The sequence below is a fragment of the Brevibacillus sp. MER 51 genome (assembly GCF_023714195.1).
In the GTDB taxonomy this organism is placed as follows: Bacteria; Bacillota; Bacilli; order Brevibacillales; family Brevibacillaceae; genus Brevibacillus.
The window spans coordinates 55,271-110,303 of record NZ_JAMAUS010000013.1 but is presented as its reverse complement, the minus strand read 5'-3'; the positions used below and the strand labels follow the sequence as shown (position 1 = coordinate 110,303).

The window sequence follows — 55,033 nt, the reverse complement described above, 5'->3', positions numbered from 1 at the left end:
GCGATCAGGTTAGCGTCATTATCGGCTAATAGCTCGTTAGTCAAAGGTAGGAATCCAGCTCGTTTCTTGACCTTATATGAGATTGGAGTGAATTTCGGGTTGTCAGTAGCCTGAATATTTCCATACTCATCAACATCCGCAAATGGTGTCATGTCTGCGTCGGATTCCAAAACACGAGAGCCAGATAGCGCCGTTACGTTCTCAACGGTAATGTACGGGCTCAAATCGTTCCAGTCACGCATCAATGTATTGATCTGTGTTTGGATGTCCTTCGGAACAATAATTCCCACATCCCCGTCAGCGATAGCCGGATTGGTATTCCCTTCATTCATAACAGCCCTTCGCTCGTACTCACTAATCACTGAGCGCATTTCTTCATTGATTCCTCGGCGTCGAATCCCCCGGAGTACGATACCCGTATATTCTTTTTCCAGGTCTTGCATGTCGCGCTCTTCGACGTTTCCATCGTCATTCAGCTCCCGACTGCCCAAGCCGCGTGCCTCTGTTTCCTCAAGCTCTCGTTGCAAATCGACTTTGGCTTGAAGGCTACGGACTTCCTCCATTTTCTCTTTTGCCTCGTTCGTTTTGTCATCGGCCAACATGGTACGTACTTCCTGTTTTGCGCTCTCCAGTTTTTGGAGCATCGCTCGCAATCCCTTCGTCATTTGATCACCTCATGAGATTTTTGGCAAAACAAAAGCTCAACCGATGAGGTCGAGCTCGATGAGCATTTTTTCTTTTTCATATTGGTCAGCAGCTCGTTTTTCCGATGCCTTGAAGTCGTCCAAAGAACGAGCAGAAACTTCATTTGCTGGATAGGCTGGAAAAGCAACCGGACTAATTTCGTATAGCTCCGCATTCAGAATCAAACGTTTGTAAATCCGCTTGTCATCTCGTTTTTCACTTGACCATTTATCTTTAGTGACTCGCATCCCAAATGACACCCCGTCGACATCCCCACGTTGGATTAGTTCCCATGCATCATTGCCCACAGTAGTATTCGGAATGTCCAACTCGAAGCGAAGCTCTGTTAAACTATCCATCACACGCAACGTACCTGATTTGGTATTACCCAATACCTGCGATGTGTCATGACTCCATAGACCAACAACCTGACGAGCTGCCAAACTATCAGTAAATGCCCCTGCTGATATCTGCTCCACGATTGTGTCACCGTACCAGTCGCGCATATCAGCGCTATCAGTGTCATACTTGATTGCACCCGTGATCGTTCGTTTGCTTTCGTCACCCTCGCTTGCCCGAATCTCAAGCTTTACTGGCATCGCCCTGACTTCCTTTGTTTGAGTCGTCTTTTTCTCCTGTGCCAGCTCCCCCACCTCCTTTCGCTTTATATGCCGCGCCAGCTTGTGTGATAGGCACGTAACTACCGTTTACAAGGAGCTGATCCCCCCTTCTTTTGGGGGCAGATTCTCCAGTGCTCTCGGCTCATTTGGTGTCATGAAGCCACCTTGTACCCCGATTCGATACGCCTCATATCTGGTTTTGATATCACTACGTAGGATCGCATCGACATTAAATCGAAAAAATAACCCCGCTTCGATCTCGTCAGTAAGGAGCAACTTCCAAGTCAACTCCTGCTCGTATCCTGTCAACTTCGGTTGTAACGTGTCAGTGTAAAACCCTCGTTGCTGCTCGACAACATTGGAATGCGTAGCCGCATCCAAATCGTTCAACTGGTGCATTTTAACGCCCCACGCTGCCGCGATCTGACGGATTGTAAGCTGATTGTTTTCGAGAAACTGCGCATCGTGCATGTTCAATGCGATCGGAACGAATTGATAGCCGACTGGCATCAGTGCAATCCGATGGCTGTTACTCAACCCGGATGACATGGTTTCGAATTTCTCGCGGAAATTTTTCTTTGCCTTCTCATCAAGGTCGCCGACATACTGCACAATCCCTTTGACTTGAAGCCCTTGCTTGTAGAAATTGTTAATGAATTTGTTTGCCGATGCCCCGTTTTCAAGTGTGCCTTTAAGCATATCCAGGGCAGACAGCCCAACAATCCCGTCAAGCGTAACACCGCCTTTAAAATGCAGGATTTCATGGGGCATAATTTTACGCTTGTCGTACCCCAGATCGACTTCGTACCATAGACTTGAGCGATTTGTGGTGATGCCACTTGCCTTCGTGTCATTATCTACCCATATTTTGACCCGGCTCGCATCCATCGGCCACAATCCTATGATTCGTCCACGTCGGTCAAACTCAATACTGGCGTACGCATTGCCGTACACATTGCATTGTGCCTCGATGCATTTCCAAAAATCGAAGGAGCTCATGTACAGGTTTGGACGTAGCCGGAGTAGTTGGAAAACCGGGTGCCGCGTTTGCCTCTGAATCCCTGATTCGTCTTCCTGATATACTTTGATCGGCAATTTCGCTACAGATTCCGATAGAATACGGATACACGCATAAACTGTATCGATTTTAAGAGCATTTTTCCCTTTTACGTTCACATCGCCAATGTTGATCCCTAGAACTTCAAGCAGCCTTCGGTCATCCACGTTCAGTTCTAAGGTTTCACGCTTTTCAATCCCGAGCCAACGTCGTGCTATTGTCTTGATATTCACATTTGCACCTCCCTCCTCTCAAAATCGCAAGCGCTTGGGAATTTACCCCCAAAGCTTGTCCAAGAATTCTTCTTCCGCGAACTCTCCAACGTTCAAATCGATCTCCTCAAATAGCATGGCCGTTGCCATCGCATTGATCATGGCGACGATCAGGTCTATGCGATCCTTTGATCTGTTTTTCATAGGCTTGATGTTCTCGTTTCCATCAACTGCGACAACAATATTCCCCCAGCACCAACGTGCAACCGGATTTTCCTCGTGTGTCATGAGTCCGCGCTTCATGAGCTGCTCGATCATCTTCATTGCCGGACTCATGTTCTGCATGTTTTGGGGGATTTCAACGACATCAACGCCACCGCGAATAAGCCGCTGAGAAAGCATTCGGCTGTTCCATGGGTCGGTGCCCAGGGTTTGAATGTTGTATTGCTTATTTGCATCCAATATGCTGGTCTCAACGAAGTCATAGTCCACAACATTCCCGGGAGTAGTGTGCAAATATTTCTGCGTGACCCACTTGTCATAGGGAACTCTATCAACTCGGACTCGTTCTTTCATGTTGTCTTCTGGGATCCACGCATCAAATATGACTCGCCAATCAGGGATACCCTCTTGGGGAGGAAAAAGATAGCAGGCGGCTGTGATGTCCGTTGTGCTGGACAAATCCAAACCAGGATAACAACGTTTGCCTACTAATTCTGACAGTTCCCACTTTCCTTCCGTCTTGTCCCACAGTGTCAAAGGCTGCCACCCCGTTTTTTTCAGTGATATCCATTGGTTTAACCGCAACCAACGGAATAATTTCTCCGACGCTTCGCTATTTCGTGCCGAAACGGCCTCTTGTCGGACAGATTCAATGCTGATCGTATGCCCCAAGCTCGGGTTAATCCTGAACCACAAAGCCTCGTCATAAATGTCCTCCTCCGGCTTGTCAGGATCGAAACCATAGTCATCTGGAATGCCGTAAACCCGAACATACCAAGATGGATCAACAAGCTTACCAGATAATAACTTGAGCGCCTTGTCATGAATCTCAAACCCGATTGAATGCCGATCCGGGTCATCTCCTGCCGTCGTAATCACCCACCAAAGTGGTTCCTTCCTCGCTGCTCCCGCACCAAACGTCATGACGTCCCACAAGTCCCGATTTGGCTGCGCGTGCAGCTCATCAAAGATGACAACAGTAGGATTGATACCGTGTTTGGTGTACGCTTCGGCAGACAAGACCTTCATTACAGTGCCCGTCTGTACATTTTTGATTTCCTTTTTGCTATCGAGCACCTTCAGCACGCCGTCAAACTCTGGCTCTTGTTCAATCATTCCGCATGCCGCTTTATACACAAGTTCGGCCTGCTGCCGATCCGCCGCACAGCAATAAATCTGTCCTCCAGGACCGTCACAAACCAAATGGTAGAGAGTTAATCCGGCAATCATTGTCGTCTTGCCGTTTTTCTTTGGCATTTCCAGATAGGCGTACCGATATTGACGGTAACCGCTCTCGTTGACCGTGCCGTATACATCCTGTAACAAGCTGATTTGCCAGTCGAGTAATGTCAGAGGCTGTCCATAAAAATCATCGACACCCTGGAGCATGCTCATAAACTCGATTGGTTCTAGCGCTCGTTGTTCATCATGAGCCATGGCTAGCACGCCTGTTCATAAATTGCGCCATTGCTGATTTTTTCTCTTCCTTTTTCGGTTTAGGGACGTTTTTCACTTTGGCCAACGGATTCAGGAAAAGGCGATCTTGCATTTTTAGCAGCATATCCATTTTCTTATTGATTGCTGTTTCAATTTTGAGTATGCCTTCAATACTTGCCAACTGGGATAGGTAACGGAGTGCTTTGTAATTTACCTCGTCAACCGCTTCGGCACGGCCAATATATTCATCAAGGATGTGTTCATCGACGGAAATGTTCTCCAGACGCTGATACTGTACAAGCAGACGCTCATACTCGCTAAACGTTTTGCAGTACATTGCAAGTGTGCCAATGTCTGAGCTGGTCAGTAGTTCGACTCCTTGATCAGCCGCACTCTTGTACTCCTTTACCAACTCATTCCAGATACGATTTGCAATCTTGTCCTTACTGACGTAGCCTGGCTTTTTCAATTTCTTTAGGTCTTGGGCTCCTAACTTTACTTCTGCATCCTTGCGCTGCTGAATTTGTTCTTTGGTCAATCGATTCGGGTTGCCCTCTGCCAGATGTAGAGCAACTGGTTTTGCATGTCTTCCTGCCACGAGGGCTCACCTCTTTTCTGGAAAAATTTCAAAAAACGAAAAAAATTCGTGCGAGGGGGGCGAGGCGGTCTATAAAAAGACTCCTACAGATTTTTTACCCTCCCCCCGTACCTTCTCCTGTCCTCTGCTGTCTTCTTGTTATGATGTGCATGACACAGCGACCGCAGATTGTCCAGGCGTAAACGTAAATCCCAGAATGGATGGATCGGCTTGATATGGTCAACCACATCGGCCTGTGTGATACGCTGCTCCTGCTTACAGTCTTGGCACAAGCCGTAGTCCCGTTGCAAAGCCTCGTTCCTTACAGCTTCCCATTCTTCACTGTGGTAGAAGTCTTTTGCTTTCCTATCTCGCTGATGTAAGTCATACTGCTTGTTTCGCTCGCGCCTTAGCTTGTGTGCAAACATCTTATGTTCTTGGCAGTATCCGCGATCCGCAAGGTTGCGACAACCTGCTACGGCACACGGGCGTTTCGGTTTAGCTGGTATGTTGCTCGTCCCCCTCTTCAAACCCAAAATGATTGGGAGGTTGGAAACCAAATTCTCGCTTTTACAAAAAGAAAAGCACCTCCTATCGGTGCTTTTCTAACAGGATAATTTTCAATTTTGTTCGCCAGTATTCGGTACCTCTTTGGTCTTCACAGTGGGCTCTTTTGAAGTACGCGCAAACTCTTTTCTAGCTGAATCCCTCAACGCTTTAATAGTTTGATGGGATGTTACTTTTTCTAAACCCCATTTAATTCGGATTGGGTTAAATATCTCCTGGTTGAGATTACTTATAGTATCATTAAGGATAAAATTGTTAATCAAATCCTTTTTTAGTGGATCGTGATTACTTGACGACTTATGCTTATTTAGAATATCCGGCAATCTCCGTTGAATCATTTTGATTTTTGAATTTACCGTCTCAATGATAGGCCAATCATTTTCTAATAAAACTAGCAAGTCGACACTCGTTCTTAATTCATTGTGCACTCTGTTCCAATTTTCAACTTCACTCATTACGTACTCAAGACTAAAAATGAGTCTCTCATCTGTCATCTTAAACCCTATTGTACTCACTGAACTCTTTAGAGCGGTGTCGTAGACTGATGAAATATTACCTGTATATCGTGTCAATTCCCTAATAATGAATTTTAGTTTTGTTTTTTTAGCTTCTTCTTCCTCCGCCTTCCTTTGAAGGCCTAAATTTGTTGCTACCTTAGTTACTTTGAAAATTGCATAAGACAATACTCCAGTTAATACCATATTCATAAATGCTACATAGTCTTCAATTTTTATTTCTTTCTCAAATTTAAATCCAAACCCTAAAAAGAAAAGCTTGGACAAAAACATAAAAACGAGAAGAAAAAAAAATCCTATCGCAGCAAATGTCAACAACGAAAAAATCCGTTTGTGTTTTTCCATGTCTGACCTCCCTGCTATATTTTGGCACGGGGTCACCATTTTGTAAATCAGTTACTCTAAAAGACAAGCCACCTGATGACTCAAGCGGCTTGTCCGTCCCCCTTGGCATATTTTTCCACACCATCGAGTCGAGTCCTTTCCTGCCAAGCTAGTCCTACCGCTGTTAACTCGTGAGTCACCCTGTCATGCATAGCATTGTGCTGCTTGTCGCTGAGAGAAATAAGGTTCCAGTCCACGAATGCTAGTTCAGGATAAAACTCTAGCGGGTAAATATGATGCACTGTTGTAGCTGGTTCAGTCTTACCGTACCGCTTACTTTCCTGACACATGTATTGATCTCTCCGTAAGATGGCTGCCCGCTTCTGCTTCCAACGCTGTGACTTGTATACCGACTGGCTCAATAATCTTCCCTCCTTTCAAACTTGTCGGACCAAAGCAAAAACCGCCCGGGTATATTCCCTCGAGCGGTTTAGTCATCGTGTATACACTTAGTATAGAGTAATTATTGATTTGCTTGCAAAAACCGTCAAAAGCGTCAGATGTGTCAGATATGTCAACCTATTAGATAACCTCAACAATTTTACTACTTGTATGGGGAATTGACACCGCACTGGGTATCCGTCAGGAGACAAAAGCCCCATTATTAGTAAACATGGCAATCACTTCTTAATCATAGCTTACCAATCTTTTTCCTATTAAATCCTCGGCATTATAGTCTCCAGGCTCTAATTGAAGAGTTATGGATTCTATAGGACTAATGTATTCTCGCCCATTAACCAATGCAACTCCTTTTACATTATAGGACTTTGAATTATCGGTCTCATCATGAAGGACTTTAGCCTTTAAATCACCATTGGGCTTTCCTTCGATAGCAACTATATTGGCAACTTTGATAAAGAAAGCTGTTTTGACCTCAATTGAAAACATATTCACCCTCCTCAATTCCCTAGTTCATCAAATTGTTGTCTCAAATCTCTTAATCTATTAATTGTATCTCTTGTTTCAATATTCGGAATGCCGTATGCCTTTCTGTATTTTATTAGTTTTTCAGCAGCTTCAATTTCCACGGTCAGTACTGTTCTTGGCGTTTGGTCGGGGATTTTCCCTGCTCTATATTGCGCAGTATGAATAAACTCTTCGAATACAGCAGAAGTCGTTGGATTCTGCCTTAATTGTATTGTCTTCTCATTCCAAGTGACAGCCTCTGCCCCACGGTAATCTAAATATCTTATTGCTTCTTCTGACTGGTCAATTACTCCCCCTTGTTTTTCAAATGCCTTTTTCATCCTATCAAATTTAGCTGGATCCATAGAACTAGTGGAATCCCCGCTGCTTCTTGTAAGACCTACACCTGTCCTCTTCTTTCCTTTTCTTGCCGTGTCCACTAAATTTTTTACGTTTTTACTTCTCCCCAGCGTAAGTACACCCAAGGCAAGTCCACCAATTGCAATTCCATCCGCAAGATCAACTTTATTATCCCGCAACGTATCCAAATCTTCTTGTATTGGCTCGATAAAACCTTCCCTTACAAACACGCCAACACCTTTAGGCAAATCCTCTGCCGCCTTCTGCAAACCTTTTGGCAAATCATTTGCGGCTTTCTCCAAAGCGCTTGGCAACTCACTTGCCGCTTTTTGCATCGCAGCAGGAACGTCTCCCAGCATCGAGATTCCTTTGACGAAACTATCCAACATGCTAGGCTTTTCCTGCGGCTTTTCGCAAGCTGGTCCTTGCCCAAAACCAGCAGCAGACTGCCCGCTATTTGTTGACGACTGATTTCCTATCGTCACACCACCCAAATCCTGCCCATCATCTTCAATCTTGATCTGCCCACAATAGAAACACATATTTGTTGATTTGTTCAGCAATGCCGGATGGCCACCGACTATTTTGTCCGCTTTCCCATCTATCCATGGCATTGTGGTCAGAGGTGTGCACGGCATTGGTGTAAGTACACCATTGTTGGCTGCTGTGGCAGAAGCAACTGTGGGATTTTGTAAGCTGCTGCACTTTCCGAATGGCATGATATTTACGTTAGGAACAAAATCCATGATGTTCATTTGCGGCTTTCCTTTTACAAAAACACCATGGCTGAACGGCATTTTCAGCCGACTCTGTTTACTTCCGCTGCTGCATGATAGAATGGCTCCAACAACCACGTAGCTCTTGCGTTCAGCACTTGACTGCTGGATATTGATACCTTCAATATTGGGCAAACAGTCTCCTCCTCTCTGTAAAGGTTTCTATACAGATGGGAGATTCTCATGTTGATCGATACATCCGATATCCAATCTATATATAAAAAGGAAATAATGCCCACGTAATGAAGTATCGGATGTGGAACGCACACTAACAATAGACACAAAGTAACAAACACACCATTATAACCATAGGTTTTTAGAACCACAAAAAGCCACTCGGTTCATTCCCGAGGGCTTCTTCATCATGGATTGTCTGAGTATTTATGCATCTGCTCTTCTTTAAAAACGTCAGTCCGCCAACCTTTCAGGAGCCTAACAATTCGTCACTGTATAGCTCCCTTGCCATTCGTTTAACGATGTCCCGCTTGATCTCGTTTAATCGTTGTCGGGATACACCTACGTGTCTGGCAATGCTATTCATACGCATTCCGTCCATCATGCATTCCATGACTGTTCTGTATTTGTCATCCTCGAGGTTTAATGAAAACTCGTTTATCTTCCGCACTTTGTCTTCAAGGTTTTTCATTCGCTGGATTTGCTTTTCGTATCGTTCTTCCGAAATGGTCAGGGTAGAGAGGCGCAATCCTTTCCCGCTCGGCATACCTGCTGCATCACCATAGGTAGCGACTAGTTTCTCTTGTATCATCGGATTTGAAGATATCGCCCTGTCGATTTCCTTCCTCAGACGTTCTACCTCTTTGACCATCCAATTAAATCCCTTGATTTCTTCCTCGACTTTCGTGACTACTTCAAGAGCTGGCTCAAGATTAATAAAGGCGAGCTGCCCGCTCCGATCCATTAACCCTTGATTCTCTATGATGTAATTGTCCCACTCCGGGCAGGTTTCGACCTTACCAACGTGGAGGTTGTGGACACTACAGATCGATTTCTTGCCCCATTGCGTAGCGGGGCACTTTTCGCATACTTTTTCGATCAGCTTATCGTTCACCTACACCGCCTACCCTTTTCTTAATTCTCATTTAACTAATCTTGTGTTATGCAAAATTTGGATCTTTTGCTAAAATACCAATCATAAAATCCCGTCCTGGAGGGCTTATGAACACTGAAGAATTGAAGCAGTTTATTAAAACTCACCTAGTCATTGAACAAACAATTGATGGATGTTTCCAACCTGAGTAAGATATCCTTGCCCAAAGTCACATAATGGTTCTGTATGGTGCTTATCAAAGCGAATCCACCATGACATCTGTTCCTCATTCCAATAAACTGCTCCGTTTGCGTGCCCATCATATGGTGGTTCAGCATCAAAATACACAGATAAAATATCGCCTTCAAAAATCTCATTGTCATTACAATCAAAATATCCAGTGGACTGCATAACCGGAAAAATCCGCCACGCCCCTTTGCCTTCATATTCGGAGACTTCCAAACCCGTGGAATTGAATCCAATGAAAAAGTCTCTTTTCCGCGTAACGCCTTTCGGCAGATATCCGGTCTGTACTTCAAACATCGTTTTGCGCTTTTCATCCCAAGCGCGAAAAGACAGCTTTCTTTTCAAGGTTCTTTCCTCTCTAACTATTGTGTAAATACTGACTATGAGTTTCCGAATTTTTCCTGATATACTTGCAATATCACTAATCGATGATTGGCTGGTGTTGAAAATGATTCTACTTTTTTTACGTGATTGGGCTGATCGTAAGTCAGCGGAACTAAACAGTCTTAATATCTCGTCTGAAATTTTCAGTCGTGAATTGAAAGACGATAAGAGGGTTCAAGATCCTTCGTTAGGGGTTATTCATGAATCCCAGCACTGTTTAGGTCAGATCCTTGTATGGGAATCACAGCAATTTGAAATGGAAGTGGTTCACATCGATACTGAAGAATTAATTTATTGGAAGTATCTTGAGAAAATAGACTGCAATAACAACTTAGACGAAATCACTTCAGACTATTTCCAAGCCCTTCAAAGCGGCTTAAAGCTTTGACACAGTACACAGTGTGTAAAATCATTCTTACAACCAAAAATACCTTTACGACAAACATCCCCTGTAGTAACCTTAAATGGAATTTACTTACATTTTGGAGGGTGGTTCACTCATGATCAAAAAGTTCACTTTAGTCATTTGTTTTTTCTTGTTGAGCATTGTTGCTGTCTCACCCGTTTTTGCAGTAACTGAAACTCAAGCAAACGAAAGTGCAGAAGCAACCGTATGTAAAGAGGCCACTTACTACAAATCGTTCACCAGATATCCAACCCCAGTCCCTGAATATATTAACTATGAAGACTATGTCCATGATGAATACTATGGAAAAATATACAAAAAAGGGAATCTTATTCCCGTTCCAGAAGGACCGAGATTTTACTGGTTAGGAAAGTATACAGGAACGGTTTGTAAATTATAAAACCTGCATACTAATTTCTGAAGCTGCCTACCAGGCGGCTTTCTTTTTTATCAGTTATAGATCTTCCATTGTACTTAATGAGCAATTTGTAAATAAACAAATTTCGTGATACATTTTTTGTAAAATACTGTATATAGGTGAGTTTTATGAAAAAAACTACTTTGCGCAAAATAGTTTCAATTGGAATCTGCTTGAATGGTCTTTATTTAATGACAACTAGCCTGAAGTACGGTTTACTTGGTATCATTTTTTTAGCTATTGGACTATGGAGCGTTTATACGGAATTTAGCAAAATCGACGAGTGATTTAACTTAATTGATCTTGTGTATCCAGGTGCATTCGATCCGCGCCACTGGATACACGTTATGAATTTAATTAATCAATCCGTTTTTCTCTTCCGCCTCGATTGCCATTTCATCTACATGCCCCGATAGGCACCCCAAGGTACAAAAATGATCGACAGATGGCTTCTTGCATACCAATATCCACTCTGGCTTGTCCCCCACGATCTCTTCGTCACAAAAAGCACATTTCATCGCTTGTTCCTCCTTGTTTATTGGTGAAGACAGTGGATTAATCCACTTGGCAAACGTGTGCATTGTAGTCTTTGTTGGCTTCCCCAAGTAAGCAGGCCAGTTGCTCCAAGTTGGCAGCCCGTTTATCGAATGCGTTAGCTGTTTTAATCCTCCCAGCTCGTAAATGCGTTGCTGCTTTATTCTTACTTTGATCCACTTCGCGATGGATTCCCGATACAGCATCTAACACAGCTTCAAAATCGAGACTTCTGATAAAGTAGGCCAGTTTTTTCTCTTCTTCCGTGAACTCTGGTTCATCGATATCATCATCGTTCTTTGTGTCGTCATAGCTTTTTGCTTCCTCAATTCCTTCTGGTGGAACAACGCCGCTATTGAACCACACAACATACTCCGAGTCATTTTCTGCGATGGTTATCATAATTTGGCTGTCAGTAATTAATTTTCCGAATGAGTGATTTTCCCGCTCGAAAGCAAAGTCTGCTTCGCCCATTTTTACAATTATTTCGCCCTCTTCCAGAAGTTCAACATCAACCTCAACTGCTGCGATACCGATAAGCGGATCATTCCCTTTATATCGATTAAATTCCAAACTGCATGTTACCCCATGTGTTTTCATTACCTTAAACAGATGCTTTACTTCCTCTACGCTAGAATCATTCATTTGAATTGTTGTCATATAAATCCGCTCCTTTAGTGGTTTAGTTAAAAATTCGTTCACTTTTTGCTTTAGCTAACATTCCGACGAGAATAGAGTGAAACTTGTCCAGCGCACCCATTCGCACCATGACATCGATTCCGTTGACCATTTTTTTGAGTGTCGACTCGGCATATGGGCGGCCGATGCTTTTGATTCGATCTGCATTAATCTTGTCCCGCTCCCGCTGCACCCGCTCCAAGACGTTTATGCCATGCTGGTCCTTCATCGTGTCATAAATGCGGTTGTATATTTCGTTGTGCCCCATTCGAGTCCATCGAGAGTATTCGTTAATCAGATCGACTATCTTGGCTGCATCTGGCACAGCCGTCAGATTGACGGTTATGGTCTCAAATCCTTCTTGCAAAGACTTCACTTCCCGATCTCGATCTGCCTCCCGCCGTTTTCTCTCCATTTCCTCACGCTCTTGTTGAGCCATCCTTTGGGTGATAGTGGCGAGAATCTCCATTGTGGTTAATTGTGGTTGAGTCTGCTGGAGAAGTGTTTGCTCCAACAAATTGAATGCTTTAATATAGTCCTCTTTGAACCGTCCGGCGTCCTTTCCGGTATAACCCATTACCAAGAAGGTAAACCCGTCTCGGGTCATATCGACCTTGGGATAAACGCGCCCTCTTTCATTCGTATAGATTGACTCCTCAAAATTGAGGAGTCGAAACTCATTGCTGCAATCAAGGTTTCTAATATCTCGTAATACGTTATCGTGTGTTTTGCCGAACTTTTCAGAGACTAACAGGCTATCAGTAATTACCCTTCCATTCTCAATGAAGACCAGTTTGTTCAAGTTTTTCCCCTCCATTTAGTCGTACATGTTAGTAGTACATCCATCGTTATAATCATTAGGATACATACATTGGATGTGGAAACTAAACGAACTGTGGATAACTCTATTCGTCGTGTTAGCCAGACGTTTGATTACGGCGTCTATTCCGTCCCTTCACTTCGCAATACTCCACAAAAGGCTCGATACGCTCCATGATCCGCGCTGCGCTCCTGTAGTTCGCCTCGCTGTTCTTCGCCTTGGCAAAGTGCTGCTCCAACTCATCGAGTTTTAGATTAGACGTGTAAATGGTGGGCAGCTTCTCCATTCGCCGTTGAAGGATTGGCCCCAACACTTCGTCACGAGTCCATGCCGTGATCGCTTCTGCTCCTAAGTCATCCAAGATAAGAACCGATACATTTTTCAGAGCCTCAAGCTTTTGCTCCATTCCACCAGTCTCAATCGATGCTTTAATCTCCATCAGATAATCCGGTACATACAGCATCAAAACGTCCACGCCGCGCTTTGCTAGCTCCTGAGTCATAGCGCCTGCTATTGCGCTTTTGCCTACCCCAAACGGGCCGTATATGTAGAGTCCTCTTGTTGTCTTCCCACGCTCAAAGCTGACGCAAAAGTTAATAGCTGCTTTTATGGCTTCGATCCGTCCTACGTCTTTCTCCAAAGCTTCAAAAGTTGTATTCATGATGTGATCAGGGACGAACTGGCTTTTGACCAGGGATTTCAACTTGCGCTGGTGATCATGGCTCTGTTGATGCTCACAAGGTGAGAAGCGCAACTCCACTCTCCCAGATACTACGAAAGCAGTTTTTCTGTGCCCTATGAAGAAATTCCGACACGTCTCCAAACCTGTGCAACCAGTGCAATGCATGTTCGTATCCCGATATTCGTATAGCTCTGACAAAGCGAATTTCTCCTCAGGAAAGCGATTCATAAGCCATTGAATCAGCTCGTGTTTGTACAGGAGGTCTTCTGATTGCTGGGCCTTTTCCATTAGCCGCTGCCATCGTTCATCATTCGAAAGCACTTCTCCAATCGACTTCATGTTTTACTCAGTCCCCTTGCCTTGGAGCTGGCCCAGCAGCTTTTGCAATTCGTGATCTTGTGCCGGATCATAGCTTGGATCGTCCTGCGGTGCTTGTCCTCCTCGAAGGTTGTCCACATACGCTTTGTCGGCTTCTGACATTTCGGTAGACTGACCTCGACTATATTTGCCTTTATTCGCTGTCTTGCTCCTAGCGTGTTCAGCAATAGCAGCTTGGACTTGCTGGAGCGTACGTAATCCTTGATCAGCCCATCCAATGAGGATTTTTGTCGTATACTTCCAACTCTTCGTGCCATTCAAGATCGTTTCTCTGAGGGCCTCAATAATGATCTCTTCCGGCTCGTCAAAGTGTCCTTTAGCAATCCATTGATCGATGTCCTGTACAATGATTGGCGGTATAGCAGTTGTGATGTTTTGAGTATAGAAAGTGACAGGATCAGGCTTTTGGGGAACGATCTTATCCGGTAGGTCTTCCAACCAACTTCCTGTTCCTGTTCCTGTTCCTGCTCCTACTTTTTGTTCTTCTTGTTCTTGTTCTTCTTCTTTTTCTTTTTCTTTTTCTTTTTCTTTTTCTTCCCCATAGTCTATGGATACGGTATCGATATGGTATCCATACTCTTTGCAAAGAGCCTGAAATACCTCAACGAACGGCTTGTGTTTTACGCCTTTCAACTCTTTCGTGATGCAGGATTTCACCTTGGGGCTGTTGATCCGGTTATGCTTCAACCAGTTCAACATCATGATTTCCTTGGTTTCCTCGTTGTAAGCAACCTTCCCATACTCGATAAAACGATTGAGCAGCTTGTCCACCGTCTCGCGGTGATATCCCGTCTCTGTCTCGATGATTCTCTTGGGCAGCTCATAAATGCCACACTGAGTCGTTTTGCTGTTTGTCATGAGGTACAGGAAGAAATACTTTTCTTCTGGTGTCAGATCAAGAACAAATCCATCTTGCCAAAAGCTTGTCTGTACTTGCCTATAAGTTGCCATCTTGCGCGCTCCCTTCCGCCTGAAATTGCTTAAATAGCGGCAGCTTCCTCTTGTTGTGAGTGTTTATAAAACGTTAAGAACAGTTCGTAAGCTGCCAGAGGACCGTCTTTCTTGTTTGCTTCGCTGATCATACGCAACTGATCGATGTGAATTTTGTCTTCTATGACAGCCTCGGTAATTATTTTGATCGCGCGTGCAGATGGATCACCGTCTGCAGCTCTACGGCAGATTTCTGCATATCGTTCAGATAGGCTAAGAGCTGTTGTCTTACTCATGCAGATCGCCTGCTTTCTTCAATACGTGCACGTACTGCTCGATGCATGATGCCGAGTAAATCGTCCCGCAGATAATCTTCTCCCATCATTTCATCGAGGTTCGATAGATATTTCACAGAGTATCTACCAAGTACTGCTTGAAACAATTCTTCTGGAGTGGAGTAATCCAGACGCTTCAACCCCAGCTCCTCGCACACCTTATCCATCAAAGCAATGAACGTGTTGAAATCAGTAAGCACAATGCTCGGATTATGCATAAAGCTCCACTCCTTTTCCTGGTCTTGGCGAAGAAGATCACGCTGTTTGATAGCTATATTTTTGAGATTAGGCACTAGGTCACTATTGCTTGACCCTTGAGGAGCAGAAACAATGTATACCTCTAATTCAGCCAGCGTCATGCACGACACAACTGCTTCCCACCACTCTACGATTGAAAAGCCTTTGTCTGGAATGATAAACGTTGTAACATCCACTCCAACCCCTTTTGACAATTCGAGGATCGTCGTAGCTGCCTCTTGAAATATCGTTTCCACCCTATTCCCTCCCCATTTGTAGGAGGACAAACTTTTATGTATACATTTTCGTAACATTCGCTATAATGATTACTAGCGAGGCTTGTCCTCCGTTGATTCGGTTGTCATTCCTTGGTCCGCCAAGACAATTTAGGAAATGACCGTCTTACCCCACCTGTTGGTAGCAGGTGGTTTTTTCTTTTTCTTGCATGTTAGCCATGACTAGTAACCCTGCAAATGCTTCTGCGCTGATCCGGCTCTGCAACTCAGGATTAGTCATAATATCCGCAACCATTTCTGATGGAGTAGCCAGGTTCTTCATCCTCTTTACACCTCCTTTCAAATTCAGGCTAGTTCCTGATTGTTTATTAGTGCTGCTTGCCTGCGTGCCACAAGTTCGGATTCTGGACCGAAATAGATATGATTCCAAGAAATGAAACCATACAAGATTAAGAGTTTCTCAACTGAATCACGCCTTGCTTTCCCGCTATCAATTTCCCAGCGTTCAAGTGTACGAACGGGAATTCCGGTTTTCTCGGAAACTTCTTTCAGCTCCATTCGGCAGTTCAGCCGAGCTTCGCGTAATGACATTAGATACATACCCTCAACTCACCCCCTTCTCAGACTTGTCTACCATGGCGACTCCTAAGAGCCACTTTCCTCTCGAAGCTTGTTCTCTTCATCGACATACTCATGCGGCTCACCCGTCACCATTTCGGCCCAAGCCAGTTTACAGCGTTCGGGAAGGTCAGTTTTAGTCGGGTCAATCGCCACTTTCTCGCCATTAATCATCATGTAATGTGCGACGATTCTAAGTTGGGGTCTTTTCTTACGCATTAGTGATCACCTCATTTAGAGCTTATCCCTCTACTGCGCTTGTTTAGTCCTCATGTGCAAGTACTTTCCATAAATCGATTTGGAAACAGATAAATCTAAACCAAACTTTTCTTTTACGGACATTAGGTTTACAGTGTCGTCCAGAATCTCTTGTCGTTGTACCAACATCTTCGGAGTCATTTGATCTTTCTTAATCATCTTTGGATGCCCATTTAACGAAGACGTTGTTTTATTAGCAATAGTGTTTGCCTTGATAAAGTCCACCTTCACAGGTTGTGAAAGACTGGCTTTCAATCGACTCATGGCTTCCTTCTGATGGTCTTTGTCCAACATACGGAAGATTTGGAATCCTTCGAGGCCAGTTTGCTGACGTAGCTGTTTGAGCATCACTTTAACCCACTTCTTAAATTCCTTGGCTTCTGGACGATGGCTGTTATAGATCGCGTCGTAGATTCCTGTTTCGGAGAGTGCAGCCATTTTTTGTTTTCTACCGATGCTGTCCGTTAAGTGGACATCATCTTTTTCATCTTCATCAATTAGCCGAAGCATATGAGGTGTGTGCTTGTAATTTAGCGCTCTCGCAACATCTTGAGCGACTCCAAACCATTCACCCGGTTCCTTCTCCACAAACCGAATCGAATGCCCCATCCAGCTTTCAACACGCATGTTCATTGTCATCAACAAGCCCCCTTATTTTCGTTTTCTTGTAGCCATGTTAAAAATGACTCTCTATTCACACGCTTACTACGTCCCAACCGGATTAACGGGAAAGACTTGAGATCCATCAACTCGTAAGCACGGCGTTCTGAAATGTGAAGGTAATTGGCAATGTGTTTTGCTGTTAAAATAGGTGGCAAGATATAATCCTTTTGCATATGTAGAACCTCACATTATAGCCAGACAGTTCTGGCTAGTTATTATCAAAAAAAATATCTCCTGGACTTTTGACTTTTAATATTCGACACAATTCAATTAGATGCGGAGTAGAAGGGTGTATAACCCCTCTTTCCCATCTAGAAATAACCGTTACATCTTTTGGTTTATTAAACTTTTGCCCCAATTCTTGTTGGGTAAGGCCCAACTTAGTTCGAAAATACCTTATCTTATTTGATTGTTTTTTTTGCATCTCTTCACCTAACTTTCTAGACTATTTTGTCTAAAGGAAAGGTAGCACAGATGTTTGGGACTTGTCAAGCCAGACAAATCAGTCTAGTATAAAAGTTGACGAAGTTGTCTAGTAATGTATATGATGGATACCTACATTTTAAAAGGGGTGTGCTATGTTTTGTCATACTCAGCAATTCTAAAAGAGTATATTTCCAAATCTGGGAAAACACTTGATCAAATCGTAAGTGATTGTGAAAAATTGGGCGTTAATATCCACTCGACATATATTAGTAAGCTGCGTTTAGGACAACGCCCAGCTCCGTCTGATGAGATTTCACGTGCACTAGCTAATGTTACAGGAGGCGATCCAGAAGAATTAATTATTGCTGGTTATATCGAAAGAGCTCCAAAAGAAGTCCAAGGTGTAATTAAACACTACTTAAATAATTTGGATTTCTATACTGCCATAGTGTCTACAAATTTTACCGATGATTTTGAGGATATTGACCTTGAAGATAATGAAAAATTCGCGTCTATCGTAGAAAAAAATGTTAATAGATTCAAATCCATGCCTATTGAACAAAGAATAGATTTTGTAATTAGCCACTTCAATCGAATGGTTAATGCTCACCCTGAATTTTTAATAGATTTTGGTATAGCTGGTGGTGTTTCAGAAGACAGAATTGAGTCTACTATTAAAACTATGAAGGAGGGCTCAATTAACAGAATCAAGCTTTATGATTTAACCAAAGAATCTTACGATGAGCATCAGTATGAATGGGTACCTATTACCAAGATACTCTTTGATGGTGAGCCTGTATGCTTCATTTGTCCAGATGACAGCATGATTGGTGCAAACATTACAAAAGGGGCTAAGTTAATTTGCCAAGCAGTTGATCATGATAAGAATCATCAGATTGATTCAGGTAAAATATATGTGGTCGGCTATAAAGATGAAGTCATAATACGACGTGTAATATACCAAAAAGATACTGATTTAGTCATACTTCAACCCGAAAATTCAAAGTATCCTCTAATAACTACAAAAAAAGATAGTGAGGATTTCAATTTGTTTGCTATTGTTAAATCAGTAGAATTCACTTTAGAATAATCCATTAATTTAACTGAAATCTATCTACTATTGATGCCCATATTGATCTAAGTAAGATTTAGAATATCAACTGTATAATCGTATTGCGTTCTTACCAGAATCTATGTTTTCAGAGGAGGTTCATATTAAATGAAGGGGCATTTCAGAAAAAGAGGAAGTACCTGGTCGTTCGCAATTTCATTAGGCACAGATGAAACAGGCAAACGAAAACAAATTACCAGATCAGGCTTCAAGACGAAGAAAGAAGCGGAAATCGCTTGTGCCGAGATGATAACCAAGTATGAAAGCGGAGAACTGGTTATTTCAAAAAAGCAGACATTAGCCAGTTATCTGGAGTTTTGGTTGGAGAACCATGCGAAGTCAACACTCAGGACATCAAGTTATACCAATCATGAGACTGTCATTAACAGCCGGATCGTTCCAGCTCTCGGTAAAATCGAGATGGACAAGCTCACCCCAATCCATGTCACGAAATACCTGACGGAATTACAGAAAGAAGAATTGTCAGCCGACTATATCAAATACATACATGCTGTAATAAAGAAGGCCCTGAATCAAGCGGTAAAGTGGCAGCTCATTCCCAAAAACATCATGGATAACGTCGATCCCCCGCGTCTTACGCAAAAGGAGATCCTTACCTGGACACCAGAACAGGCAAATGAATTCCTGTCTGTTGCAGAAAAAGACAAATATTACATTGCGTTTGTATTGGCTATCTATACTGGCATGAGGCGGGGAGAAATCCTCGGCTTGCGTTGGAAAGACATTGACTTTGAACAAGCTAAAATTAGCATTCAGCAAACTCTCTATCGGCCTTCTAATCAAGGCATCATCTTTCAAGAACCAAAGACAAAAAGTGCAAAACGCCGAATTGCGATCCCTCAGTTTGTATTGCATGAATTGAAACGACATAAGGCAAAGCAAAACAAATTACGTCTCCAATATGGCGAGGGCTACGAGGACAATGATCTAGTTGTCTGCTACGATGACGGCCGACCACAAGACCCTCGCAACCTCTTAAGACACTACGAACGAATCACGAAGAAAAGCGGACTCCCAGCAATTCGTTTTCATGATCTACGCCACACTCACGCAACGATGCTATTACAAATGGGCGAGCATCCTAAAGTTGTATCTGAACGTCTCGGGCATAGCCGGGTTGGAATTACAATGGATGTATACAGCCATGTCATGCCGGACATGCAAAAAGATGCTGCTGACAACTTCGAGAAAATGATGAAACAAAAACGCTCAAAATGACTTTAGTTGAATAAAGGTTGTCAAAATGTTGTCAAGCGACAATGTAGAGGGATTATGTTGTCAGGGTGGATGGACGAGGACATAAGAAAAACCCTTGATTACCAAGGGTTTCAGCAGTTATTCTATGGTGATCCGGACTGGGTTCGAACCAGCGACCCCCACCCTGTCAAGATGGTGCTCTCCCAACTGAGCTACCGGATCATGGGATATATGTGTGATCGTTTAATGGTGGGCCCTGTAGGACTCGAACCTACGACCAATCGGTTATGAGCCGACCGCTCTGACCAACTGAGCTAAGGGCCCGAATCGTATCGGACGTCGATCACATTTATTACTATACAGCATCGTAAAATGGATTTCAAGAGGAAATGAATAATTTCTTGTAAAAATTTTCACTCGTACCAAAAGAACACTAAGAAACCCAGTGAAATCAGGCTTGTTTTTACCTGTAAAAAGCCATTCCCCACCGCTGCTGCCCACATCCCCTACCAAAACATGGGATTCCTTGCATGATGGCATCGCATCATACATGACTGCATCAAGGCACTTAAGCTCCACCGGTGAAGAATTGGCTCCTGACAGACTAAAGGCAATCCAAGAAAGGTTACAAAAAGAAACAAGATAATTAGGTAACGATTGAAACAAACTCCATCATCCCAAACCTAACCTACCCCGCCTGCTCCGTACCTTTCCCTTTCTCCTCGACACGCAACTCGGCTTCCTGTTGCTTCAACGCCTCGCTTCGTACCAAGTCCGCCTCCTGCTCATCTCTCATCCGATGCGCCATGCGACTAGAAGCATTGGCTGCCACACTCGCCACGAGGTCGTCCAAAAATGTGTGAACGCGTCCCTCTGCCGACTTGGTATCCAGTCTTTTAATCACGCCGACCTTGTGTTTATCCAAATGTCCAAAGGTGGTAACTGCGATACTTCCATATCCAAATACGGAGCCTAGCGCCAATGTTTCGTCGCATCCGAACAGTCCTTCATCTGACGCGATAATGGATTGAAGCGGCTCAGACAAGAGGCCCTTCTCTGCTAACGTATCCAACTCAACGCCAACCAGGATGGCGTGCTGCATTTCCCTTTTTTCCAAGACCGCGTTCACGCTCTCGATGCACTGCGCCATCGTGAGATCTGGATGGTAAGGCGATTGCATGAGATAGACGATTTCTGCGATATCATCCACCGTCACTCCGCGTTCTGCCAAACGTGCGAGAGCAGCGTTTCTGACTTCGATGCTGTGTACTTGCTTCTTCATATAAGAGACAACCCCTTCCACAAATCGAGTGAAGTCGTTTCCTACCATAGTATCACACGCTGACCAAATTGCGACAATCTTTCGCCCAAAGCCTGACTCTGCACCCAAACTCTTGGGCACGCCCGCTCGCTCCTGTATAATAATGAACAGGAATATCCCGATAAGGAGGACACCGCAGTGGCCCTTGAAGAAATCATCTTGGAAAGCCGGCATTTGGGGACGCCGGAAAAGCTGATTGTCTACACACCCCAACGCTACTCGCCACTCTACTCGTATCCAGTCCTCTACGTACAAGATGGAGAAGATTACTTGGCAATGGGCAGAATGGCTTCTTTGCTAGATCAATTGAATGGGGACAAAGAATTGCCTGATATCATCGCTGTCTTTCTCCCTGTCGAGAAAAACAATCGGAACGACCGTTATCATCCGGATGGCAAGGAGCACATGGCCTACCGTCGCTTCCTCTCCGAAGAAGTCGTGAGCTATGTCGATACGCATTACTCCACACATCCTTTGGGCAACGCACGAACACTTCTTGGCGAATCTTTGGGCGGAGTTGTCTCTCTGTTCACGGCGCTTAACTATCCACATACGTTTGGACAAGTTGCCTGCCAGTCGATTGCCATGGACGCAAAGCTAAATCGCTTGGTAGCTGATACTGACTTTTCCGTACCGCAGACCATTTATTTGGAGATCGGGACGGAGGAAACGGCAGTAAGCACAGGGCGCGGCACATTGAATCTTCTTGCGGCCAATGAAGAGCTGCGCGAGATTTTGGGCACGAAAAAAGCCACCCTCGTTTATGAAACGTTTGAGGGTGACCATACGTGGGGCCACTGGCAGCGCAATCTACCGCGTATGCTAAAGACGCTTTACGGGTAAACTTACCGTGGCTGTTCTTCTTGCGGACCTTCATCCTTAATCGTCGATACGAGAGCATCTTCGAACTCTCCTTTTCGTATCGCAGTCAAGATCGTGAAGGTCAGCACAGACAGTAGAAGCAGGACGAGAAAAATGAATGTGATCATCATAGCCGTATGCATGCAGTGCGGCACCTCCTTGCACTACACAGTCTTTCCTTTGGCGCAAGGAATATACGGACCCACGCTTAACATTACACAAATGAAGAATTTTCTGTTAAAATAAGATCTTGTAGAGCATGATAGATAGTAAGGAGGAGTGGTTCTGATGATGTACAGTATCGTAATATTCCCATCTAGCAAGGTGCAAGAAGTAGCCAACTCTTACCGGAAACGTTATGACCCGGGCTATGCTTTGGTTCCTCCATATATTCGATTGAAGGAAGCCTTTGAGCTGGACGAAGCCAAGCTTCCTGAGCTTGTGAGCCATCTGGAGCAGGTTGCCTCCTCTACCGACAGCTTTTCGGCTCATTTCCATCGGGTATCTTCTTTCCACCCTACCACCAACGTGATCTATTTGGCTGTGCAAAACAAGGAACCATTTAACGAGTTGCATCAAAAGATTGCCAATCAATGTGTGAATGAAAAAGAAACCTACGCATACGTACCGCATCTGACCATCGGGCGCGACCTGTCCGACGATGAGCTGCGGGATGTAACCGGCCAACTGAGTATGGCAAAAATTGACCTGAACAGCGAAATTGATCGCTTCCACTTGATTTATCAGCTCGAGGATGGCATCTGGAGCGTTTACCAGACTTTCCTTCTCAAAAAATAAACACCCTTTCCTTCACCACCAACCCTCCCTGCGAATAATCGTAGGGAGGGATATTTTCTAACAAAGGACGAATATCGATGAACCTGCAAACCTACCAGATCCAAAGAGTCACCACTGAACAAGAATTGGCGGATGCGCTGTCTGTACGCCGAGTCGTTTTCATCGAGGAACAGGAAGTACCGGAAGAGTTGGAAATCGATGAGCATGACACACTGGATGGCGAGACGATTCATTTTGTGACCTACCGCGATGGAAAGCCAGTGGGCGCAAGCCGTATCCGCACCTACGCACCTGGCGTGGGAAAAATTGAACGGGTGGCGGTTGCCAAAACAGAACGCGGTACCGGGCTGGGCCGCCAAATCATGCTTGAGATGGAAGCGCTGGCTAAACAACACGGGTATGACAGCCTGAAACTGAACGCACAAACGCAAGCCCAACGGTTTTATGAAAAGCTCGGCTATGAGCCTTTTGGCGACTTATTTGACGATGCAGGTATCGAGCATATTGCGATGGTCAAATCCATTCGCGAATAACAGAAACTGCGTGCAGCTCCATTCCCTCATTTGGAAAAACAACCTCGTTTTCGCGCTGATCATCATGCGAAGCGAGGTTGTTTTTCATTGGCACCAGAGAAAAAAATTATTTCACCAGCGGTTTCCGGATGGCCTCAATCACGCGATCCAAAGAGTCAGCACCGTAGCCCTCTGCTACTTTCTGTGTGGCCAATGCTAGCAATGGCATCAACCAATCAACGGGGATTCCCTGTTCCTGACTGGCATGGATGATGTGTTCAAGTCCTAGTTTGTTCGTATTCAAATTGGACACATCGGTCGTGAAGTTTCCTTCATCACGGGCACGTGCGGCAACCGGGTCTGTCAAGAGCGGCGCAATCAAGTGATTTACCCAGTTGGTTGCGTATGGAAGGAACTCTGTTCCTGTTATGTTTGCCGTACTTAACAGGGCATGTGCATGCATAGAGCCATACCAAGCCCCATACATCATGGTGAGCAGCGACAAATCATAGATCAACGGAACTCCATAGTCTTCACCGAGATAGGCAGCATTACCTCCCAACAGTTTCAATGTCGGTTCATATTCTTCAAATAGAGACTTCGACCCACCGTAGAAAATGAGTGTTTCGGGCAGTCCAATCATTTGAGGGATAGCCATGATCGCTCCATCGAGATATTGCCCACCGCGTTCGCTTACCCACTTGGCTGTCTTGCGTGCGTCCTCCGGGGTTCCGGTGGTGAGGTTGACGATGACACGGCCTGATAATTCATTTTTCAAGGGCTCTAGCAGATCATGCATGACTTTGTAGGTCGATAAGCAAACAACAACCAAGTTGCTTGCCGAGATTGCCTCATCTACACTGCCCGCCAGCACTGCCCCCTTCTCGACTAGACCTTTGGCTCTATCTGCTGAGCGGTTCCAGACAGTCGTTGGATGACCGCCTTTTAGAAAAGCATCCGCGAGTGCTACTCCCATATGGCCAAGGCCAATAACTGTTACAGACGCGGGAATTGATGTTGTTTTCATCGATCTGACACTCCATTCCTTTGATTTTTCTCAAGCGAGATGATCAAGAGCTGCATACAAGGTCTGTTGCTCTTGATTGCGATTCTAAAGCTTTACACTAGTGTGAATGTCAATACAAAATTCAATGATTCTTGACACTTCTCACCAGATTGAATAACATGAACTCAGAAACATACGATGCCGTATCTTTTGAGGTGAGCCATGCAATACGTACGTGAAGATTGGATTCGGGCAGGGCTCGATATGTTGGCTGAAGCAGGCATTGACGCTGTTCGTGTGGAGCCCCTCGCCAGAAAGCTGAAGATCAGCAAGGGTAGCTTTTATCATCACTTTCCAGATCGTCAAGCGCTTCTGGACTCCATGATCGATTATTGGCAGGAGCATGCGACGGAGCGAATCATTCGAGCGCCACACTCGGACAACATGTCGTTGGAACAGCTGTTGTCGAACGTTTTTAGCAGCGAGCGAAAAATCGAAGCCGCCATCTACAACTGGGCGAAACAGCATCCGCCCCTATCCAAGCGTCTCGTGGAAATCGAGCAGCGCAGGATCGGCTTCGTTGCCTCCTTGTATGAGAAAAAAGGACTGGCTCCCGCTGATGCAACGGCACGTGCTCAACTCGCATATCTCCTCTATATTGGTTGGCTCGTGCGCCGAGAGCTGGAAGCGCCTTTTGATATGTCCGTACCCTTGGATCATTTTATGAATTGGATTTGAATACCTGCTTCCTGCCTGACAGATTGTCTTGCGCAGGGATTTTTTCACCCAAAACATACGAATGCGTATCTTTCAAAAAAATCTTACGAATCATAGGAGGCCTTCCCATGACGCATGTTTTCACCATCTCATCTGCTATCTTCTTAGTCATCGTGTCGTTGCTGCATTTCTATTGGGCCTTCGGAGGAAAATGGGGGACTGATTCCGTCATTCCCACAACAGCCGATCATTCACGCCGGACTTTTTCCCCCGGGAAAGGCGGAACGATCGTCGTAGCCTGCTTGCTGGCTTGTGCCGCTTACATTTTGCTCACCCAAAACGGTTACCTCCCGCCTGTATTAGCCCCTTCTTTGATTCAATGGGGATGTATTGCCTGTGCCGCTGTATTCGTTCTACGCGCTGTGGGAGACTTTACCTATATTGGCTTTTTTAAAAAAGTAAAAAATACGAGGTTTGCCCGTCAAGATACGGCATTGTATACCCCTTTATGCTTGTGGTTAGGGATATCCTTTCTGCTCGCATTGTTTTAAGATCACAAAAACCCTCTTCCCAATGTAAAGTTGTGGACTGAAAAATAAAGTGTTAGACCGATAACGTCGTTAAGTTAACCGGGCAGTTTTGCACAACATTCATGTAAAATGTTTTTTATAGATTGATATATTGTCATTGGGAAACAGGTGGTGTGAACGAAGGTGGCAGGCAACAATAGAACGATAGTAATTTGCAATGATGTGGGTCTTTATTTTGACGCTCTGACACGTGGTAAGCATTACGAAGTTTTAGCTGAGGACGAAGCAAAAGAACAGATAAGGGTTGTTGGTGACAATAACCGAGCAAGATGGTTTAGAAAATATTATTTCGTACCTGACGGGAGTAGTGTACCAGTATTAGTTAACTGGACATTTGATGATACGATTCAAGATTCAAGTGAAGAATCTTTAGAACATATTGAGGTCACAGTCACCTTTAGTGATGGTGACAAGAGATGGTGTTCCCTATGCACTAAGGCTGGATTGTTGGATTACATTGAGCGGAACATGGACAATAATGTTTTCTTAATAGAGAATCAGGTAATTGTGAAAAACTTTTCAAAAGAAGTCGTCACTGACGCATTAAAGCAATTAGACCAACAAAATGAACTCCGTCGTTCAACCAAACCGTTCAACTAACGAGTTCGATAGTGGAACAAACTCAAATAGGGCTGCTGGTGTTAAACCGGCAGCCTTCCTCAACTAACAGTCAGGTTAACAAAACCAAGGAACGACAGTTCGTGGTATTATTTCTTGATAGAACGTACAACTCTCGCAAAGTAGTTTGACCGCGATGAAAATAGGTCTTGTTTTCAAGAAGGTAAAACATGGATTACATTTCACCGAAAGAAGCGATGTTAAAGGTGAAACTGTGGTCTAAAGATACCATTTCGGTGGGTCGCCGTCATACCGTTGGGCTTAAATCGGACGGCACAGTAACGGCTGTAGGTGATAATGAATTTGGTCAATGCGATGTAAGCGGCTGGCGCGGCATCCAAGTTACCCGATAATTAGTTTTCAATATTAAAAATAAAATGTACCGCAACTTAGGAAATGAGAGCTCAATAAACAGCACCACGAAGCCGCCACAGATTGATCGGTGGCTTCAATGATATGAGGCAATACAACTACCTGAAGATCAGCATTGATATTCAACTAACGAAAGAAAGCTAACGCAAAATAAAAAGCCGCAGACTAAGACTTTATTTTTCAAGTCACAGTCTGCGCCTTTTTAAATTTACACCTTCCGCTTCGCCGCAATCGCACGTAGCCGTTCAACAGCATCCATCGTTGCCGTATGAGAGCCGAGCATCGCATGAAACGGCTCCTCTCCACGCCAGCCATGGAAATCAGAACCGCCCGTTACAACAAGTCCGTATTGCGCTGCCCACTTGCTGTAGCGCAATTTTTGAACCTCATCGTTGTCCGGGTGATTGACTTCAATCCCGTCCAATCCGAATACAATCAACTCTTCGACCAGCTCATCATCGTCATACAGACCTGGATGAGCCAGCACCGCCACTCCGCCGGCCTCTTGGATCAGCGTGATCGCTTCCTGCGGGGTAATACGTGGAGGATTGACATAAGCCACTCCCCCTTTGCCCAAGTACTTATCGAAGGCCTCTGCGATCGTTGAAACGACGCCCAGCTCAATCAGTTCTTCTGCAATATGCGGTCGCCCGATGTTTTTGTCCGTGCCCTGCTTGCGGCGGTATACCTTTTCCAATGAAATGTCGATGCCGAGCTCCTGCAGCCTTGCGATCAGCAGTTGGTTACGCTCATGTCTTGTCTCTCGCAAACGGAAGAGTCGCTCTTCAAAAGCCGGGTCTTCATACGGGACAAAATAGCCAAGAACGTGAATATCCTGCCCCTTCCCTACGGAGCTCACTTCCACTCCCGGAATGATTTCCACGCCGATTGCGCGGGCAGCCTCCATTGCTTCTGGAATCCCTGCTACCGTGTCGTGATCCGTGATCGCCAGTGCAGCAAGTCCTGCCTCCTTCGCCAAACGTACGTTTTCCGCAGGCTCGCAGGTCCCGTCTGACGCTTTTGTATGGGTATGTAAATCTGCCTTAAGTTCCACCCTCGTCCACTCCTTCTTTTCTTTATTCTACAAGTCTGAATCGGTATTGCCGTACATAGTATGAGACTAAGCTTCGATTCCCAATGGTTGAACCGAGGAGGATGTCCATGCGGTTAAAAAACAAGACCCTTACCGGTGTCGTTCAGCCTCTCTCTTATGTTGACAAAATGCTGCGGCAACAAGGCTTTCATCGATCAGGCGGGGACAGTATGCCCACGTACGATGTCGTCATGTACGACTCCGCCAGCAGCAGCGCGTATTTTTTGCGCATCCCTACGAACTACACCAGCACAACGACCGGAAAAGGGGAACTGAATGTCAAACTGGGTCATCCGTATTTGGAAGCAAAGTTCTATATGAACACCTCATCCGAAGAAGTATTTTTCATTCCCAAGGCCGTCCGCGAAGCTGCAGAGCATAAGCTAGCAGAAATCGCCGATTACCTTTCTGCTCCCTCGGCTCCATCCTGAACAGTTCTCCACAACCACCGATTTTGTTCAAACCGGTATACCACCCTCTTTATTTTCTGCAGCCCGACCAAGTAACCCATAAACGCTGTCCGAAACAGGACATAACTCGAAGCATTTTCTATGGAAATGTGTAAACGCTCACACAGGAGAGCTAACGCTTCTTCTGGTGTTCTCTCCTCTACGAAAATGTCGCAGATCACCGAGAAAATCTGCTCATGCCAAGCAATATTTTTATTCACGGCATCATGAGAGGTGGTGGTATATGCTCCGTGCCCAGGCAAGTATCCCTTGTAGTTGGTTGCAAGCAGTTTATGAAGACTGAGTAAGGTCTCATGCGCATCTACAAGAAACGGCAGCTTGTGCTTTTCCAAAACCTCATCGCCTAAATAACTGTCGGCAGCGAAGCAAATCTCGTCACAGACGACGCCAACCTGTTGCCAGCTATGCCCCGGCAGAGAAAGGATAAAGAAAGGTACGCCATCTATCTCGATCCCTTCATCCAGTGGAAGGAGGTGGTCCACCCGAGAAGGCTGCGCCAGCAAAAACTTGTTTTGGAGATCCGCAAGTGGGGCTGCACCCATGTTCAAGTAAATGGGCTCAATTATCGGATTCCGAATGATCGCCTCTTCCAGAGGTGGCGCATAGACCCTTGCTTCGGGCCAGCATCCGAGCAAGTAGGCGTTGCCACCGAAATGGTCGGCATGAGAGTGCGTTTGAATGATTGCACACAAGGGCTGGGCGATAGCGTCCAGTCCTTTTTTGATTTTTTTGGCGTTTTGGGTATCCAGACCAGAATCAATCAGGATCGCTCCACGCTCACCAATGACAAGTCCTATGTTAACATGACCGGGAAAATAGCCGACACGCTCCGTTATCATTTGAAATGCTTGTCCAGACAAAACAGTCCCTCATTTCATCCTTTTCCTATTTATTTTCTCCAAAATATCGCCTTCCCCTCCCCTGTTCCTAAATGTCGTGCCAGTGATTACATAGAGTCGTGAGGAGTGATCATCCATTTTACGCGAAATAAGCGGGCCAATGATGGTATATGGTGGCAAAGGTCGCCCGAGCCCACTGAACATATGCGTAGTTGCCGCAACTGCGACGATTGTCAGCAAAGAGAAAATCATTCTTTCCATCCCGATCGTTTGCGTAGAACAAAGTACGATCAGCCCATCGATGAAAAAAATCAGCAAAGCAACGCGCAGCTTGTATCGTCTGGCAAGAAATTGCGCGAGCAGGTCTGTCCCGCCCGTATTCGTCTCGTAGGCAAGCATCAAGCCGACACCCATTCCGATTAAGACACCGCCAGTAATTGCGGAAAAGGAAGTTGACCATAGATTCCAATCACGCATGTCCGAGAGAATATCTATAAAGAAGGCAGAAATTAGCATGCCGTGAAAGCTGTGAAAAAACAATCGGCGATCATAAAAAAAGACGATGACATACACAGGGATGCTTATCAAAATCATTACCAACCCCGTCGGCATCTGCATGTAATATGTCGCTAACAAACCGATCCCGATCATGCCCCCTTCCATTAGGCGATGCGGAACCAAAAACAGATTGACTCCAATGCCTAGAAGCACGCTTCCTGTGAGAATCGCTACACTTTTTTGTAGCCAGTACATGTCGCTCCCCTCCTCAGACCGTGCTCGTTTATGTTTATGATCGAAAAGAAGCAGGTATGTCCAAGCATTGCTCAGAATGCGCTCGTTCAAATCGGAACGTTTTGACTGTTCCGTTGACCTATTGGTATACTTACGAGTAACAAGAAAACCTGTGGCACGGCTCATGAGAAGTATTCCATTGCAGGTTTTCGATTGAATATTTACCTTTTTTTGGTCGTACATGTACAATACCATTATCGTATCGGAGGTGAGTGCTCCACCTTTCGCACTGCGGGAGGCGGAGGTGTGCTTGGAGAGTCCGATAGGGGAGATTACGCTGAATCTGCTGCTTGTGGTTTTTTTGGTTCTTCTGAACGGCTTCTTCGTCGCAGCAGAATTCTCGTTGGTAAAAGTTCGCCAAACTCGTCTGACCCAGCTCGTCAGCAAAGGCAATAACAAAAGTGCCCGCTACGCGCAAAAAGTCACACAAGAGCTCGATGCCTATTTGTCCGCCTGCCAGCTCGGGATTACGCTGGCTTCGCTAGGTTTAGGCTGGGTTGGTGAACCTGCCGTCGCCCATTACGTCGCGCCCGTCATGGCATTTTTTCATTTCCCATCTTATTTGGTCGGTCCGACCTCACTTGCGATCGCTTTTGCTATCATCACATTTTTACATATCGTCTTCGGAGAGCTTGCTCCTAAATCTTTGGCGATCCAAAAAGCAGAGGCCACTTCCCTCTGGACAGCCGCACCGCTCATGCTTTTCTACAAGCTGAGTTATCCGCTCATCTGGTTTTTAAACGGAGCAGCCAATTTACTGATCAGACGCCTTGGAATCGAGCCCGCCACCGAAAACGAATCTGCTCATACCGAAGAGGAAATCCGCCTCCTCATGAACCAGAGTCATAAAAGTGGTCACATTGACCAGACCGAGATGGCTCTCGTCGACAATGTCTTCGTGTTTTCCGAACGTCTTGCCCGGGAAATTATGATCCCACGGATTGATATGATTTGCCTCTACGACGACAACACGTTTGATGAAAACCTCGAAATTATGAGAGAGTCTCGCCATTCGCGCTTTCCCGTCGCTCATGAGGATAAGGACAGGCTGATTGGCTTTGTGCACATCTCTGATTTTTACCTCTCTGCACTGACGACCGGAAAGGCAGAGTTAACTGATTTTCTCCGCCCATTATTGACGGTGCCGGAGTCCATGGAAATTAGCCACGTCTTGCGCTTAATGCAAAAACGCCGTTCCCAGCTTGCCATCGTGATTGACGAATACGGAGGTACAGCAGGGTTGTTAACGATGGAGGACATTTTGGAGGAAATCGTCGGTGATATTCAGGATGAGTTCGATGAAAATGAGCGCCCTGAAATTGAAGAAAGTTCTAGCAATACGCTCTCGGTTTCCGGCAAAACTCTCTTGACAGAACTGAATGATTATATATCGATTGAAGTCGTTTCCGACGAAGTCGACACCATTGCCGGATGGCTCTATAGCCAGTTAAATGAAGAGGTCGCGAAAGGCAAAACCGTCACATTCCAAGGCTATCTTTTTGTGATTAGTGAGCTCGAAAACCATCGCATTACACGGGTGAGCATCACGTATTTGGGAGCAGAAGATTCGTCCCCTCTTCCTGAGGATATGGTGTCGCTGCACTCCTAATCGAATAAAACAACCATAATGGCAAGTGTCCCCTGCCGACAGGGGGCACTTCTTGTTTCCGAGGTGTCATGATGAACTACGCTTTACTAGACAACAAACCCATCCTGTTGCTACCTGAGAACTACAACCGCATACCGTTTTGGCGCATGGCTGCCCGGCAGGACAAGGTACGCTGTCCAGCCTGTGCATCAGCGCTTCGCCTTCATGCTGGCATCAGCTTTGAGCCGCATTTCTTCCATCCTGAGGGAGCAGAGTGCCCGCTTCTGACGGAAAATGGTCCTGCTCCTCTCGATTCGCTGCAAGCGATTAATGAGACGGCTGCCACTGCCTTTCAGGCTGTCTTGACTGCTACGGCCGAAAAGGATCACAGCGAGGATAACTTGAAAGAACCACTCGCTTTCTCAACCAAGGAGCACAGCGAGGCATCCATAGACGAAGACGAAGCAAATACAACGACCATCGGTTCCTTCCGCCTTCCGAAAAAGAGAACGATTGGCTCGAGCACGACGCCTCCCCCGCCAGCTCCGAAGCCACCAGTTTTCCGCAAACGCTTGATGCCGAAGAAGACCATCTCTCACATGGCTGAGCAAATGCGTGATCAATCGCTGCACCCGGGCCAACAGCAAGCGGTGCACGCTACCGAGGGGCCTTTTCTCATCCTCGCTGGAGCAGGAAGTGGCAAGACGCGCGTCATGACTGCACGAACGACTCACTTGATCTCAGAGTTGGGCGTAAAGCCGAATCAAATCATGGTTGTGACCTTTACCACCAAAGCCGCCGATGAAATCCGTCAGCGCATTGCCCGGCAGCTACCCGCTGGACAAGCACGTGAGCTGATTGCTGGTACGTTCCACAGCATCTTTTACCGAATGCTCTTGCATCACCAGCCAGAACGCTGGGATCAGCAGCGCCTCTTGAAAAAGGATTGGCAAAAATGGCGGTTGATGCGCGAGACAGGCGCACTGCTCGGTCATGACGAGCTTGCTGCGTTAAAAGAAACAGAGATCACCGAAGCACTCGGCATTATCAGCCGTTGGAAAAACGAATACATCCTCCCCCAGGAGGTCGCGTACCGGGAAGCAACCAACGATGCAGAAAAGCGGGCGATCCAGCTATATCCTCTATATGAGGCCACAAAGAAAAAACATCAATGGTTTGACTTTGACGACATGCTCATTGGCTGCTATGAAATGCTGCGCGATGATTCAAGTCTCTTGCGCCGTTATCAGGAACGCATTACCTACGTGATGGTCGATGAGTTTCAGGATATCAATCGCATCCAGTATGAGACGGTCAAGCTATTAGCTGCTCCACAAAACAATTTGTGCGTCATCGGGGATGACGACCAGTCCATTTACGGGTTTCGCGGCAGTGATCCGCAGTACATCTTGGGCTTCACCAAAGACTTTCCGCAGGCATCGACATTTACGCTCGAGGTCAACTACCGTTCCCATTCCTCGATCGTCAGTCTTGGCTACTCGCTGATCGGTCACAATCGGGAGCGTTGGGCAAAGGAATGCCAGTCCTTTCATCGCGAGGAAGGCGACACGTATTTATTCGAGCCAGAGGACGAAGAAGAACAAGCATCACGGATCGTCGATGAAATTATCCATCGTCGCGAGCAGGGTGCCATTTTGGGTGAATGCGCCATCTTATACCGTACCAATGAATCTGCACGCCCCATTTTGGAGCGCCTGAGCGAAGCAGGGATTCCTTTTCATTACACACAAGAGGAAGATTCTTTTTACCAACGCCAGACGGTTCGCTGGTCGCTGAATTATTTGCGGCTCGCGTTAAACCCGGATGACACCGATGCGCTAAAAGAAATATTGTCGACCCTCTACATCTCAGCTGAAATGTGGAATGCCTTGCGCAGCCAAGCCATCATCGAGGACAAGCCGATTTTGCACGTTCTTCCGCATTTGACACAGCTCAAACCGTATCAGCGCAAGCATATGCAGCAAATCAACGAGATTCTCACCGCGTGCAAGGATGTTCCACCCGCTCAGGCGCTGGAGCTCATCTATGAGGATGGCAAACTGCGCGACTATCTAAAAAAACGAGCGAAAGACCGGGAAGATGGCCGGGAACGTTGGAGCGACGAGCTGCAGCAAATACTGGCAGCTTCCAAGCGCCATGCGACGATCAGCGATTTTTTGGCTTATATCGATCAAATGGCGCGACAAGAAAAAGAGTGGCGCACGATGCGGCCACTCCCGGACGAAGCTGTTCATGTTTTAAGCATCCATCGGGCAAAAGGTCTTGAATACGACCACGTTTTCTTGCCCGATCTGGTAGAAGGTGCCCTTCCTCATGAGTACACATTGGACGAGCTGCGTAAAGGCAGCTCCGGTGCGCTCGAAGAAGAACGCCGTCTCCTATACGTCGCGATTACCCGGGCTCGTCACAGCTTGTGTATCGGTATCCCCCGGGAGCGATTCGGACGAAAGACCCGCACCTCCCGCTTCATCGCCGAGATGGGCAGGTAAGTACTGAAAGCCGCCGCCCATATAAATCAAAAACTCCTCCATGTTCGTAATCAATGGAAACATAAAAAAACAGGCCCCCTTTCACGCATTTTGGGTATAGTATGCGAGAAAGCAGGGCCTGCTATTCTTTTTCGGGAATTTGACTTCTGGTTAGCCGCCCATAATGCTGTAGCCAGCATCGACGTGCAGAATTTCACCCGTGATTCCCCGGGAGAGATTGCTGAACAAGAAGAGAGCAGTGTCGCCTACTTCCGATTGGTCAATCGTGCGGCGCAATGGCGCTTTTTCCTCAATTTCTTTCAGTACGGAGTTGAAATTGCGGATTCCTTTTGCAGCAAGCGTACGGATTGGACCAGCGGAGATCGCATTGATACGAATGTTCTCTTTGCCCAGATCGTTTGCCAAGTAACGAACAGATGCATCAAGCGCAGCTTTGGCTACACCCATTACGTTGTAGTTTTGAATCACGCGCTCACCACCAAGGTAAGTCAACGTCACGATGCTTCCGCCCTCTGTCATCAACGGACGAGCAGCACGAGCAACTGCTACCAGAGAGAATGCGCTAATGTCTTGTGCCAATGCGTATCCTTCGCGGGAGGTGTTAACATACTCGCCTTCGAGCTCTTCCGTTTTCGCAAACGCGATGCAATGCGCCAGGCCATGAATTACGCCCACTTTTTCTTTGATCACAGCAAATGCCGCTTCGACATCCTCATCCTTCGTGACATCGCAGTTTACCAACAACGACTCTACTCCCAATTTTTCCGTGAGTGCCGCCACGTTTTCACGCAGACGCTCCCCTTGGTACGTAAAAATCAGATTTGCTCCAGCGTTATGTAAGGATTGCGCAATTCCCCAGGCAATGCTGCGGTGGTTTGCTACGCCCATGATGACGATGTTCTTTCCTTGCAACAATGTATTCATTATGTATCTGCCCCTTTCCCAACTTATTCCCCTGCATTATAACCGATCTTGTCCATGGATACGAGTGAATAAACGAGAGAGGCAGTGTAAAAACATTTAATCGGTACTTCCAGCCTGATCAGTTAGCACTGATAGAGCTTCAGAGGAAGCCCACGATTCCTGCAATGGATTCAAGGATGTCCCCATGACCGGGAATTCAGTCAGTAACTGCAAGTGATCGTCTGTTTGCATTTGCTCTTGATGGTTCATACTTTCAGTCCACACTCCCTTCCTTCAGACTAGACTGGCTAGGAATGGGACCTTTTATGCATGCAAGTGATTCGCGTGTAAAAAAGCTGACAAAATCAGATACACGGCCATCGCGCCAACAAAATAAACCCCGTACTGTGCCTTTTTGGTTTGTCCGATATAAGGGACGAGATGGCTGGCGGATACATATAAAAAAATACCCGTCGTCATGGCCAGCATAATGCCAGACCAATTCGGTGGAAACATTCGCTCAGCAAAACCAAAGCTGAGAGCTCCTGCAATCGTCGCGATCCCGAGGGATGTCGCCCCCCAAAATGCTTTCTTTCTCGAGTTGGTCGCCGCCAGCAAAAGTGAGGCTATGGTTACACCATCGGGAATTTTGTGCAGCAGCATCGCTACCAACACGGATACACCAACTTCTGAATCCATCCGCAAGCTCGCGACTAATGAGACACCTTCGACAAATGCATGTAATAAAAATCCCGTCATGACCCCAATCATTCCCGTGGAGCCAAACTCTCCGCTCGACTTGCTGATTAATTCCAAGGCAAAAAGTGTCACAAAGCCAACGAGCACAAATGGCATCAGCCACAAACTCTTGTCAGAAAAGACGTGTGGCATCAAATCTAGCAGCGTAATCGCCAGCAGTAGCCCAGCCCCTGCACTGATCATCGCAAACAATGCCTCGGATGACCAGGCACGCAGGCACAACAGCAGTCCCCCGATACTGCTCGCCAAGGCAGCAGTCAAAAGGACAATCCAGAAAACAGATTGCATCATCCGGTCCTCTCCTCACCCAACGAGCAAAAACATGCTTACTCCTTCCATATTACGCGCCTGTCCCGGTCATTATGAGCATGCAACCACATTTGACAAAATACGACGAGCTGTCCGAATCGGACGAAAGATCACTAGTTTTTAGAACCTTTGTCGATTCTCTCTTACCCGGAAAATTTTGGTGCTATAATGAGTCCACCGGGAATACCGAGAGGAAAAAAAGGAGTGATTCGGGATGGATGTACAAGTTTGGATGGCTTCAAAAGAGGTAGCTGATCGCCTTGATGTGCATGTTCGTACACTGCGTAACTGGCTGGACTTGTTCGTACCAGCTCAGGAACGTCTGAAAAATCCGCAGGGTCACTATTTGATCAGCGAAGCAGGCTTTGAACTGCTTAAGGAAGTAAAGGAAAGAAAAGACAACGGCAACAGCTCGTTAAAAGATATTCAGCGCCAACTGATAGAAGAAGGACGCCTCTCCGAGGAAATGCTCATGGAAGAAGAACTCACAGGTGCGGAAGAAACTGCCGTTACGCTCAGCGCCTCAAACAAGCTGGGAACGGGCATGCGAGAAGTGGAAATGACCGTCCACGAGACACTTGTCCAATTTCAGCAGGAGCTCACTCAGCTCTCCGCTATGAATCATATGCAATCGACCATTCTGCAAAAGATTGCGGACATTGAAGAAATGCAAGAGTCCCTCCGCTTAGAAATGCGCCGTGTCACTTTTGAACTCGATCTTATGCAACAACGCCTGACTCGTCGCAAGGAGCGCTATGCCCGCTACGAGCCTCGCTGGTCACTCAATCCATTCCGCTGGTTTACACGTTCAGATCGCGCAGCCGAGCAATAATCGTGTTTCTTCATACGGAAAAAAATGACAATTAGAAGAAGAACCTCGACAGCGGTAGTCTCCCCATGTTCTATTGTGATAAAATGGTACTATATGAACTGACTGAAAATCAGGACTATTTACATTCCACCAAAAAAGGACTGGGGCTTTCGTTGTGAGAAAATTGCATATTACTTCGGTAAAGCCGGGCGATGTCATTGCCAAGAGCGTGTTCCAAGAAAATGGGAACGTTCTGCTGGGGATCGGGGTACAACTAACTCCCCGTTACATTGAACGCCTTGTTCAATTGGGAATTGATACCCTTTACATTCAAGACAAGCATACTGAAGATATCATGCCGGAAGATGTAATCCGCGATGAGACGCGTAAAGAAGCCGTGGATGCCGTGTACAAAACGATGACCACCCTCATGGATCAGCCGCAGATCAAGCGCCGTACGTCCGCACCTGATTTCGGGAGCAGTTTTCAAAAGGTTTTTCGGGAAATCTTTCAAGACTTGAGCAGTCGCAAGGACATCTTGGTCAACTTGTCCAGTCTTCACGTTTTGGATGGTTACCTTTTTCACCACGCTGTCAATGTCGCTGTTCTGTCTGGTGTGGTAGGGATGGCCAAAGGTTACAACCAGCAGCAGATGATGGAATTGGGCATTGGTGCTCTTTTGTTCGACATCGGCATGACACAGGTTCCTAAGGAGCTCTGGACCATGCGTACCGAGTTAAGCCCCGAAGAACGCCAACGTGTCCAATACCATACCGAAGAAGGCTTCCATATTTTGCGGAATCAACATAATATCTCGGTCGTCTCCGCACACTGTGCGCTGCAACACCACGAGAGATACAATGGAACAGGATATCCTCGTCAGCTCTGTGAGAAAAATATTCACGAGTATGCACGCATCGTCGCAATCGCGGATGTTTACGATGCCTTGGTTTCCCCGCGTCCATTTCGGAAAAGCTACTCGCCGAGTGATGCTACCGAGTACTTGTTCGCTACAGGAAACACCTATTTCGACCTCGACTTGCTCAAGCTATTCCTGCAGCACGTCGCGATTTATCCAATTGCCTCTACTGTATTGCTGAGTACAGGGCATACCGGGGTCGTTTCCAAAGTGAATCCATTGGCAGTGAATCGGCCCACGATCCGTATTTTAACCAATGAAGATGGATCTGAAGTAGCCACCACCTATGAAATCGATCTCTACGATAAAGAATGGATGAGCGTAACGATCGTCAAAACCTTATAGGCTCACGACAAAGCTGAGATTCATTATTCATCTCAGTTTTTTCATGCGTGGGTACGGGGTGTTTTCGTACGTTGCAAATACCCCGCAACTAAAACGAGAGCGACCAACCCAATTTTGATCACATATTCGAGCCAACCCCTCCCTGCGACCCACTCACGCATCGTATTTTCCATGAGAATCATATTCGCCGCCGTCACTGCCAGGACACCTGAACCAATATAAACAAGCCATACAAAGCGCTCCATTGCCTTTAAAATGAGCTGGCTTCCAAAAACCATGAGAGGCACACTGATCAAGAGGCCCAGCACGATGAGGACGACGTCGCCTTGCGCTGCCCCTGCAATAGCGAGTACATTGTCCAGACCCATCATCACATCTGCCACAACAATCGTCTTGACCGCTTGGACCAAGTCTTCACTCGAGTTGATTGCTTCCTCTCGCTCGTCCTCGCGCAACAGGTTGTAGCTGATCCATAGCAGAATGATTCCGCCAATCAGGTACAAATACGGGATTTTCAGCAAATAAACAGCAAGAATCGTAGCGATTACGCGTACGATGATAGCAAGAAACGTTCCCCACAAAATGGCTTGTTTTCGTTGTTCGACAGGGAGCTTCCGGCAAGCGATGGCAATGACCACGGCATTATCTCCACTTAATACGAGGTTAATGGTAATGATGAGTAGCAGCGACGAAAAAAAAGCAGATTCAAACAAAGGATGCACCCTCCCTGAACTTTTTGAGCCCTACTCGCCACCCTTGTACGGTGCCCCTGATTTTTTGTATGATGGTAACGAGGAGGGTTGTCGAAATGTCGAAACAATTCGTTATAGAAGCGATCATGTTGGCTATCTACGGGGAGTTGATGGTCCCATCGCAACCAGTAGAATATCTGATACCCGCGTCGACAATCTATGAATTGGACGAATTTATCCAGAGTCCTGAACCTATCATGCCCTACTCTGCTGATGATCAGTATGTCCGGCGGATTATGAAAGAAATGAGCCAATTTTTTGCCGATCCATTCAACCGCAAACGAATGGAAAAAGGACTGATCGCCCCATGGTCCAAGGTTCCCTTTTCTTTTCCGAACGGCGTGACCCTGACGGTCGTAAAAGTAGAGGACAACGCCATGTGGGGGGAGATATTTGATCCCGTAGAGACACAGCTATTGTTGACGGCCATGAAATTCGAGGCCCCGCTTCTCACAGACCAGCCTGATTATCAGGATCGGATATTGGAATATATCGTGCCCGTTCAATTTTACGATGTGGATGATTTTGATTTCGCTCTCGAGCAAGGGATCTCTTTGAACGACCTTCGTGAACCATAATCAAGAAGACAGACCGACGAGCCTGATGCTTGTCGGTCTGTTTTAAGTCTCTGCCTTACCACAAAAAAACGTTCTGAGTAGGTTTGTCCATGGTACAATATGGGTAAAGACATGGAAAGCGGTTCGGGGAGGAATTATGCACATGGAAATGACGAAAAGAAGCAACGGTTCGGATTGGGAAGCAGAAGCTGCTGTTGACCAACAGATTTTGTTTAAAATGGGGAATGAATATTACGGACTGTCGATTTCACTCGTACGTGAGATCATCAAGCCGCTGCCCATTACACGTTTTCCAAAATCTCCACTTTATGTCGAAGGAGTCATTGATCTGCGTGGGCGGATCTTGCCGATCATCAACTTGCGGAAAATGTTTGATTTGGAACCTATGGAAGAAACAGATGATACTCGTTTTGTTGACTTGCAGATGGATGGTTTGAACATTGGAATTATCGTGGATGCGGTCTCTGAGGTCATGAATATTCCGCAGAGCATGATCGAGCCTGCACCACCCATTATCGCTGGTGTAGAGGGCAAATATTTGCAAGGCATTGCCCGAATGAACGACAAGCTGATCATGCTGCTTGATGTGGATGAAATTTTTGGACAGTGGAAAAAGAAGTAAGTGGCAGTGTAAAGCCCAGTGCGCAGATGATGCACTGGGCTTTTTGCTCTTTTTATTCGTTTTATCCTACTCTCTGCCTCCGCTAGCTAAATACGCAAAGTTCACCCACACCATCTCTTCGATTCCCAAAATTTCTTTGAACAGGTCAACCGAGTCGTACAACAGTGAAGCCCCTGTGTCGTCATCGACGTTCGTCAACAACTGCAAATCAAAAAGGGAACGTAACTGCTGAATCTGCTTCGGACCCACGATCCGACTAAACGACTGCGGCTTGATACGCGTGATCCCTTTACCTACCTCTCGCCGATACAACTCCGAACGCACTACCCTCTCCAGTATGTCTTCATACTTTTGCCGAACGTCCTCGCTGTCTACAATTCCTTCCTGCAGGTCAATTTCTGGATAAAGCCTGCCAAACTCGGCTTCCGCCATTTCCACATCGAGCGAGTAGCTGATTGTCGCTGACGCAACCTCGAAGCCTGCATCGAACAAGCGAAAGCCCCAGCCGTTGTCCTCAGCGTCATGAAACCAGAGGAGGGGAACGAATTGCTTGGACAGTCTCAGCAAAAAATCAAGCGTCGTGGAGGTTTCCAGCCACTCATCCTGCAGGAAAAATGCATTCCAGTCGCTGTTGACGTTTCTGTGGAAGTATGGCTGCTCTGTCTTGGATAAGGCAATCAGTACTTTCGGTTCGTATTTGCGTGGATAAAGAATGCCGGTCGTGAACTCACCCATCCGTTTTCCACCGCTTTCTGGAAGGCTTCCCTGATCCTTTCTTCTTAGTCTATTCAGGCAACGCTTGTTTTTTGCTGTGATCTTTATCAAACGTGCTCGTGTGGATAATCGTATGTACCGCGCCCTCCCGCAACAGCTCGGAACGATACAAATGGAAATGCCTTGCCTTCCATTGTGGCGGCTCCTGCGCTAAATAACGTTCATTCCAATCCAGGAGGGCCAGCTCATCCCCACTGCGATGCGGACCACGTGCCAGCGTAATATGTGGCCGATACCGCTTCCGATCGTAGGACAAGCCTTCGTGCAACTCAAACCGTCTGCCCAACAATAAATGCAGCTGTTTGAGAGGAGAAAGTTGGCCACGCAGTCCCAGCCAAAGCACACGTGGATGCAGGGCATTCGGAAAAACCCCAAAGCTGCCAACACCCAGGGTAAATGGCTGGATGATCGCGCTGACGATATCCATATCTTCACAGATAGCGGGGACGAGTAACTCATCTACTTCACCAAGAAAATGCAGAGTCAGATGCAAATTAACGAGGGACTGCCACCTGTCCGCAGACACATCTTGCTTCAACCGTTTTTGAACATCGGCAATATAAGCGGCAGCCTCAGCGGGAATATCCAATGCTATGAATAAACGCATTTCTGTCCTCCTTCGAAAAAAATAGCCCTCCTGTGACGGAGAGCCATTTGTCTTTCATGCCGCTTTAGGCAGCCATCATCTTTCCGGTTACGATTCCCAAAACACTCCTGACATATTCCGCAAGACGGTTCGTTCCAGGCTGGTAAGTAAAGCGCAGGGTCAGTTCACTATGACCGACATGGCCAGCGGGAGGGATATTCCAGAAGTACTCTCCTTCCCCGTATAAAAACTCTTCAATGCGCTGCTTCTTTCCTTCGATATCGATACTCGGATCATACGTCAAGGAAAACTTCATCATGACAGAAAACGAATCTGTCCAAACGTGATCGCGCTTATGTAATTTCCCATGGATAACAACTAAACCGGCTTCTCCCCACAGATTGTACTCGAGCAAAGCCTGAAACTGCGGATGTACTTGCAGCTCCAAGGCAGGAAGCCCTCCTTCGATCGTAAGTGCATGACGTTGTGCCAGTTGCTCAACCTCCCCTTGAAAACGGTGGGCGCATTCAGAAACAGCCTGGAACAAATTGGGTTCAACAGCGTACATCGTCGTCACCTCTCCCCAATGGAATGTCTGTCTTACCTAATTCGAATTCCCGCTTGTCGTATCCTTTGTTGAAAAATGACTTATTTACCCATATTTCATCGAAGACGAAAAAATTCCGGGGAGAGTCTTTTTTCACAATCTCACAACAATTACAGGTAAGGGACAGGCATCCCTGGAAACGCTTTCGCAAACACCTGCGCGAGATGCTCCTGTACCTCTTCATCCAGCTCTAAATGATAAAGGCGACCGCTCTCATAACGCAGCAGTGGATAGGCGCCCAACTGCAAGGGAGAAGCGTCCTGTGTCTGCACGTATTCCGGCAAGGTCATCAAAAAGCGCGAGAACGGATTCGCTTCATCCTCTGACATGTGAACGACCTCGAATAAATGCGAGAGACTTGGCGTCAGCACGATCATTGCGTAATCGCCCTCTTCCGCAGCCCATACGGTAAAGGACGTATCCCGGACTTCGCTGCGGGCGTGCCTGCGCATGACCCATATTGCTTGCTGCACAGTACTCATCAATAAATGCTGGGCCCCTTCTTCACCATGGACATCTCTCATGTGCTTGTAACGCAATATGAAGGCCATCCCCGATTCCGTAAAAACGGATGCAGGCAGGCTCATCGCCGAGATGCTTTCGGTCTCTTCCTCACGCACCTGCACCTCTTCCGGGAGTGTATCGGGAGTCCCCTCATAGAGCGCCTGAATCATCTCACGTGTCCGAGCCACTTCCGCTGGGGAAAAAGAAACCGACTCGGAATAGATATGGGTAAGTTCACGATCCGCGTAAGCCAAGTAGTGTAAAGAAGTATACGGCTGCTCGATCATTCTCAAGGCCATGCTTCGCTCATCAGCACGCGCTATGTCGAACGTCAAGGGAAAACCAAGCGGATTCAGCGGGTCCGAAAGTGTCCAAATGACCGCGAGCAGTTTATTTTGATACGTCTTGAATTCGAGCGAAACGGCATCTCTCGTCTGCTCACTGAAAGCATCCACCGATTCGAACACCAAATACAGCTCCACTTCGCCAGTGCCACTAAGACGGACAAAGTAAGGAAGACCCTCTTCTTCTGCCAGCTTGTACAAATCGTGATAAACCACGGGGTCGAGTACTTCTCCCTGCGTTGACTCGTCTGGAGAGCACAGGGTGTCATCGGGGGTTAGCGGAGGAAAAAAATCGTCGTTCATGCGTTATTCCTCCTGTTTTCCCCAGGCTTTTAGCAATGCCCAATTGTCCATTTGTTTTAAGAGAGTCCGATCTGTCGCGTCAATGTGGACAGGGGTGATCGCAATATAACCGTGCTTGAGCAAATCATAGTCCAGCGGCTCCGCCAGTGGCATGACTTGAGGATATTCGCGTGCCAAATAATAGCCTTCTGCTTCCTCGCTATATTTGTCTTCATAGTGGTTCATGGACAAGGTGGCCGGAACCATTCCTTTCACCTCAGCCAGCGGCACATGCGGGATATTGATATTCCAGAATACCTCTGACGCCAGTTCCCCTTTGACCGCGCGATCGCTGAATTCTTTTACGAGCGGACGAATCATCTCCACTACATCGCCGTAGTTGTCTTGATCGAACCAGTTATCATAGGAAAGGGCAACACCAGGAACACCCAAGATTACCGCCTCCCTGGCACCGCTGCACGTACCGGAGTAATAAATATCACGTCCGAGATTGGTCCCGACGTTAATCCCCGAGAATACGATATCCGGTTTTTTTCCTTGTTCAAACAAGAGATGGTAAGCAGCTTTTACACAGTCAGCAGGGTTACCATTGACCGCCCACGCTTTCACCGGCATTCCGTAAAAATCACGCTGTTCAGGCGAGAGTGCACTCCGATAAGTGATTCCGTGTCCGACCCCGCTTTTCTCTTCAACCGGTGCTACTATATAGACTTCCGCTCCCTCCAAAGTGAGCAAAGCTTCTACTAACCGCTTGATACCAAGAGCATCGATGCCATCATCATTCGTAACCAAGATCCGCAAAATAGGGTCTCCTCCTTTAACCATAGCGTTGCCACTTGTTGAGACGTTATTTTTCTTATTGTACTGTAGAAAACGAGGCTGCGCCACGCTTCCCCCTAAAACGAAAGGACCCCAATCATATTGGGGCCCTGGCTATTCTTCTACAATATCTTTCCATCGTTCGCGCCAAACAATCCCTTCGCGAATCCACTCTTCTACTTGACGCTGCTTTTCCTCCGAGATTCCGATCAGGCAAGCGATGCGGGCAATCTCTTTTGTCTCCGACGGGGATAGCTTCCGATCGATCAATGCCATATGGTAGAGCTTGCGCATCATAACGAGCTTTTCAGCCTGGGTCATGGCTACCAGGTCTTCCACGATGACCTCCGGACGCTTCGGATAGTCCATATCATCCATTAAAATTTGTCGCTCTTTCAATGTAAAATGCTCCGAATTCACGATTTCATGAATACGATCCATTTCTTTATTTCCTATATAACCGTCGGCGTGCCCGACGCAGATCATCAAGCGAATGGACGCAAACAAAATGTGTTTGTCCTTTTCGATTTTGGTATACACCGGCATAGTTCCTCCTCAAAGAACTTTATGAGCATAATAAATATCTACATATGATAATACGATGAAAAACGAAAGCGGTTTCACATAATTATGTGACAAATTTATGCTATTCCCTAACAAAAATGCCCCTGAAATCAATCCAGCCATAGGCATCCAGACTTACACCAGATAACCGTGGATGGGCAAGCATTTCTACCCGATTCGAATACAGCGGGACAAACGTACTGCAAGCCGCAAGCGTATGCATGATGCTGTCTACGCAAGCTTGTCGGTCTTGTTCTGTTCGGGCGCACGACATGCGACTCATCCAATACGCAATCTCTTCCTTTCCACGCGGATCTAAATGATGAGAAATACTCAACGCACCAGCGTGTAGAAATTCTCGTAACGACAGCTCCGCCCTTTCATCTACATTCGCACTATCCACAACTAAATCGGCCTCTCGCAATAACGAAGGCGAGGCAAGCTCCTCCGGGGATGCATACCTGATCTCTATGGCAATTCCGTATTCCTTGCACGTTTTCTGAATCCACCGGGCATCTTCTATATGATCGGAGTCTGGATACGTATAAAGTGACAGCGCCTCTCCCTGATACCCGCTCTCTTTGAAAATACGAGCCAACTCCTGTGAATCCGGCACTTCTCTTTTTTCTTGGAACGAATCGGTTTTACCCCAGATGACTGCATGCTCCCTCGTTCCCTGCAGCTCTTGTCTCAAAGCTTGTCCACAAATGATAGCGACCATGAGACTCCGAAATTCGCGATGTGACAGCGGACCATTTTTTGCTCCGTTCAAGCTGACGTATTGAAAACAATCTTCCAATCTCCCAACGTCACTCCATGCCAGAAAGCTCCTATCGCAATGTTCATCCAAAGCCGTTACGGATAGCGTGCTTTCATCTGCATGCGCTTCTACTGCCATTCCAGGTACGCACCAGATTTCGATTCGGTCCAAGAACGGCCTTCCCCCAAAATAAGGCGTGAACGCTTCCAGCACGAGCATGGAATCATCGTTGCGGACTACACGAAACGGCCCCGTTCCTACTGGCATTTGCGCAAATTGCTCCCCCATCTCCTGAACGTAATCACAGGGGACTATTGCCATATATTCCTTGCTTAGTGCCTGTAAAAACAATTCATCCGGCATATGCAAAGAAATCGTCAATACGTAGTCATCTTTGACGGTAATCGATTCGATGGAAGCAGCTAGCCAGCGATGTTTATAGGAATGCTCCATCAAACGAAGTAACGAAAAGCGCACATCATCGGCAACAAGTGGTCGGCCATGATGGAATAAGACACCTTTCCGCAAGTAAAAAGTCCACTGCTTTCCTTCCTCACTAGCCTCCCAATAAAAAGCGATAGCGGGTTCAATCCGTCTCGTGACTGGATCAAACTGGACCAGAGAATCAAATAGCTGCTTGACCATATGTGACTCGGAGCGCAGGAGAATATGAATCGGATCAAGCCCTGCGAATGGTCGACTGTAAAACAAACGCAAGGTATCGACTCTGCCCTTACTTCCCTTTTCCCGCTTCACACGATGTCCAAACTGACTATTCATCCATCGTGAAAAATTTTCACCCAAAGCTTGCAAATTTACCCCATATTCGTCGATCATCTCCCGTGCAGCACGAATCTCTCCTTTTTGCACGAGTTCTTTGGCTACGCTCATGATCAAGTCTTCGGGCGCGAGCAAGCATGTCAAAACAGATCGGTTTCCTCGCCCTCTCCCCGGCTGCCAGATTACCCATCCATGGCTTTGCATTTTTTTCAAAGTCAGTGTCGCATTCCGCAACGTACAAAATAAAAGCGAAGCAACTTCAGCTAACGATATGTCATGCGGGCGCCCTATCGTTTCATCAGGCCGCCCCGCACATAAACGGATGTATTGTTCAACGAGTTGCATCTTGCCACCACCAATTCGCCCATAAAACATGAAAAAGCTATTCGCCTAATCGTACGCTTTTTCTCCGGTCTTTGCCACCTTACAATTCTAAAAACACCAACTAACCGGAAAAAGCCGAAAGAAAGGATTTTCTTATGCCACACATTCCGCATGCTCTCAGTCGATTCTTTGCTGCGTATCCGATACTCCTCTGGGTCCGTCTATTCGGCGAAACGCTCACCTCACTATCCAGCGCCATGATCGCCCCGTTTCTCGTATTGTACTTGAGCGAGAACATCGGCGGCTCTGTCACCATGACCATGCTCGTCATTGGTTTGCAGCCCTTCTCCGAGATTTTGCTGACGCTATTTGCTGGTGGCATCACGGACCGCTATCGCCGAAAATCAATCATGCTACTCGCCCTTTTCCTGCAAGGCTTCGCCATGTTGGGAATGGCTTGGGCAGACTCTATGCTGGGCTTTGCGATCCTGTACATCATCAACGGCGCTGGCCGCTCGCTGTTTATCCCTGTCAGCCGTGCGCATCTTGCTGATACGATTTCCGCTGCACAAATGGCCGGTGCCTTTGCTCTTCTCAATACTTCCAGCAGTATCGGGGCCGCATTGGGACCTTTAGTCGGTGTCATCATTTATAAGTACGATCCTGCTATGGCATTTTTGTTTACTGCGATCTCACTATTAATCTATGCTCTTGCCGTCTGGTGGAAAATCCCGCAAACTCCGCTGCCAGAAGCTCCCGTTGTGGAAGCAGCAGACGTACGTTCACGCAGCTCCTGGCATGCTTATCGACCAGCCCTTGCCATCATGCTGCTGTCTTTGCCGATCAGTTTGTTTTACGCCCAAACCGAGACAAATCTCCAGCTACATCTCAAATACACGCTGCCAGACTATTTGCAAACTCTCGCTTTGCTCATTGCGGTAAAAGGGGGCCTGCTGCTCCTGTTCGAGTACTTGCTCGTCAAATGGACCCAGCACTTGCCGGCTCGCCTGTTGATTAGCGGCTCGTACATTTGTTTTCTCATCGTATCCTTGGGGTATGCCTTCATCGACAACGTGCCTGTCCTTCTCGCTTTGCAAGTGTTGCTCGTCATCGGAGAAAGTATTGGTCTGACTCAGTTAATGGCCTTCGTCACCCGGATATCACCTGTTACGATGCGCGGGCGGTACTTTGCGATTACGGGAACGCACTGGGACATTTCCCGTACGTGCGGACCGTACTTGGGCAGCCTTGTCTTGCTGCATTATGGCGGCACGATCCTTTTCACCATTGTCGCAGGCATTCTCTTGATCGGTGCCGGATTCATGTATGTGTATCTTTCCACCAACGAAAAAGCCTTCCCGTTTGAACAGGAAGGCTGATTCGATCCGATTAGGTTAATAAGAAGCGATCTTCACTGAAGCTTTCTCCACCGCGGGCTGTTTCGAATGCGCGAAGCAGATCCTGCGGTTTCATCGTCCGTTTTTTCTCATCCGGAATGTCGAGGATGATTCCCCCATCGTGGAGCATCAACAGACGATTCCCCATGTTCAACGCTTGTTCCATATTATGCGTGACCATAATTGTCGTCAGTTTATGACGTTCCACGATTTTTTCCGTTAAATCTACAATCAGCTGCGCCCGTTTCGGGTCAAGCGCTGCTGTATGCTCATCGAGAAGCAAAATCTTTGGCTCCGTGAAGGTAGCCATCAACAGGCTCAGTGCTTGGCGCTGTCCCCCTGAGAGAAAACCAACTTTGGTCTTCAAACGGTTCTCCAGCCCTTGATCCAGCTGCTTGAGCTGCTCACGGAACAGCTCTCGCTTCTGGTTATTCACCCCAAATCCAAGTGTACGACGTTTTCCCCGCCCCAATGCGATTGCCAAATTTTCCTCAATCGTCATGTTCGGCGCTGTACCTGCCATCGGGTCCTGAAACACACGGCCGATCAGACCTGCGCGTTGGTGCTCTGCCAAGCGGGTGACATCTTTGCCGTCAATCGTAATGCTTCCGTTATCTGGCGTCAGTCCACCAGAGATCATGTTCATCATCGTCGATTTACCGGCACCATTACTACCAATAACGGTGATGAACTCTCCCTTCTTAACGTGCAGATTGACGTTTCGAAGCGCGATCTTTTCATTCACAGTTCCTGCGTTGAATACTTTGTTGACGTTTGTAATTTTAAGCATCGCTGCTTCCTCCCCTTGCCGAGCGTACCGCTTGCTTTTTCCAGATGCCTTTTGCCACAGTAGGTACTGTCAGGGCGATGATAACAATCAGGGCAGTAATCAGCTTCATGTCAGAAGGATTGAGTCCTGCATCCAGAGCAAGGGCAATGACCAAGCGGTACACAATCGAGCCGAGAATGACAGCAAGCGTCACTCGGAAAATCGAAGAGCTGCCAAACAATACTTCCCCGACAATAACGGAAGCGAGACCGATAACGATCATCCCGATCCCCATTCCTACATCCGCAAAGCCTTGGTATTGGGCTACCCACGCACCAGCTAACGCTACCAAGCCATTGGAGAGAGCCAAACCGATAATCGTTGTCGAATCCGTGTTTACCCCAAAGCTGCGGATCATCTTCGAATTGTCACCTGTCGCACGCAAATCCAGACCCATATCCGTATGAAGGAACCAGTCAATGATGAGCTTCAACACCAGAACACCTACGATAAAGACGATTGCTACACCTGTCAGCAAGGTAACTCCACCTACGGCCAGGTTCGGAATGCCCATATCCTTCACATAAGTGAACAAGGTATCTTCCCGCAAAAGAGGCAAATTCGCTTTTCCCATGACACGCAAATTGATCGAGTACAAGGCAATCATCGTCAAGATCCCCGCCAAAAGTGCGTTAATCTTTCCTTTGGTATGCAAGACGCCCGTAAAAGCACCTGCCAAACCACCTACGATGAAAGCCAGCAGGGTGGCCAAAAACGGATTGGTGCCATCGATAATGAATTTGGCTGCGATTGCTCCTCCCAAGGCAAAACTACCATCTACAGTCAAGTCAGGAACGTTTAGGACTCGGAAGGTCAGATATACACCGAGAGCCAAGATACCAAATAATAAACCTTGCTCAATGGCTCCCATTATTGCCAGTTGATTCATAGAAGAAATCCTCCAATTACTGCATTTATTACTCGATCACTTGTCCAGCACGGTCGAGCATGGCTTGCGGAATCGTCACACCCATTTTTTCCGCTGCTTTCTTGTTCAATACGAGCTTCATGTCTGCTTGCACTTCAACAGCCATATCAGCCGGCTTCGCTTCACCCTTCAGGATTTTTGTTGCCATATCAGCTGTTTGCTCGCCCAGCTTTGTGTAATCGATCCCGTAAGTGGCAATCGCTCCGCTCTTCACAGAGTTTTCTTCACCAGCGATGACCGGAATTTTTTGTGCTTCAGCGACACCGATAACAGCTGCAATCGAAGAGACGACCATGTTGTCAGTCGGTACGTAGAAAGCATCTACTTTGCCGACCATGGACTCAGCTGCTTGCTTCACTTCTGTCGCGCTCGTAATCGCCGCTTCTTTAATCTCTAAACCAAGCTTGCCGGCTACTGCTTTTGCCGCATCTACCTGTACTTTGGAGTTGACTTCGCCAGAACTATAAATGATTCCAACAGATTTCGCATCAGCTTTCATTTCTTTGATCAGCTTCAATTGCTCTTCAACTGGATTCATATCTGATGTACCAGTTACGTTTGCTCCCGGCTTGTCCATCGCTGCTACCAGACCAGCTTCTACCGGGTCTGTTACCGCAGTAAAGAGGATCGGAATCTCTTTGCTGGTTTGTGCAGCAGCCTGTGCCGTTGGAGTCGCAATGGCCAGCACCAAATCTACTTTGTCAGCCTCGAATTTTTGGGCAATCTGAATGGCTGTATCCATGCTCGCTTGAGCGGATTGCACATCGATTTTTACTTGCTTGTCTTTTTCGTAACCATTTTTAGCCAGTTGGCTAATAAAGCCCTCTCTCGCCGCATCCAAAGCAGGGTGTTCAACGAATTGGGCAATCCCAATTGTCAACTGCTTGGTTTCAGTAGACGGAGCAGGCGCCGTCGTGGTAGCAGGAGCGGGTGTAGAATTGTTTGCAGGGGTAGTGCTTTGCTGTCCACAAGCGGTAACAGACAAAAGCAATAAAGGAAATAAAAAACTCTGAAAAATTTTAATACTCTTCTTTTGTTTGAACATTTAGTGAATTCCCCCTCGTGAATTTTTTTTTACAGTTTAACATGGATAAAACGGTTTTAAAAGAATAAAAAGAGAGCATGACGCTCTCTTTTTACTTGATGATTTCTTTCGCCTGTTGTTTGAGTGCCTCAGAAATAGTGAGCCCAAACTTTGCAGCAGCTGTTTCATTAATATACAAATCAGCTTGTTTCGAAATCTCTACAGGAGTATCAGCAACCGTCTGCCCTTTTAAGATACGGGCAGCCATATCGCCTGTTTGTTTACCGATTTGGTAGTAATCAATCCCGTAAGTAGCAACCGCTCCACGTTTCACTGTATCGGTATCAGAAGCAAATACAGGAATTTTGTTTTCCTCTGCTGCTCCCAGTACCGCTTCAAAGGAAGATACGACGGTGTTGTCAATTGGGATAATAATGGCATCTGCTTTACTAGCAAGACTTTGAGCTGCAAGCTGCACTTCGGATAACTGCGAAATGCCTGCCTTGACGATTTCTACGCCTTCTTTTTGCGCTGCGTCTTCCAATTCTTTGACCTGTACCTCTGAGTTAATTTCGGAAGTCGTATAGATCACGCCCAGCTTTTTCAGGTCAGGCAGGAAGGTTTTCACCAGCTTCAATTGTTGTTCCATCGATACTTTATCGGACGTCCCGGTCACGTTTTTGTCTGGTTTTTCCAGACTGCCAACCAGTTGAGCCGAGATCGGGTCTGTTACGGAACTGAAAATAACAGGTTTGTCAGCAATCGCCTTGGCTGCAGCCTGAGCCGATGGCGTCGCAATCGCTACGACAATATCCTTCTTATCTCCGGCATACTTCTGTGCGATCGAGACTGTATTGTTCATGTCACCATGGGCGTTCTGGGAGTCTACCTCCAAGTTCTTGCCCTCTTCGTAGCCAGCGTCCTTCAAACCATCCAAAATCCCTTTATGAATAGCATCCAGCGCAGGGTGCTCCACGAATTGCGTCAGCCCCAGCTTCACTGTTTGCCCTTGGCCTGTCGTTGCCGCTGTCTCTGTTTTCCCACCTGTTTCGTTACCACATGCTGCCAAAGAAAACGCCAGCAATGCGGTCAGTACCATACTGACTGCTCGTCTCATCTGTACTTCCTCCTCTAGTCTCTGCTCTTTTGCTGCTCCTAATCACCCTAAGTAATTAGGCTCATTGCCATCTATGCAACTTGTGTCCCATTATAGCAATTATATTACGCATTGAGAAGCCCCCTTTCCTCACTTACGTGGAACCGATTTCTTCCTCTGCTTTGCCGACTTTCTTTACATATACCCTGGTGATTCTGTAATGGTCGACCTCTCCCACGACAAATTCGTACTTTCCCTCTTTTACCCGATCTCCCACGCGCGGCGGATGGTCGATCTGCATGTAAATCCAGCCAGCAAGTGTATCCACATCGCTCGACTCCAATTCGATGTCCAGATAATCGCCCACTTCTTCCAATAACATACGCCCGTCCAATGACAGCATGCCGTCGCTTCGTTCTACCTCTGGGCGTTCATCGTCAAACTCGTCCTGAATGTCACCAACAATTTCTTCCATTATATCTTCCAGGGTCACCAGGCCCGCAGTGCCCCCATACTCGTCAATGATAATTGCCATTTGGCCTCGTTGTTTTTGCAGCATGGTCAACAATCGGCTGATCGAAATCGTCTCCGGTACCGTCAAAATCGGACGCATGAAGGTCTGAAGGTCATGGCTATCTCCTTCCAGAAGCCCTGTCAGCATATCCTTAATGTGCAAACTCCCCACAACATGATCCTTGTCACCATCCACTACTGGATAACGGGTAAAACGTCCGTTTTGGACATGCTTCACGTTCTCGTCAAAAGGATCTCGCAGGTTCAGGACAACCATATCCGTACGCGGAACCATGATTTCTCTTGCCATCGTCTCCGAGAAGTCAAAAATATTGTCAACCAGCATCAGCTCAGTTTGATCAATCAAGCCGCTTTTATGACTTTCATTGACAAGAATGCGTATCTCTTCTTCTGTATGTGCTTCCTGATGCGGCTCCAAGGATATATGAAAAAGCGCAAGAAAATGGCTCGCGGACCAGTTCAGCATTTGAATAAAGGGATACATGATTTTGTAAAAGAGTTGGATCGGCTTCGCTACTGCCAGTACCACCTTTTCCGAGTATTGAATAGCCAATGTCTTCGGAGCCAGTTCCCCCAGTACGATATGCAAAAAGGTAATCACCGAAAAAGCAATAATAAAGGAAATACTGGTAACAACCGTTTCATTTAAATGGAAGTATCGAAAAACGGGATGCAGAAGATGCGCAACGGCAGGCTCTCCTAGCCAACCGAGTCCTAATGAAGCCAGCGTAATGCCAAGTTGGCACGCAGAGAGGTAGGCATCCAAATTGTGCAGGACCCTCTCGACGTCGACAGCGCGCTTGTTTCCTTCCGATGCGAGCTGTGCAATCCGCGACTCCCTTACTTTTACTATCGCAAATTCAGTCGCAACAAAGAACCCGTTCAGGAGTACGAGGATCATGACCAAGATCAAATTAAACAAGCTTCCCCAAATTGCCATGCTCCCCTCCATCCTTTCCGTCCATGCTTTGGGATATTGTTTCCCATCGCAGCCAAAATGTTACCTGTTCGTTTTTCTTTCTTTTTGAGATTGTGATACCATAGTGCTGATTCCTATGCCTTTTGTAACGAGGTGAGTCTATTGTCCTACCGTCCAGACCTGCCCTTGATCGTTCAAAGCGATCGGACGATATTGTTGGAAACGCAACATCCTTTATTTTCCGAGGCCAGACAAGCTATCAGCGGTTTTACTGAGCTAATCAAGAACCCAGAATACATCCATACCTATCGGATTACCCCTTTATCGCTTTGGAATGCGGCTGCATCCGGTCTCACATCACAAGAGGTAACAGACGTGCTTGGCAACTACAGCAAATACGGTGTCCCGCCAACCATTGTCAAAGAAATTGAAGATACGATGCGAAAATACGGCTTGTTTCGTTTGGAACGCATTGGTGATCAACTCGTATTAATGAGTGAAGACCCGCTTCTTTTAGCAGAGGTGACCAGTTATCAATCAATCGCTGCTCTTTTTGAGAGTGAATTTGTCATCAAAAGCTATGCGCGCGGGTTGATCAAACAAGAGCTGATCAAGCTCGGGTTTCCTGTACAAGATTTGGCGGGCTATACAGAAGGCGAATCCTGTGCAGTCAGCTTGCGGGAAACGACATCTCGAGGCAAAGCATTCTCTTTGCGTTCTTATCAAAAAGAAGCTGTCGATGCCTTCTATTCCGGAGGCGCTGTGACCGGGGGAAGCGGCGTTCTCGTCCTACCCTGTGGTGCAGGAAAAACAGTCATTGGACTTGGTGCCATTTGCCAATTGCAAACAGCCACCCTCATTTTGACCACGAATACGACATCGGTTCGACAGTGGATCGCTGAGCTCTTGGACAAAACAGGACTTGATCCAAATATGGTCGGGGAATACACTGGTGACAACAAAGAAGTCAAGCCAATAACTGTGGCAACTTATCAAATTCTTACATATCGCCCCACCGCCGAAGATGATTTTCCTCATCTGAAACTCTTTTCAGAGCGCGACTGGGGGCTTATTATTTACGATGAGGTGCATTTGTTGCCCGCACCCATCTTTCGTGTAACTTCTGGGATTCAAGCCACTCGCAGACTTGGGCTGACTGCTACTCTCGTTCGGGAAGACGGGCGGGAGGAAGATGTTTTCACGCTGATTGGTCCAAAAAAGTACGAGGTTCCGTGGAAAGTCATGGAAGAGCAAGGCTGGATCGCAGAGGCGCATTGCCGAGAAATTCGACTCCCCTTTGAGCCGAAGTGGCGAGAGGCCTATGCACATGCATCCGCTCGTCAAAAGTTTCGCATTGCAGCGGAAAATCCAAAAAAACTGGAGGTCGTCCGCGAGCTATTGGAGAGGCACGCCCACGATCGCGTTTTGATCATCGGGCAATATATCGATCAGCTTGAACAAATGGCAACGGCCCTTCAACTGCCACTCATTACAGGAAAAGTACCGGACAAAGAACGTGAGCTTTTGTACACGCAGTTTAAAAAAGGGGAAATTACACGCCTGATCGTATCCAAGGTAGCCAACTTTGCGGTTGATTTGCCTGACGCCAACGTCGCCATCCAAATTTCCGGGACGTATGGTTCCAGACAAGAAGAGGCACAGCGCCTGGGACGTATCTTAAGGCCCAAAACAGACGACAACACCGCCCATTTTTATACATTGGTAACGCGAGACACGAAAGAACAGGAGTTTTCGCTCCATCGCCAGCTTTTTCTGGTCGAACAGGGCTATCCATACGATATTATAGAAATCGAAACGCTGGTCTGAAACGTTTACGAATAACCAGCGTCTCATAGAGGGAAGGGAGGCCAAAGATTCAATGCAATCCGACGCCGAAATCATTCAGCGGATTC

The 55,033-nt window shown here is 46.6% G+C and carries 66 protein-coding genes, 2 tRNA genes and 2 pseudogenes (2 of these 70 cut by a window edge); 21 read left to right on the top strand and 49 right to left on the bottom strand.

Annotated features, from left to right (window positions below; genetic code table 11):
* From M3630_RS24175 to M3630_RS24120, 12 genes and pseudogenes are all read right to left on the bottom strand, one after another.
* Positions 1-665, bottom strand: the 5' portion of a protein-coding gene (locus M3630_RS24175; protein ID WP_251253787.1) for a phage major capsid protein. It extends 523 nt beyond the left edge of the window; 665 of the gene's 1,188 nt are visible here — the first part of the coding sequence; it begins with the start codon at positions 663-665; the stop codon falls past the left edge of the window.
* A 36-nt stretch (positions 666-701) separates the two neighbouring features.
* A complete protein-coding gene (locus tag M3630_RS24170) occupies positions 702-1,283 on the bottom strand; it encodes an HK97 family phage prohead protease (RefSeq protein WP_251253786.1) in 582 nt (193 codons plus the stop codon).
* A gap of 108 nt (positions 1,284-1,391) precedes the next feature.
* Positions 1,392-2,594: a phage portal protein gene (locus M3630_RS24165; RefSeq protein ID WP_353057262.1), complete on the bottom strand. Its 1,203-nt coding sequence runs from the start codon at positions 2,592-2,594 to the stop codon at positions 1,392-1,394.
* Between the two features lie 42 nt (positions 2,595-2,636).
* On the bottom strand, positions 2,637-4,232 hold the full coding sequence (locus tag M3630_RS24160; RefSeq protein WP_251253785.1) for a terminase large subunit: 1,596 nt from the start codon (positions 4,230-4,232) through the stop codon (positions 2,637-2,639).
* Complete coding sequence (locus M3630_RS24155) at positions 4,222-4,830, bottom strand: terminase (protein ID WP_251253784.1); 609 nt, start codon at positions 4,828-4,830, stop codon at positions 4,222-4,224. Before M3630_RS24155 ends, M3630_RS24160 begins: the two co-directional genes overlap by 11 nt.
* A gap of 83 nt (positions 4,831-4,913) precedes the next feature.
* On the bottom strand, positions 4,914-5,237 hold the full coding sequence (locus M3630_RS24150) for an HNH endonuclease (RefSeq protein ID WP_353057261.1): 324 nt from the start codon (positions 5,235-5,237) through the stop codon (positions 4,914-4,916).
* Positions 5,238-5,429: 192 nt separating this feature from the next.
* A complete protein-coding gene (locus M3630_RS24145; protein ID WP_251253783.1) occupies positions 5,430-6,236 on the bottom strand; it encodes a hypothetical protein in 807 nt (268 codons plus the stop codon).
* Between the two features lie 80 nt (positions 6,237-6,316).
* Positions 6,317-6,637, bottom strand: a complete 321-nt coding sequence (locus M3630_RS24140) for an HNH endonuclease (protein WP_251253782.1) — start codon at positions 6,635-6,637, stop codon at positions 6,317-6,319.
* Positions 6,638-6,902: 265 nt separating this feature from the next.
* A complete protein-coding gene (locus M3630_RS24135; RefSeq protein WP_088908542.1) occupies positions 6,903-7,163 on the bottom strand; it encodes a hypothetical protein in 261 nt (86 codons plus the stop codon).
* Positions 7,164-8,035: 872 nt separating this feature from the next.
* Positions 8,036-8,452, bottom strand: a pseudogene (locus M3630_RS24130) (DUF4280 domain-containing protein); the annotation flags it as partial.
* A 289-nt stretch (positions 8,453-8,741) separates the two neighbouring features.
* Positions 8,742-9,386, bottom strand: coding sequence for a hypothetical protein (locus M3630_RS24125; protein ID WP_251253781.1), 645 nt, complete (start codon positions 9,384-9,386; stop codon positions 8,742-8,744).
* Positions 9,387-9,536: 150 nt separating this feature from the next.
* Positions 9,537-9,956, bottom strand: coding sequence for a YopX family protein (locus M3630_RS24120; RefSeq protein WP_251253780.1), 420 nt, complete (start codon positions 9,954-9,956; stop codon positions 9,537-9,539).
* A gap of 103 nt (positions 9,957-10,059) precedes the next feature.
* Between M3630_RS24120 and M3630_RS24115 the strand changes: the two genes are divergently transcribed.
* Together M3630_RS24115 and M3630_RS24110 are read left to right on the top strand one after the other, a co-directional pair.
* Positions 10,060-10,383 (top strand): immunity protein TriTu family protein, encoded by a 324-nt coding sequence (locus M3630_RS24115; protein ID WP_251253779.1) that lies wholly within the window; start codon positions 10,060-10,062, stop codon positions 10,381-10,383.
* 112 nt (positions 10,384-10,495) lie between these two features.
* Positions 10,496-10,801, top strand: a complete 306-nt coding sequence (locus M3630_RS24110) for a hypothetical protein (protein ID WP_251253778.1) — start codon at positions 10,496-10,498, stop codon at positions 10,799-10,801.
* 371 nt (positions 10,802-11,172) lie between these two features.
* On the opposite strand, the gene M3630_RS24105 is transcribed toward M3630_RS24110, so the two are convergent.
* The 13 genes from M3630_RS24105 to M3630_RS31240 all read right to left on the bottom strand — a co-directional run bounded on the left by M3630_RS24105 (position 11,173) and on the right by M3630_RS31240 (position 17,612).
* Positions 11,173-11,337: a hypothetical protein gene (locus M3630_RS24105; RefSeq protein WP_251253777.1), complete on the bottom strand. Its 165-nt coding sequence runs from the start codon at positions 11,335-11,337 to the stop codon at positions 11,173-11,175.
* Between the two features lie 37 nt (positions 11,338-11,374).
* A complete protein-coding gene (locus M3630_RS24100; RefSeq protein WP_251253776.1) occupies positions 11,375-12,013 on the bottom strand; it encodes a hypothetical protein in 639 nt (212 codons plus the stop codon).
* 22 nt (positions 12,014-12,035) lie between these two features.
* Entirely contained in the window at positions 12,036-12,833 is a 798-nt protein-coding gene (locus M3630_RS24095) for a Rha family transcriptional regulator (protein ID WP_251253775.1), read from the bottom strand.
* Between the two features lie 115 nt (positions 12,834-12,948).
* The gene (gene dnaI, locus M3630_RS24090) at positions 12,949-13,872 is read right to left on the bottom strand and encodes a primosomal protein DnaI (RefSeq protein ID WP_251253774.1); all 924 of its coding nucleotides are present in this window, start codon (positions 13,870-13,872) and stop codon (positions 12,949-12,951) included.
* Positions 13,873-13,875: 3 nt separating this feature from the next.
* Positions 13,876-14,862, bottom strand: a complete 987-nt coding sequence (locus M3630_RS24085; RefSeq protein ID WP_251253773.1) for a DnaD domain-containing protein — start codon at positions 14,860-14,862, stop codon at positions 13,876-13,878.
* A 29-nt stretch (positions 14,863-14,891) separates the two neighbouring features.
* Positions 14,892-15,137, bottom strand: a complete 246-nt coding sequence (locus M3630_RS24080; protein WP_251253772.1) for a hypothetical protein — start codon at positions 15,135-15,137, stop codon at positions 14,892-14,894.
* Positions 15,134-15,670 (bottom strand): hypothetical protein, encoded by a 537-nt coding sequence (locus M3630_RS24075; RefSeq protein ID WP_251253771.1) that lies wholly within the window; start codon positions 15,668-15,670, stop codon positions 15,134-15,136. The genes M3630_RS24080 and M3630_RS24075 overlap by 4 nt, the downstream gene beginning before the upstream one ends.
* 145 nt (positions 15,671-15,815) lie before the next feature.
* Positions 15,816-15,971 carry a hypothetical protein gene (locus tag M3630_RS24070; protein WP_251253770.1) on the bottom strand — a complete coding sequence of 52 codons (156 nt, stop codon included), beginning with the start codon at positions 15,969-15,971 and terminating at the stop codon, positions 15,816-15,818.
* Between the two features lie 23 nt (positions 15,972-15,994).
* Positions 15,995-16,240, bottom strand: a complete 246-nt coding sequence (locus M3630_RS24065; RefSeq protein ID WP_251253769.1) for a helix-turn-helix domain-containing protein — start codon at positions 16,238-16,240, stop codon at positions 15,995-15,997.
* 54 nt (positions 16,241-16,294) lie between these two features.
* A complete protein-coding gene (locus M3630_RS24060) occupies positions 16,295-16,486 on the bottom strand; it encodes a hypothetical protein (protein WP_251253768.1) in 192 nt (63 codons plus the stop codon).
* A gap of 30 nt (positions 16,487-16,516) precedes the next feature.
* On the bottom strand, positions 16,517-17,164 hold the full coding sequence (locus M3630_RS24055; protein ID WP_353057260.1) for a BRO-N domain-containing protein: 648 nt from the start codon (positions 17,162-17,164) through the stop codon (positions 16,517-16,519).
* The gene (locus tag M3630_RS24050) at positions 17,164-17,361 is read right to left on the bottom strand and encodes a helix-turn-helix domain-containing protein (RefSeq protein WP_251253767.1); all 198 of its coding nucleotides are present in this window, start codon (positions 17,359-17,361) and stop codon (positions 17,164-17,166) included. Before M3630_RS24050 ends, M3630_RS24055 begins: the two co-directional genes overlap by 1 nt.
* Positions 17,362-17,396: 35 nt before the next feature.
* Entirely contained in the window at positions 17,397-17,612 is a 216-nt protein-coding gene (locus tag M3630_RS31240) for a helix-turn-helix transcriptional regulator (protein ID WP_353057259.1), read from the bottom strand.
* Between the two features lie 159 nt (positions 17,613-17,771).
* Here M3630_RS31240 and M3630_RS24045 point away from each other — a divergent pair, with 159 nt between their 5' ends.
* Together M3630_RS24045 and M3630_RS24040 are read left to right on the top strand one after the other, a co-directional pair.
* Positions 17,772-18,704: a LexA family protein gene (locus M3630_RS24045; RefSeq protein WP_251253766.1), complete on the top strand. Its 933-nt coding sequence runs from the start codon at positions 17,772-17,774 to the stop codon at positions 18,702-18,704.
* Positions 18,705-18,833: 129 nt separating this feature from the next.
* Positions 18,834-19,964 (top strand): site-specific integrase, encoded by a 1,131-nt coding sequence (locus M3630_RS24040; RefSeq protein WP_251253765.1) that lies wholly within the window; start codon positions 18,834-18,836, stop codon positions 19,962-19,964.
* A 125-nt stretch (positions 19,965-20,089) separates the two neighbouring features.
* Here M3630_RS24040 and M3630_RS24035 read toward each other — a convergent pair.
* From M3630_RS24035 to M3630_RS24025, 3 genes are all read right to left on the bottom strand, one after another.
* Positions 20,090-20,165, bottom strand: a tRNA-Val gene (locus tag M3630_RS24035).
* Positions 20,166-20,190: 25 nt separating this feature from the next.
* Positions 20,191-20,267: transfer RNA gene (locus tag M3630_RS24030), tRNA-Ile, on the bottom strand.
* A gap of 364 nt (positions 20,268-20,631) precedes the next feature.
* Positions 20,632-21,225, bottom strand: a complete 594-nt coding sequence (locus M3630_RS24025) for a phosphatidylglycerophosphatase A family protein (protein ID WP_173608391.1) — start codon at positions 21,223-21,225, stop codon at positions 20,632-20,634.
* Between the two features lie 177 nt (positions 21,226-21,402).
* On the opposite strand from M3630_RS24025, the gene M3630_RS24020 reads away from it, so the two are divergent.
* On the top strand, positions 21,403-22,107 hold the full coding sequence (locus tag M3630_RS24020; RefSeq protein WP_251253764.1) for an alpha/beta hydrolase: 705 nt from the start codon (positions 21,403-21,405) through the stop codon (positions 22,105-22,107).
* A gap of 2 nt (positions 22,108-22,109) precedes the next feature.
* Here the strand turns inward: M3630_RS24020 and M3630_RS24015 are convergent, their stop codons facing one another.
* Entirely contained in the window at positions 22,110-22,268 is a 159-nt protein-coding gene (locus M3630_RS24015; RefSeq protein WP_173608336.1) for a hypothetical protein, read from the bottom strand.
* Positions 22,269-22,413: 145 nt separating this feature from the next.
* On the opposite strand from M3630_RS24015, the gene M3630_RS24010 reads away from it, so the two are divergent.
* Entirely contained in the window at positions 22,414-22,923 is a 510-nt protein-coding gene (locus M3630_RS24010; RefSeq protein ID WP_173608337.1) for a YjcG family protein, read from the top strand.
* A gap of 77 nt (positions 22,924-23,000) precedes the next feature.
* Positions 23,001-23,456 carry a GNAT family N-acetyltransferase gene (locus M3630_RS24005; RefSeq protein WP_173608338.1) on the top strand — a complete coding sequence of 152 codons (456 nt, stop codon included), beginning with the start codon at positions 23,001-23,003 and terminating at the stop codon, positions 23,454-23,456.
* A gap of 106 nt (positions 23,457-23,562) precedes the next feature.
* Here M3630_RS24005 and M3630_RS24000 read toward each other — a convergent pair whose 3' ends face one another.
* On the bottom strand, positions 23,563-24,462 hold the full coding sequence (locus M3630_RS24000) for an NAD(P)-dependent oxidoreductase (protein ID WP_251253763.1): 900 nt from the start codon (positions 24,460-24,462) through the stop codon (positions 23,563-23,565).
* A gap of 201 nt (positions 24,463-24,663) precedes the next feature.
* On the opposite strand from M3630_RS24000, the gene M3630_RS23995 reads away from it, so the two are divergent.
* From M3630_RS23995 to M3630_RS23980, 4 genes and pseudogenes are all read left to right on the top strand, one after another.
* Complete coding sequence (locus M3630_RS23995; RefSeq protein ID WP_251253762.1) at positions 24,664-25,179, top strand: TetR/AcrR family transcriptional regulator; 516 nt, start codon at positions 24,664-24,666, stop codon at positions 25,177-25,179.
* A 107-nt stretch (positions 25,180-25,286) separates the two neighbouring features.
* Positions 25,287-25,709 (top strand): DUF3995 domain-containing protein, encoded by a 423-nt coding sequence (locus M3630_RS23990; RefSeq protein ID WP_251253761.1) that lies wholly within the window; start codon positions 25,287-25,289, stop codon positions 25,707-25,709.
* A 162-nt stretch (positions 25,710-25,871) separates the two neighbouring features.
* The gene (locus tag M3630_RS23985; protein WP_251253760.1) at positions 25,872-26,348 is read left to right on the top strand and encodes a hypothetical protein; all 477 of its coding nucleotides are present in this window, start codon (positions 25,872-25,874) and stop codon (positions 26,346-26,348) included.
* A gap of 188 nt (positions 26,349-26,536) precedes the next feature.
* Positions 26,537-26,704: pseudogene (locus M3630_RS23980) on the top strand (RCC1-like domain-containing protein); the annotation flags it as partial.
* A gap of 242 nt (positions 26,705-26,946) precedes the next feature.
* On the opposite strand, the gene M3630_RS23975 reads toward M3630_RS23980, so the two are convergent.
* A complete protein-coding gene (locus tag M3630_RS23975; RefSeq protein ID WP_251253759.1) occupies positions 26,947-27,792 on the bottom strand; it encodes a PHP domain-containing protein in 846 nt (281 codons plus the stop codon).
* 107 nt (positions 27,793-27,899) lie between these two features.
* Between M3630_RS23975 and M3630_RS23970 the strand changes: the two genes are divergently transcribed.
* Entirely contained in the window at positions 27,900-28,262 is a 363-nt protein-coding gene (locus M3630_RS23970) for a hypothetical protein (RefSeq protein WP_047068510.1), read from the top strand.
* Here M3630_RS23970 and M3630_RS23965 read toward each other — a convergent pair.
* Both M3630_RS23965 and M3630_RS23960 read right to left on the bottom strand, forming a co-directional pair.
* Positions 28,232-29,161, bottom strand: coding sequence for an MBL fold metallo-hydrolase (locus tag M3630_RS23965; protein WP_251253758.1), 930 nt, complete (start codon positions 29,159-29,161; stop codon positions 28,232-28,234). The two genes, M3630_RS23970 and M3630_RS23965, sit on opposite strands and share 31 nt — an antisense overlap.
* A 9-nt stretch (positions 29,162-29,170) precedes the next feature.
* Positions 29,171-29,893 carry a YitT family protein gene (locus M3630_RS23960; RefSeq protein ID WP_251253757.1) on the bottom strand — a complete coding sequence of 241 codons (723 nt, stop codon included), beginning with the start codon at positions 29,891-29,893 and terminating at the stop codon, positions 29,171-29,173.
* A gap of 283 nt (positions 29,894-30,176) precedes the next feature.
* Between M3630_RS23960 and M3630_RS23955 the strand changes: the two genes are divergently transcribed.
* Together M3630_RS23955 and M3630_RS23950 are read left to right on the top strand one after the other, a co-directional pair.
* Positions 30,177-31,541 carry a hemolysin family protein gene (locus M3630_RS23955; RefSeq protein WP_251253756.1) on the top strand — a complete coding sequence of 455 codons (1,365 nt, stop codon included), beginning with the start codon at positions 30,177-30,179 and terminating at the stop codon, positions 31,539-31,541.
* A gap of 71 nt (positions 31,542-31,612) precedes the next feature.
* Positions 31,613-34,030, top strand: a complete 2,418-nt coding sequence (locus M3630_RS23950; protein ID WP_251253814.1) for a UvrD-helicase domain-containing protein — start codon at positions 31,613-31,615, stop codon at positions 34,028-34,030.
* Between the two features lie 150 nt (positions 34,031-34,180).
* On the opposite strand, the gene fabI is transcribed toward M3630_RS23950, so the two are convergent.
* The 3 genes from fabI to M3630_RS23935 all read right to left on the bottom strand — a co-directional run bounded on the left by fabI (position 34,181) and on the right by M3630_RS23935 (position 35,983).
* Positions 34,181-34,954 carry an enoyl-ACP reductase FabI gene (fabI, locus tag M3630_RS23945; protein WP_016742464.1) on the bottom strand — a complete coding sequence of 258 codons (774 nt, stop codon included), beginning with the start codon at positions 34,952-34,954 and terminating at the stop codon, positions 34,181-34,183.
* 96 nt (positions 34,955-35,050) lie between these two features.
* Complete coding sequence (locus M3630_RS23940; protein WP_251253755.1) at positions 35,051-35,203, bottom strand: hypothetical protein; 153 nt, start codon at positions 35,201-35,203, stop codon at positions 35,051-35,053.
* Positions 35,204-35,257: 54 nt separating this feature from the next.
* A complete protein-coding gene (locus M3630_RS23935) occupies positions 35,258-35,983 on the bottom strand; it encodes a ZIP family metal transporter (RefSeq protein ID WP_173608347.1) in 726 nt (241 codons plus the stop codon).
* A gap of 232 nt (positions 35,984-36,215) precedes the next feature.
* On the opposite strand from M3630_RS23935, the gene M3630_RS23930 reads away from it, so the two are divergent.
* Complete coding sequence (locus M3630_RS23930) at positions 36,216-36,833, top strand: MerR family transcriptional regulator (RefSeq protein WP_221868831.1); 618 nt, start codon at positions 36,216-36,218, stop codon at positions 36,831-36,833.
* Positions 36,834-36,987: 154 nt separating this feature from the next.
* Positions 36,988-38,076 carry an HD-GYP domain-containing protein gene (locus M3630_RS23925; RefSeq protein WP_173608349.1) on the top strand — a complete coding sequence of 363 codons (1,089 nt, stop codon included), beginning with the start codon at positions 36,988-36,990 and terminating at the stop codon, positions 38,074-38,076.
* Positions 38,077-38,117: 41 nt separating this feature from the next.
* Here the strand turns inward: M3630_RS23925 and M3630_RS23920 are convergent, their stop codons facing one another.
* Positions 38,118-38,798, bottom strand: a complete 681-nt coding sequence (locus M3630_RS23920) for a TerC family protein (RefSeq protein WP_251253754.1) — start codon at positions 38,796-38,798, stop codon at positions 38,118-38,120.
* Positions 38,799-38,884: 86 nt separating this feature from the next.
* On the opposite strand from M3630_RS23920, the gene M3630_RS23915 reads away from it, so the two are divergent.
* Together M3630_RS23915 and M3630_RS23910 are read left to right on the top strand one after the other, a co-directional pair.
* The gene (locus tag M3630_RS23915; protein WP_015892281.1) at positions 38,885-39,406 is read left to right on the top strand and encodes a hypothetical protein; all 522 of its coding nucleotides are present in this window, start codon (positions 38,885-38,887) and stop codon (positions 39,404-39,406) included.
* 142 nt (positions 39,407-39,548) lie between these two features.
* Positions 39,549-40,028, top strand: a complete 480-nt coding sequence (locus tag M3630_RS23910) for a chemotaxis protein CheW (RefSeq protein WP_251253753.1) — start codon at positions 39,549-39,551, stop codon at positions 40,026-40,028.
* Between the two features lie 66 nt (positions 40,029-40,094).
* Here the strand turns inward: M3630_RS23910 and M3630_RS23905 are convergent, their stop codons facing one another.
* From M3630_RS23905 to M3630_RS23875, 7 genes are all read right to left on the bottom strand, one after another.
* Positions 40,095-40,763 carry a hypothetical protein gene (locus M3630_RS23905; protein ID WP_173612303.1) on the bottom strand — a complete coding sequence of 223 codons (669 nt, stop codon included), beginning with the start codon at positions 40,761-40,763 and terminating at the stop codon, positions 40,095-40,097.
* Positions 40,764-40,812: 49 nt separating this feature from the next.
* Positions 40,813-41,409, bottom strand: a complete 597-nt coding sequence (gene thpR, locus M3630_RS23900) for an RNA 2',3'-cyclic phosphodiesterase (protein ID WP_251253752.1) — start codon at positions 41,407-41,409, stop codon at positions 40,813-40,815.
* A 64-nt stretch (positions 41,410-41,473) separates the two neighbouring features.
* Positions 41,474-41,956 (bottom strand): hypothetical protein, encoded by a 483-nt coding sequence (locus M3630_RS23895; protein ID WP_173612301.1) that lies wholly within the window; start codon positions 41,954-41,956, stop codon positions 41,474-41,476.
* Positions 41,957-42,105: 149 nt separating this feature from the next.
* Entirely contained in the window at positions 42,106-43,146 is a 1,041-nt protein-coding gene (locus M3630_RS23890) for a hypothetical protein (protein WP_251253751.1), read from the bottom strand.
* 3 nt (positions 43,147-43,149) lie between these two features.
* Complete coding sequence (gene surE, locus M3630_RS23885; RefSeq protein ID WP_251253813.1) at positions 43,150-43,971, bottom strand: 5'/3'-nucleotidase SurE; 822 nt, start codon at positions 43,969-43,971, stop codon at positions 43,150-43,152.
* A 108-nt stretch (positions 43,972-44,079) separates the two neighbouring features.
* Positions 44,080-44,511 carry a tellurite resistance TerB family protein gene (locus tag M3630_RS23880; RefSeq protein ID WP_173612298.1) on the bottom strand — a complete coding sequence of 144 codons (432 nt, stop codon included), beginning with the start codon at positions 44,509-44,511 and terminating at the stop codon, positions 44,080-44,082.
* Positions 44,512-44,611: 100 nt separating this feature from the next.
* The gene (locus M3630_RS23875) at positions 44,612-46,414 is read right to left on the bottom strand and encodes an SgrR family transcriptional regulator (protein ID WP_251253750.1); all 1,803 of its coding nucleotides are present in this window, start codon (positions 46,412-46,414) and stop codon (positions 44,612-44,614) included.
* Positions 46,415-46,548: 134 nt separating this feature from the next.
* Between M3630_RS23875 and M3630_RS23870 the strand changes: the two genes are divergently transcribed.
* Complete coding sequence (locus M3630_RS23870) at positions 46,549-47,772, top strand: MDR family MFS transporter (RefSeq protein WP_251253749.1); 1,224 nt, start codon at positions 46,549-46,551, stop codon at positions 47,770-47,772.
* Positions 47,773-47,782: 10 nt separating this feature from the next.
* Here the strand turns inward: M3630_RS23870 and M3630_RS23865 are convergent, their stop codons facing one another.
* From M3630_RS23865 to M3630_RS23845, 5 genes are all read right to left on the bottom strand, one after another.
* Complete coding sequence (locus M3630_RS23865) at positions 47,783-48,580, bottom strand: ABC transporter ATP-binding protein (protein WP_173612295.1); 798 nt, start codon at positions 48,578-48,580, stop codon at positions 47,783-47,785.
* Complete coding sequence (locus M3630_RS23860) at positions 48,573-49,508, bottom strand: ABC transporter permease (protein ID WP_173612294.1); 936 nt, start codon at positions 49,506-49,508, stop codon at positions 48,573-48,575. The genes M3630_RS23865 and M3630_RS23860 overlap by 8 nt, the downstream gene beginning before the upstream one ends.
* Before the next feature lie 28 nt (positions 49,509-49,536).
* Complete coding sequence (locus tag M3630_RS23855; protein WP_173612293.1) at positions 49,537-50,592, bottom strand: ABC transporter substrate-binding protein; 1,056 nt, start codon at positions 50,590-50,592, stop codon at positions 49,537-49,539.
* A gap of 91 nt (positions 50,593-50,683) precedes the next feature.
* On the bottom strand, positions 50,684-51,688 hold the full coding sequence (locus tag M3630_RS23850) for an ABC transporter substrate binding protein (RefSeq protein ID WP_251253748.1): 1,005 nt from the start codon (positions 51,686-51,688) through the stop codon (positions 50,684-50,686).
* A gap of 133 nt (positions 51,689-51,821) precedes the next feature.
* The gene (locus M3630_RS23845) at positions 51,822-53,141 is read right to left on the bottom strand and encodes a hemolysin family protein (protein WP_251253747.1); all 1,320 of its coding nucleotides are present in this window, start codon (positions 53,139-53,141) and stop codon (positions 51,822-51,824) included.
* Positions 53,142-53,282: 141 nt separating this feature from the next.
* Here M3630_RS23845 and M3630_RS23840 point away from each other — a divergent pair, with 141 nt between their 5' ends.
* Both M3630_RS23840 and M3630_RS23835 read left to right on the top strand, forming a co-directional pair.
* Complete coding sequence (locus tag M3630_RS23840; protein WP_285862066.1) at positions 53,283-54,947, top strand: DNA repair helicase XPB; 1,665 nt, start codon at positions 53,283-53,285, stop codon at positions 54,945-54,947.
* 52 nt (positions 54,948-54,999) lie between these two features.
* Positions 55,000-55,033, top strand: the 5' portion of a protein-coding gene (locus M3630_RS23835) for an RNA polymerase sigma factor (RefSeq protein WP_007716978.1). Its footprint extends 536 nt past the window's final position; 34 of the gene's 570 nt are visible here — the first part of the coding sequence; its start codon is at positions 55,000-55,002; its stop codon lies beyond the right edge, outside the window.

What these genes read in the sequence shown, in the direction of transcription:
- M3630_RS24170 (WP_251253786.1), bottom strand. Translation starts at nt 1,283, where the DNA reads ATGCCAGTAAAGCTTGAGATTCGGGCAAGCGAGGGTGACGAAAGCAAA.
- M3630_RS24160 (WP_251253785.1), bottom strand. Translation starts at nt 4,232, where the DNA reads ATGGCTCATGATGAACAACGAGCGCTAGAACCAATCGAGTTTATGAGC.
- M3630_RS24150 (WP_353057261.1), bottom strand. Translation starts at nt 5,237, where the DNA reads ATGTTTGCACACAAGCTAAGGCGCGAGCGAAACAAGCAGTATGACTTA.
- M3630_RS24145 (WP_251253783.1), bottom strand. Translation starts at nt 6,236, where the DNA reads ATGGAAAAACACAAACGGATTTTTTCGTTGTTGACATTTGCTGCGATA.
- M3630_RS24135 (WP_088908542.1), bottom strand. Translation starts at nt 7,163, where the DNA reads ATGTTTTCAATTGAGGTCAAAACAGCTTTCTTTATCAAAGTTGCCAAT.
- M3630_RS24115 (WP_251253779.1), top strand. Translation starts at nt 10,060, where the DNA reads ATGATTCTACTTTTTTTACGTGATTGGGCTGATCGTAAGTCAGCGGAA.
- M3630_RS24110 (WP_251253778.1), top strand. Translation starts at nt 10,496, where the DNA reads ATGATCAAAAAGTTCACTTTAGTCATTTGTTTTTTCTTGTTGAGCATT.
- M3630_RS24105 (WP_251253777.1), bottom strand. Translation starts at nt 11,337, where the DNA reads ATGAAATGTGCTTTTTGTGACGAAGAGATCGTGGGGGACAAGCCAGAG.
- M3630_RS24100 (WP_251253776.1), bottom strand. Translation starts at nt 12,013, where the DNA reads ATGACAACAATTCAAATGAATGATTCTAGCGTAGAGGAAGTAAAGCAT.
- dnaI (WP_251253774.1), bottom strand. Translation starts at nt 13,872, where the DNA reads ATGAAGTCGATTGGAGAAGTGCTTTCGAATGATGAACGATGGCAGCGG.
- M3630_RS24085 (WP_251253773.1), bottom strand. Translation starts at nt 14,862, where the DNA reads ATGGCAACTTATAGGCAAGTACAGACAAGCTTTTGGCAAGATGGATTT.
- M3630_RS24080 (WP_251253772.1), bottom strand. Translation starts at nt 15,137, where the DNA reads ATGAGTAAGACAACAGCTCTTAGCCTATCTGAACGATATGCAGAAATC.
- M3630_RS24070 (WP_251253770.1), bottom strand. Translation starts at nt 15,971, where the DNA reads ATGAAGAACCTGGCTACTCCATCAGAAATGGTTGCGGATATTATGACT.
- M3630_RS24065 (WP_251253769.1), bottom strand. Translation starts at nt 16,240, where the DNA reads ATGTCATTACGCGAAGCTCGGCTGAACTGCCGAATGGAGCTGAAAGAA.
- M3630_RS24060 (WP_251253768.1), bottom strand. Translation starts at nt 16,486, where the DNA reads ATGCGTAAGAAAAGACCCCAACTTAGAATCGTCGCACATTACATGATG.
- M3630_RS24055 (WP_353057260.1), bottom strand. Translation starts at nt 17,164, where the DNA reads ATGACAATGAACATGCGTGTTGAAAGCTGGATGGGGCATTCGATTCGG.
- M3630_RS24050 (WP_251253767.1), bottom strand. Translation starts at nt 17,361, where the DNA reads ATGCAAAAGGATTATATCTTGCCACCTATTTTAACAGCAAAACACATT.
- M3630_RS31240 (WP_353057259.1), bottom strand. Translation starts at nt 17,612, where the DNA reads ATGCAAAAAAAACAATCAAATAAGATAAGGTATTTTCGAACTAAGTTG.
- M3630_RS24040 (WP_251253765.1), top strand. Translation starts at nt 18,834, where the DNA reads ATGAAGGGGCATTTCAGAAAAAGAGGAAGTACCTGGTCGTTCGCAATT.
- M3630_RS24025 (WP_173608391.1), bottom strand. Translation starts at nt 21,225, where the DNA reads ATGAAGAAGCAAGTACACAGCATCGAAGTCAGAAACGCTGCTCTCGCA.
- M3630_RS24015 (WP_173608336.1), bottom strand. Translation starts at nt 22,268, where the DNA reads ATGCATACGGCTATGATGATCACATTCATTTTTCTCGTCCTGCTTCTA.
- M3630_RS24010 (WP_173608337.1), top strand. Translation starts at nt 22,414, where the DNA reads ATGATGTACAGTATCGTAATATTCCCATCTAGCAAGGTGCAAGAAGTA.
- M3630_RS24005 (WP_173608338.1), top strand. Translation starts at nt 23,001, where the DNA reads ATGAACCTGCAAACCTACCAGATCCAAAGAGTCACCACTGAACAAGAA.
- M3630_RS24000 (WP_251253763.1), bottom strand. Translation starts at nt 24,462, where the DNA reads ATGAAAACAACATCAATTCCCGCGTCTGTAACAGTTATTGGCCTTGGC.
- M3630_RS23995 (WP_251253762.1), top strand. Translation starts at nt 24,664, where the DNA reads ATGCAATACGTACGTGAAGATTGGATTCGGGCAGGGCTCGATATGTTG.
- M3630_RS23990 (WP_251253761.1), top strand. Translation starts at nt 25,287, where the DNA reads ATGACGCATGTTTTCACCATCTCATCTGCTATCTTCTTAGTCATCGTG.
- M3630_RS23970 (WP_047068510.1), top strand. Translation starts at nt 27,900, where the DNA reads ATGCGGTTAAAAAACAAGACCCTTACCGGTGTCGTTCAGCCTCTCTCT.
- M3630_RS23960 (WP_251253757.1), bottom strand. Translation starts at nt 29,893, where the DNA reads ATGTACTGGCTACAAAAAAGTGTAGCGATTCTCACAGGAAGCGTGCTT.
- M3630_RS23950 (WP_251253814.1), top strand. Translation starts at nt 31,613, where the DNA reads ATGAACTACGCTTTACTAGACAACAAACCCATCCTGTTGCTACCTGAG.
- fabI (WP_016742464.1), bottom strand. Translation starts at nt 34,954, where the DNA reads ATGAATACATTGTTGCAAGGAAAGAACATCGTCATCATGGGCGTAGCA.
- M3630_RS23940 (WP_251253755.1), bottom strand. Translation starts at nt 35,203, where the DNA reads ATGAACCATCAAGAGCAAATGCAAACAGACGATCACTTGCAGTTACTG.
- M3630_RS23935 (WP_173608347.1), bottom strand. Translation starts at nt 35,983, where the DNA reads ATGATGCAATCTGTTTTCTGGATTGTCCTTTTGACTGCTGCCTTGGCG.
- M3630_RS23930 (WP_221868831.1), top strand. Translation starts at nt 36,216, where the DNA reads ATGGATGTACAAGTTTGGATGGCTTCAAAAGAGGTAGCTGATCGCCTT.
- M3630_RS23915 (WP_015892281.1), top strand. Translation starts at nt 38,885, where the DNA reads ATGTCGAAACAATTCGTTATAGAAGCGATCATGTTGGCTATCTACGGG.
- M3630_RS23910 (WP_251253753.1), top strand. Translation starts at nt 39,549, where the DNA reads ATGGAAATGACGAAAAGAAGCAACGGTTCGGATTGGGAAGCAGAAGCT.
- M3630_RS23905 (WP_173612303.1), bottom strand. Translation starts at nt 40,763, where the DNA reads ATGGGTGAGTTCACGACCGGCATTCTTTATCCACGCAAATACGAACCG.
- thpR (WP_251253752.1), bottom strand. Translation starts at nt 41,409, where the DNA reads ATGCGTTTATTCATAGCATTGGATATTCCCGCTGAGGCTGCCGCTTAT.
- M3630_RS23895 (WP_173612301.1), bottom strand. Translation starts at nt 41,956, where the DNA reads ATGTACGCTGTTGAACCCAATTTGTTCCAGGCTGTTTCTGAATGCGCC.
- M3630_RS23890 (WP_251253751.1), bottom strand. Translation starts at nt 43,146, where the DNA reads ATGAACGACGATTTTTTTCCTCCGCTAACCCCCGATGACACCCTGTGC.
- surE (WP_251253813.1), bottom strand. Translation starts at nt 43,971, where the DNA reads ATGGTTAAAGGAGGAGACCCTATTTTGCGGATCTTGGTTACGAATGAT.
- M3630_RS23880 (WP_173612298.1), bottom strand. Translation starts at nt 44,511, where the DNA reads ATGCCGGTGTATACCAAAATCGAAAAGGACAAACACATTTTGTTTGCG.
- M3630_RS23875 (WP_251253750.1), bottom strand. Translation starts at nt 46,414, where the DNA reads ATGCAACTCGTTGAACAATACATCCGTTTATGTGCGGGGCGGCCTGAT.
- M3630_RS23870 (WP_251253749.1), top strand. Translation starts at nt 46,549, where the DNA reads ATGCCACACATTCCGCATGCTCTCAGTCGATTCTTTGCTGCGTATCCG.
- M3630_RS23865 (WP_173612295.1), bottom strand. Translation starts at nt 48,580, where the DNA reads ATGCTTAAAATTACAAACGTCAACAAAGTATTCAACGCAGGAACTGTG.
- M3630_RS23860 (WP_173612294.1), bottom strand. Translation starts at nt 49,508, where the DNA reads ATGAATCAACTGGCAATAATGGGAGCCATTGAGCAAGGTTTATTATTT.
- M3630_RS23855 (WP_173612293.1), bottom strand. Translation starts at nt 50,592, where the DNA reads ATGTTCAAACAAAAGAAGAGTATTAAAATTTTTCAGAGTTTTTTATTT.
- M3630_RS23850 (WP_251253748.1), bottom strand. Translation starts at nt 51,688, where the DNA reads ATGAGACGAGCAGTCAGTATGGTACTGACCGCATTGCTGGCGTTTTCT.
- M3630_RS23845 (WP_251253747.1), bottom strand. Translation starts at nt 53,141, where the DNA reads ATGGCAATTTGGGGAAGCTTGTTTAATTTGATCTTGGTCATGATCCTC.